General features: G+C 67.6%; 54 protein-coding genes and 1 riboswitch (1 of these 55 running past the window's edge). Of the genes, 13 read left to right on the top strand and 41 right to left on the bottom strand.

Annotated features, from left to right (window positions below; genetic code table 11):
- Positions 1-32 precede the first annotated feature (32 nt).
- Complete coding sequence (gene fabF / locus ACYVKZ_RS02755) at positions 33-1,268, top strand: beta-ketoacyl-ACP synthase II (RefSeq protein ID WP_460990475.1); 1,236 nt, start codon at positions 33-35, stop codon at positions 1,266-1,268.
- Between the two features lie 116 nt (positions 1,269-1,384).
- Here the strand turns inward: fabF and ACYVKZ_RS02750 are convergent, their stop codons facing one another.
- The 3 genes from ACYVKZ_RS02750 to dprA form a co-directional block, all read right to left on the bottom strand.
- Positions 1,385-1,888, bottom strand: coding sequence for a DUF3145 domain-containing protein (locus ACYVKZ_RS02750; protein ID WP_307003511.1), 504 nt, complete (start codon positions 1,886-1,888; stop codon positions 1,385-1,387).
- 201 nt (positions 1,889-2,089) lie between these two features.
- Positions 2,090-3,013, bottom strand: coding sequence for a tyrosine recombinase XerC (locus ACYVKZ_RS02745; protein WP_460990474.1), 924 nt, complete (start codon positions 3,011-3,013; stop codon positions 2,090-2,092).
- Positions 3,014-3,141: 128 nt separating this feature from the next.
- Entirely contained in the window at positions 3,142-4,404 is a 1,263-nt protein-coding gene (gene dprA / locus ACYVKZ_RS02740; RefSeq protein WP_460990473.1) for a DNA-processing protein DprA, read from the bottom strand.
- Between the two features lie 330 nt (positions 4,405-4,734).
- Between dprA and ACYVKZ_RS02735 the strand changes: the two genes are divergently transcribed.
- Entirely contained in the window at positions 4,735-4,968 is a 234-nt protein-coding gene (locus ACYVKZ_RS02735) for a hypothetical protein (protein ID WP_460990472.1), read from the top strand.
- A gap of 120 nt (positions 4,969-5,088) precedes the next feature.
- Here the strand turns inward: ACYVKZ_RS02735 and ACYVKZ_RS02730 are convergent, their stop codons facing one another.
- The 3 genes from ACYVKZ_RS02730 to ACYVKZ_RS02720 are packed head-to-tail and all read right to left on the bottom strand — an operon-like array spanning position 5,089 to position 6,584.
- On the bottom strand, positions 5,089-5,289 hold the full coding sequence (locus tag ACYVKZ_RS02730) for a ribosome modulation factor (RefSeq protein ID WP_460990471.1): 201 nt from the start codon (positions 5,287-5,289) through the stop codon (positions 5,089-5,091).
- The gene (locus ACYVKZ_RS02725) at positions 5,286-5,654 is read right to left on the bottom strand and encodes a hypothetical protein (protein WP_460990470.1); all 369 of its coding nucleotides are present in this window, start codon (positions 5,652-5,654) and stop codon (positions 5,286-5,288) included. The genes ACYVKZ_RS02730 and ACYVKZ_RS02725 overlap by 4 nt, the downstream gene beginning before the upstream one ends.
- Before the next feature lie 9 nt (positions 5,655-5,663).
- Positions 5,664-6,584, bottom strand: a complete 921-nt coding sequence (locus tag ACYVKZ_RS02720; RefSeq protein ID WP_460990469.1) for a hypothetical protein — start codon at positions 6,582-6,584, stop codon at positions 5,664-5,666.
- A 459-nt stretch (positions 6,585-7,043) separates the two neighbouring features.
- On the opposite strand from ACYVKZ_RS02720, the gene ACYVKZ_RS02715 reads away from it, so the two are divergent.
- A complete protein-coding gene (locus ACYVKZ_RS02715) occupies positions 7,044-8,423 on the top strand; it encodes an AAA family ATPase (RefSeq protein ID WP_460990468.1) in 1,380 nt (459 codons plus the stop codon).
- Complete coding sequence (locus tag ACYVKZ_RS02710) at positions 8,423-9,010, top strand: RloB family protein (protein WP_460990467.1); 588 nt, start codon at positions 8,423-8,425, stop codon at positions 9,008-9,010. The genes ACYVKZ_RS02715 and ACYVKZ_RS02710 overlap by 1 nt, the downstream gene beginning before the upstream one ends.
- A 534-nt stretch (positions 9,011-9,544) precedes the next feature.
- Here ACYVKZ_RS02710 and ACYVKZ_RS02705 read toward each other — a convergent pair.
- The 3 genes from ACYVKZ_RS02705 to ACYVKZ_RS02695 are packed head-to-tail and all read right to left on the bottom strand — an operon-like array spanning position 9,545 to position 10,493.
- Positions 9,545-9,757 carry a hypothetical protein gene (locus ACYVKZ_RS02705; RefSeq protein ID WP_460990466.1) on the bottom strand — a complete coding sequence of 71 codons (213 nt, stop codon included), beginning with the start codon at positions 9,755-9,757 and terminating at the stop codon, positions 9,545-9,547.
- Positions 9,754-10,050 (bottom strand): hypothetical protein, encoded by a 297-nt coding sequence (locus ACYVKZ_RS02700; RefSeq protein ID WP_460990465.1) that lies wholly within the window; start codon positions 10,048-10,050, stop codon positions 9,754-9,756. The genes ACYVKZ_RS02705 and ACYVKZ_RS02700 overlap by 4 nt, the downstream gene beginning before the upstream one ends.
- On the bottom strand, positions 10,047-10,493 hold the full coding sequence (locus ACYVKZ_RS02695) for an HK97 family phage prohead protease (protein ID WP_460990464.1): 447 nt from the start codon (positions 10,491-10,493) through the stop codon (positions 10,047-10,049). The genes ACYVKZ_RS02700 and ACYVKZ_RS02695 overlap by 4 nt, the downstream gene beginning before the upstream one ends.
- Positions 10,494-10,944: 451 nt before the next feature.
- Between ACYVKZ_RS02695 and ACYVKZ_RS02690 the strand changes: the two genes are divergently transcribed.
- The 5 genes from ACYVKZ_RS02690 (at position 10,945) to ACYVKZ_RS02670 (ending at position 17,411) form a co-directional block, all read left to right on the top strand.
- Positions 10,945-13,146 (top strand): MarR family transcriptional regulator, encoded by a 2,202-nt coding sequence (locus tag ACYVKZ_RS02690; RefSeq protein ID WP_460990463.1) that lies wholly within the window; start codon positions 10,945-10,947, stop codon positions 13,144-13,146.
- Between the two features lie 37 nt (positions 13,147-13,183).
- Complete coding sequence (locus ACYVKZ_RS02685; RefSeq protein WP_460990462.1) at positions 13,184-14,083, top strand: transglutaminase domain-containing protein; 900 nt, start codon at positions 13,184-13,186, stop codon at positions 14,081-14,083.
- Between the two features lie 24 nt (positions 14,084-14,107).
- Complete coding sequence (locus tag ACYVKZ_RS02680; protein ID WP_460990461.1) at positions 14,108-14,365, top strand: hypothetical protein; 258 nt, start codon at positions 14,108-14,110, stop codon at positions 14,363-14,365.
- A 664-nt stretch (positions 14,366-15,029) separates the two neighbouring features.
- Positions 15,030-15,638 (top strand): hypothetical protein, encoded by a 609-nt coding sequence (locus ACYVKZ_RS02675; protein WP_460990460.1) that lies wholly within the window; start codon positions 15,030-15,032, stop codon positions 15,636-15,638.
- Positions 15,639-15,983: 345 nt separating this feature from the next.
- A complete protein-coding gene (locus ACYVKZ_RS02670; RefSeq protein ID WP_460990585.1) occupies positions 15,984-17,411 on the top strand; it encodes an RCC1 domain-containing protein in 1,428 nt (475 codons plus the stop codon).
- 52 nt (positions 17,412-17,463) lie between these two features.
- On the opposite strand, the gene ACYVKZ_RS02665 is transcribed toward ACYVKZ_RS02670, so the two are convergent.
- The 6 genes from ACYVKZ_RS02665 to ACYVKZ_RS02640 form a co-directional block, all read right to left on the bottom strand.
- Positions 17,464-17,679 carry a hypothetical protein gene (locus ACYVKZ_RS02665; RefSeq protein ID WP_460990459.1) on the bottom strand — a complete coding sequence of 72 codons (216 nt, stop codon included), beginning with the start codon at positions 17,677-17,679 and terminating at the stop codon, positions 17,464-17,466.
- Complete coding sequence (locus ACYVKZ_RS02660) at positions 17,676-18,563, bottom strand: hypothetical protein (RefSeq protein ID WP_460990458.1); 888 nt, start codon at positions 18,561-18,563, stop codon at positions 17,676-17,678. The genes ACYVKZ_RS02665 and ACYVKZ_RS02660 overlap by 4 nt, the downstream gene beginning before the upstream one ends.
- Positions 18,560-21,661: an FtsK/SpoIIIE domain-containing protein gene (locus ACYVKZ_RS02655; RefSeq protein ID WP_460990457.1), complete on the bottom strand. Its 3,102-nt coding sequence runs from the start codon at positions 21,659-21,661 to the stop codon at positions 18,560-18,562. The genes ACYVKZ_RS02660 and ACYVKZ_RS02655 overlap by 4 nt, the downstream gene beginning before the upstream one ends.
- A 6-nt stretch (positions 21,662-21,667) precedes the next feature.
- Positions 21,668-22,687 (bottom strand): protein kinase family protein, encoded by a 1,020-nt coding sequence (locus ACYVKZ_RS02650; RefSeq protein ID WP_460990456.1) that lies wholly within the window; start codon positions 22,685-22,687, stop codon positions 21,668-21,670.
- Positions 22,684-23,607, bottom strand: a complete 924-nt coding sequence (locus ACYVKZ_RS02645; RefSeq protein WP_460990455.1) for a protein phosphatase 2C domain-containing protein — start codon at positions 23,605-23,607, stop codon at positions 22,684-22,686. The genes ACYVKZ_RS02650 and ACYVKZ_RS02645 overlap by 4 nt, the downstream gene beginning before the upstream one ends.
- Before the next feature lie 604 nt (positions 23,608-24,211).
- Positions 24,212-24,946, bottom strand: a complete 735-nt coding sequence (locus tag ACYVKZ_RS02640) for a vWA domain-containing protein (protein WP_460990454.1) — start codon at positions 24,944-24,946, stop codon at positions 24,212-24,214.
- A 762-nt stretch (positions 24,947-25,708) separates the two neighbouring features.
- Here ACYVKZ_RS02640 and ACYVKZ_RS02635 point away from each other — a divergent pair.
- On the top strand, positions 25,709-26,839 hold the full coding sequence (locus tag ACYVKZ_RS02635; protein ID WP_460990453.1) for a hypothetical protein: 1,131 nt from the start codon (positions 25,709-25,711) through the stop codon (positions 26,837-26,839).
- A gap of 55 nt (positions 26,840-26,894) precedes the next feature.
- Here the strand turns inward: ACYVKZ_RS02635 and ACYVKZ_RS02630 are convergent, their stop codons facing one another.
- The 4 genes from ACYVKZ_RS02630 to ACYVKZ_RS02615 form a co-directional block, all read right to left on the bottom strand.
- Positions 26,895-27,719 (bottom strand): hypothetical protein, encoded by an 825-nt coding sequence (locus ACYVKZ_RS02630; RefSeq protein ID WP_460990452.1) that lies wholly within the window; start codon positions 27,717-27,719, stop codon positions 26,895-26,897.
- On the bottom strand, positions 27,712-27,876 hold the full coding sequence (locus ACYVKZ_RS02625) for a hypothetical protein (RefSeq protein WP_460990451.1): 165 nt from the start codon (positions 27,874-27,876) through the stop codon (positions 27,712-27,714). Before ACYVKZ_RS02625 ends, ACYVKZ_RS02630 begins: the two co-directional genes overlap by 8 nt.
- A 327-nt stretch (positions 27,877-28,203) precedes the next feature.
- Positions 28,204-28,620 carry a hypothetical protein gene (locus ACYVKZ_RS02620; protein WP_460990450.1) on the bottom strand — a complete coding sequence of 139 codons (417 nt, stop codon included), beginning with the start codon at positions 28,618-28,620 and terminating at the stop codon, positions 28,204-28,206.
- Between the two features lie 250 nt (positions 28,621-28,870).
- Positions 28,871-29,557 carry a recombinase family protein gene (locus tag ACYVKZ_RS02615; RefSeq protein ID WP_460990449.1) on the bottom strand — a complete coding sequence of 229 codons (687 nt, stop codon included), beginning with the start codon at positions 29,555-29,557 and terminating at the stop codon, positions 28,871-28,873.
- 182 nt (positions 29,558-29,739) lie between these two features.
- Here ACYVKZ_RS02615 and ACYVKZ_RS02610 point away from each other — a divergent pair, with 182 nt between their 5' ends.
- A complete protein-coding gene (locus ACYVKZ_RS02610; protein ID WP_460990448.1) occupies positions 29,740-30,471 on the top strand; it encodes a TRADD-N-associated membrane domain-containing protein in 732 nt (243 codons plus the stop codon).
- Between the two features lie 210 nt (positions 30,472-30,681).
- Here the strand turns inward: ACYVKZ_RS02610 and ACYVKZ_RS02605 are convergent, their stop codons facing one another.
- From ACYVKZ_RS02605 to ACYVKZ_RS02515, 19 genes are all read right to left on the bottom strand, one after another.
- Entirely contained in the window at positions 30,682-31,332 is a 651-nt protein-coding gene (locus tag ACYVKZ_RS02605; RefSeq protein WP_460990447.1) for a hypothetical protein, read from the bottom strand.
- Between the two features lie 2 nt (positions 31,333-31,334).
- On the bottom strand, positions 31,335-31,544 hold the full coding sequence (locus tag ACYVKZ_RS02600; RefSeq protein WP_460990446.1) for a hypothetical protein: 210 nt from the start codon (positions 31,542-31,544) through the stop codon (positions 31,335-31,337).
- Positions 31,531-31,845, bottom strand: coding sequence for a hypothetical protein (locus tag ACYVKZ_RS02595; RefSeq protein ID WP_460990445.1), 315 nt, complete (start codon positions 31,843-31,845; stop codon positions 31,531-31,533). Before ACYVKZ_RS02595 ends, ACYVKZ_RS02600 begins: the two co-directional genes overlap by 14 nt.
- A 278-nt stretch (positions 31,846-32,123) precedes the next feature.
- A complete protein-coding gene (locus ACYVKZ_RS02590; RefSeq protein ID WP_460990444.1) occupies positions 32,124-32,336 on the bottom strand; it encodes a helix-turn-helix domain-containing protein in 213 nt (70 codons plus the stop codon).
- 237 nt (positions 32,337-32,573) lie between these two features.
- Positions 32,574-33,956 (bottom strand): recombinase family protein, encoded by a 1,383-nt coding sequence (locus ACYVKZ_RS02585; RefSeq protein ID WP_460990583.1) that lies wholly within the window; start codon positions 33,954-33,956, stop codon positions 32,574-32,576.
- Between the two features lie 29 nt (positions 33,957-33,985).
- Entirely contained in the window at positions 33,986-35,449 is a 1,464-nt protein-coding gene (locus ACYVKZ_RS02580) for a YifB family Mg chelatase-like AAA ATPase (protein ID WP_460990443.1), read from the bottom strand.
- On the bottom strand, positions 35,449-35,805 hold the full coding sequence (locus tag ACYVKZ_RS02575; protein WP_460990442.1) for a YraN family protein: 357 nt from the start codon (positions 35,803-35,805) through the stop codon (positions 35,449-35,451). The genes ACYVKZ_RS02580 and ACYVKZ_RS02575 overlap by 1 nt, the downstream gene beginning before the upstream one ends.
- A 101-nt stretch (positions 35,806-35,906) precedes the next feature.
- Positions 35,907-36,230: a DUF2469 domain-containing protein gene (locus ACYVKZ_RS02570; protein ID WP_066498256.1), complete on the bottom strand. Its 324-nt coding sequence runs from the start codon at positions 36,228-36,230 to the stop codon at positions 35,907-35,909.
- Positions 36,227-37,024, bottom strand: a complete 798-nt coding sequence (locus ACYVKZ_RS02565) for a ribonuclease HII (RefSeq protein WP_460990441.1) — start codon at positions 37,022-37,024, stop codon at positions 36,227-36,229. The genes ACYVKZ_RS02570 and ACYVKZ_RS02565 overlap by 4 nt, the downstream gene beginning before the upstream one ends.
- Entirely contained in the window at positions 37,021-37,767 is a 747-nt protein-coding gene (gene lepB, locus ACYVKZ_RS02560; protein ID WP_460990440.1) for a signal peptidase I, read from the bottom strand. The genes ACYVKZ_RS02565 and lepB (ACYVKZ_RS02560) overlap by 4 nt, the downstream gene beginning before the upstream one ends.
- Positions 37,767-38,432, bottom strand: a complete 666-nt coding sequence (lepB, locus tag ACYVKZ_RS02555) for a signal peptidase I (RefSeq protein ID WP_460990439.1) — start codon at positions 38,430-38,432, stop codon at positions 37,767-37,769. Before lepB (ACYVKZ_RS02555) ends, lepB (ACYVKZ_RS02560) begins: the two co-directional genes overlap by 1 nt.
- Before the next feature lie 36 nt (positions 38,433-38,468).
- On the bottom strand, positions 38,469-38,828 hold the full coding sequence (rplS, locus tag ACYVKZ_RS02550) for a 50S ribosomal protein L19 (RefSeq protein WP_307004673.1): 360 nt from the start codon (positions 38,826-38,828) through the stop codon (positions 38,469-38,471).
- A gap of 222 nt (positions 38,829-39,050) precedes the next feature.
- Positions 39,051-39,926 carry a tRNA (guanosine(37)-N1)-methyltransferase TrmD gene (gene trmD / locus ACYVKZ_RS02545; protein ID WP_460990438.1) on the bottom strand — a complete coding sequence of 292 codons (876 nt, stop codon included), beginning with the start codon at positions 39,924-39,926 and terminating at the stop codon, positions 39,051-39,053.
- Positions 39,927-40,490, bottom strand: a complete 564-nt coding sequence (gene rimM / locus ACYVKZ_RS02540; RefSeq protein ID WP_460990437.1) for a ribosome maturation factor RimM — start codon at positions 40,488-40,490, stop codon at positions 39,927-39,929.
- 133 nt (positions 40,491-40,623) lie between these two features.
- A complete protein-coding gene (locus tag ACYVKZ_RS02535; protein ID WP_066498269.1) occupies positions 40,624-40,866 on the bottom strand; it encodes an RNA-binding protein in 243 nt (80 codons plus the stop codon).
- 1 nt (position 40,867) lies between these two features.
- On the bottom strand, positions 40,868-41,275 hold the full coding sequence (gene rpsP / locus ACYVKZ_RS02530; RefSeq protein ID WP_460990436.1) for a 30S ribosomal protein S16: 408 nt from the start codon (positions 41,273-41,275) through the stop codon (positions 40,868-40,870).
- A 186-nt stretch (positions 41,276-41,461) separates the two neighbouring features.
- Positions 41,462-41,917 carry a hypothetical protein gene (locus ACYVKZ_RS02525; RefSeq protein ID WP_460990435.1) on the bottom strand — a complete coding sequence of 152 codons (456 nt, stop codon included), beginning with the start codon at positions 41,915-41,917 and terminating at the stop codon, positions 41,462-41,464.
- Between the two features lie 88 nt (positions 41,918-42,005).
- Positions 42,006-42,839: a VOC family protein gene (locus ACYVKZ_RS02520; protein WP_460990582.1), complete on the bottom strand. Its 834-nt coding sequence runs from the start codon at positions 42,837-42,839 to the stop codon at positions 42,006-42,008.
- Between the two features lie 136 nt (positions 42,840-42,975).
- Positions 42,976-44,079 carry an amidohydrolase family protein gene (locus ACYVKZ_RS02515; protein ID WP_460990434.1) on the bottom strand — a complete coding sequence of 368 codons (1,104 nt, stop codon included), beginning with the start codon at positions 44,077-44,079 and terminating at the stop codon, positions 42,976-42,978.
- A gap of 31 nt (positions 44,080-44,110) precedes the next feature.
- Positions 44,111-44,218: riboswitch (TPP riboswitch) on the top strand.
- Between ACYVKZ_RS02515 and thiC the strand changes: the two genes are divergently transcribed.
- Positions 44,217-45,968, top strand: coding sequence for a phosphomethylpyrimidine synthase ThiC (thiC, locus tag ACYVKZ_RS02510; protein ID WP_460990433.1), 1,752 nt, complete (start codon positions 44,217-44,219; stop codon positions 45,966-45,968). (Overlaps the previous riboswitch by 2 nt.)
- Positions 45,969-46,080: 112 nt before the next feature.
- Here the strand turns inward: thiC and ffh are convergent, their stop codons facing one another.
- Positions 46,081-47,667 carry a signal recognition particle protein gene (ffh, locus tag ACYVKZ_RS02505; RefSeq protein WP_460990432.1) on the bottom strand — a complete coding sequence of 529 codons (1,587 nt, stop codon included), beginning with the start codon at positions 47,665-47,667 and terminating at the stop codon, positions 46,081-46,083.
- A 128-nt stretch (positions 47,668-47,795) separates the two neighbouring features.
- On the opposite strand from ffh, the gene ACYVKZ_RS02500 reads away from it, so the two are divergent.
- Entirely contained in the window at positions 47,796-49,229 is a 1,434-nt protein-coding gene (locus ACYVKZ_RS02500) for a glucose-6-phosphate dehydrogenase (protein ID WP_460990431.1), read from the top strand.
- An 88-nt stretch (positions 49,230-49,317) separates the two neighbouring features.
- Here the strand turns inward: ACYVKZ_RS02500 and ACYVKZ_RS02495 are convergent, their stop codons facing one another.
- The gene (locus ACYVKZ_RS02495) at positions 49,318-49,656 is read right to left on the bottom strand and encodes a P-II family nitrogen regulator (protein ID WP_460990430.1); all 339 of its coding nucleotides are present in this window, start codon (positions 49,654-49,656) and stop codon (positions 49,318-49,320) included.
- Positions 49,653-50,819 carry the 3' portion of an ammonium transporter gene (locus tag ACYVKZ_RS02490; RefSeq protein WP_460990429.1) on the bottom strand. 261 nt of this gene lie beyond the right edge of the window, so 1,167 of the gene's 1,428 nt are visible here — the last part of the coding sequence; the start codon falls outside the window, past its right edge — the gene reads right to left on this strand; its stop codon occupies positions 49,653-49,655. Before ACYVKZ_RS02490 ends, ACYVKZ_RS02495 begins: the two co-directional genes overlap by 4 nt.

Here is a 50,819-nt window from a genome sequence, read left to right as displayed (position 1 = left end):
GGCCTCCTCCTGCACCACGAAAGTAGCGAAGCATGGCGCGCAAAGTTGTTGTGACCGGCCTTGGTGCCACGACGCCCATCGGCGGCGACGTCCCGACCCTGTGGCAGAACGCCCTCAAGGGGGTCTCCGGCGTCCGCAGGCTCACCGATGACTGGGTCGAGCAGTACGAGCTGCCGGTCAAGATCGCCGCCAAGCTCTCCACCCCCGCCGACCAGGTGCTCAGCCGCGTCGAGATGAAGCGGATGGACCCCTCCACGCAGTACGGCGTGATCGCCGCCCGCGAGGCCTGGCGGGACTCCGGCATCGAGGAGATCGACCACGATCGCCTCGCGGTCGCCTTCGCCACCGGGATCGGCGGCGTCTGGACCCTGCTCAACGGGTGGGACACGCTCAAGGAGAAGGGCCCCCGGCGGGTCCTGCCCATGACCGTGCCGATGCTGATGCCCAACGGCGTGGCCGCGGCGGTCAGCCTCGACCTCGGCGCGCGGGCCGGCGCCCACACGCCCGTCTCGGCGTGCGCCTCCGGGACCGAGGCCATGGCTGTGGGCCAGGAGCTCATCCGGGCCGGCAAGGCCGACGTGGTGATGGTCGGCGGCGCAGAGGCCGCAATCCACCCGATGCCGCTCGCCTCCTTCGCCGCGATGCAGGCCCTCTCCAAGCGCAACGACGACCCCGAGCACGCTTCGCGGCCCTACGACCTCGACCGGGACGGATTTGTCATGGGCGAGGGGGCCGGTGCCCTCGTGCTGGAGGCCGAGGAGCACGCCCTCGCGCGCGGCGCCCGCATCTACGCCGAGCTCGCGGGCACTTCTGTCACGGCCGACGCCTACCACATCACGGCGCCGGACCCGGAGGGCCTGGGTGCCACCCGCGCCCTGAAGGCCGCAATGTTCGACGCCCGCGTCCAGCCGGAGGACATCGTCCACGTCAACGCCCATGCGACGTCCACCCCGGTGGGCGACAAGCCCGAGTACACCGCGCTCAAGGCCGCGCTCGGCAACCACGTGGACAACGTGGCGGTCTCCGCGACGAAGTCGCAGATGGGCCACCTCCTCGGCGCCTCAGGTGCCGTCGAGGCAGTGCTCACCGTGCTCGCCGTGCAGGAGCGCCGCGCCCCGGCCACGATCAACCTCGACCACCAGGACCCCGAGATCCCGCTCGATGTGGTCACGACCGCACGGGAGCTGCCCCAGGGGGACATCGTCGCCCTCAGCAACTCCTTCGGCTTCGGGGGCCACAACGCGGTCGTGGTGATCCGGAACCACTGACGCGGGCGCACGTCAGGGACGCGCGAACAGGGAGGGGCCAGTCGTGAGACTGGCCCCTCCCTGTTCGTCTCAGACGGACTGCGACGGGGCTGGGGGAAGGGCGGGGCTGGTGGAGGTCAGCCGACTTGGTGCAGCCAGCGGACCGGCGCGCCCTCGGCGGCATGGCGGAACGGCTCGAGCTCCTCGTCCCAGGCCTCGCCGAGGGCGAGGGAGAGCTCGTGGTACACGGCCGCGGCGTCCCCGCCCGCGGACTCGTAGGCGTACCGGATCCGGTCCTCCGAGATGACGATGTTGCCGTGCACGTCCGTCATGGCATGGAAGATCCCGAGCTCCGGGGTGTGCGACCAACGGCCCCCGTCCACGCTCGGGCTCGGCTCCTCGGTGACCTCGTAGCGCAGGTGCGCCCAGCCCCGCAGGGCCGAGGCGAGGTGTGCGCCCGTCCCGGGCTTGCCGATCCACGAAAGCTCGGCACGGAACATTCCCGGAGCGGCAGGCTGCGCCGTCCAGTCGAGGTCGGTCCGCTTGTCCACCACCGAGCTGATGGCCCACTCGACGTGCGGGCACAGCGCGCTCGGTGCCGAGTGCACGAACAGCAGACCACGGGTCATCACTGCAGACATTCCATCCTCCATCGCTGTCGGTACGTCTTCCCCTACGACCGTCAGCTGGCGGATCCAGCAATGCGTGGCTATTGAGTTGTCCCTCCGGGCGGAGGTGCCCCACGCCTTCAAGATGCGGGACCTGCTCCGACTGGGGCTTCGCGACCATTCTGCCGGACGAATCTGCCAGATTCCAGTGCGCCCCGCCAGTGGGACCGCCGGCTACGCGCGCGGATGGGACGCTAGGTAGCTTGCCCGGAGCCGTTCGACGGACACATGGGTGTACAGCTGGGTGGTCGCCAGGCTCGCGTGGCCGAGGAGCTCCTGCACGCTGCGGAGATCGGCGCCGCCGTCGAGGAGGTGGGTGGCCGCCGTGTGGCGGAGGGCGTGGGGACCGCTGGCCGAGGTGTCACCCAGCCCCCGCAGGGCGCGGTCGACGACGGCGCGGGCCTGCCGCTGCCCGAGCCGGCCTCCCCGGGCGCCGAGGAAGAGCGCGGCCCCGCTGGCACTCGTCGTGAGCGCGGCCCGGGCACCGAGCCAGCGCGTGAGGGCGTCTGCGGCAGGGACCCCGAACGGGACGGTCCTCTCCTTGTTGCCCTTCCCGAGCACCCGGATGGTCCGACGGCCGAAGTCCGCGTCGTCGACGTCGAGGGCCACGAGTTCACCGACCCGCACCCCGGTCGCGTAGAGGAGCTCGACTAGCGCGAGGTCCCTGACCGCCACCGGATCGCCACTGCCGGCGGCGGCCGAGGCGTCGCCGAGCAGGCGCTCCGCCTGGTCACGGTGCAGGACCTCGGGGAGGTGGGCCTGCCGCTTGGGCGCAGCGAGCCGGATGGCGGGATCAGCATTGACGTGGCCCTCCCGCGCCGCCCACGAGAGGAACGACCGCGCGGCCGCCGAACGCCGGGCGAGGGTCGACCGCGCGAGCCCGGCCTCACTCTGGCGGCCGAGCCAGCGGCGCAGCATGGCCAGGTCGACGGCGCGCAGGTCCACCGCGCCGTCGTCGGCGGCGGAAGCGAGCATCGAGGTGAGGTCCGATTCGTAGGCGCGCACCGTGTGGACGGATCGCCCGCGCTCCAGGGCCAGATAGCGCAGGAACGACCGAAGGGGCCCCTCCAGCCCTTCAGGCACCGCGTTGCTGCCCACACAGTCTCCTTGTCCCGGCCTCGGCCTCCTCCATCTTTCGCGGCGCGCGACGCCGCGGCAAGCCTGACACGCGCAGGAGGCGGCGGATCCAGGCCGGACCGCGGCACTGCGGAGCCGGATCAGTGCCATCACGCCTGCCTGCTGCGCTTCCAGCCGCCTTCGGACCGCTCGCACAGGCCCACAAGGCAGAGCCGCCCCAGGGCCGCCCGGACCTCTGCCTCGCTCAGACCGGCGACCACCGCCAGGCTCTCCACCCCTGCGCCCCTCCGCACGGGGAGCGCCTCGAGGACCATGAGGTCCACGAGGGAGAGCCCGTCATGGGCGCGGCCCTGCCCCTCCGGGTCCTCGGTCAGGCCTTCTCCCGACGGCGCCACCAGTTCGTAGGCCTCCTTCGCGTCGGTGACGCAGGTGGCGCCGTCCCGGAGGAGCCGGTGGCATCCAGCCGAGTTCGCGCTGTACACCGATCCGGGGACCGCGGCGACGTGCCGGCCGAGGTCCGCCGCCCGGCGGGCGGTGCTCAGCGCCCCGGACCGCCACCGGGCCTCAACCACCACGGTGAGCGCGGACAGCGCCGCGATGAGGCGGTTGCGCTTGAGGAAACGGTGCTTGGAGGGCGAAGCACCGGGAGGCAGCTCGGAGACGAGATGACCCCGCCGGGCGACCTCCCGGAGGAGTTCCTCGTTGCCTGAGGGATAGTAGCGGTCCACTCCCCCGGCCGTGACGGCGACCGTGGGGACCGCGGGCGCGCACGACGTGAGCGCGGCCCGGTGCGCCTGCCCGTCGATGCCGTAGGCCCCGCCACTGACCACGGTCAGCCCGAAGTCCGCCATTCCCCTGGCCAGCTCGCCCGCCACGGAGATCCCGTACCCGGTGGCGTCCCGTGATCCGACGATGGCCACGCTGCGCTCCGCTGCCGGGAGCGGCTCGTCGCCGCGGACCCACAGGCACAGGGGTGCCTCGGCCCCGAGTCCGAGGAGCCCGGCCGGCCATTCGGCGTCCTCGGGGATCACCAGCCGTCCGCCGAGCCGTGCGATCGCCTCGAGGTCCCGCTCGGGTGCCAGGTGCGCCACCCGCGGCGCCCACCGCTCGAGGGCGCTGGCGAGCGCGCCGGGCCTGGCTGCGGCCGCGCGCGGCCCGAACGCGTCCCCGCGGTCCGCACCGGCCGCTCCCTGGAGGGATCTCGCAAGGGCGCGCACCTCCTCGGCCGGCGCGCGACCGGCGGCGATCCTGAGGGCCTCCTCGGGTCCGAACGCCTCCACGAGGAGTGTCCCCACAGGATCCAGAGGCTCGAAGAGCCGGGACAGGGCCGCCCGGGCCACCCGTGCCTGATCCATGCCGCTGCCCCCCGCCTGCTGGGGCCAGCCGCCGCGCGGCTGCTGTCCTCCCGTCATGCCGCCACCGCCTGCCTGAGGAGGAGGGCCTGGCCTACCTCGTCCCCTCCTGGCCGTTCGAGCCCGGCGAGGTCGGCGATCGACCAGGCGAGTGCGTGGACACCACACTCGCCGAGGTCACAAGAGAGAAATCACCATGAGCATCACTGCAGCTTCCTACTCCCCCGGTACCCGCGTGATCCACCGCTCCTGGGGCGCCGGCGTGGAAAGCCGTCGCCGACGGCCGGCGGCGTCGCGGCACTCGTTCAGTTCGACAGCGGCCACACGGTCATGCTGCGAGCCGCGGACCTTCGCCCTGAGCACGAAGTCCGCCTCACGTGCCCCGAGCCCGTGGCGGCCCAGATCCCCGACCATGTGCCTGCCTCGTGGGCGCCGCGGTTCGATCAGGCAGGCGGCTGCGTCGCGTTCGACGGTGAGCCGATCCACGGGGACGGGTTCACCGTGGTGCCGGCGTGGAGCGTGGCCGAGGCGCGCATGCTCTACGTGATCGACTCGGCGGACGACCACTTCACAGCCGAGCAGGCCCGCGAGCTCGCCCGGATCCTTGCGGAGCTCGCCCCCTGAGCCGCTGTGCGCCTCTGTAAGCCCCTCTGGCCGACTCCAGCGGCACGCCCGCCATCAACGGCAGAGAGAGGCCTTCTCTGCCCCAGCAGTGGGGTGGAGAGGGCCCCTCTCTGTATGTGCTCAGTCCTCGAGGACGTGCTCTGGCGGGGTCTGCCCGAGTTGGTGGGCGATGCGGTCGGTGCGTGCGGCCGCGTGCCCGCGGATCCATGCCTTGCAGCGCTCCTCGTCCTTCCACGAGTAGGGATTGTGTCGCGGTGTGCGGCCGGTGCTGAACGCCCGGTAGCCCTCAACCTCTACACGTCGTGTCTCGCTCGAGGTCATGCGGTGGCTCTCGGTTTCTTGAAGCGGGCGAGCTCGCGCGCGGAGATCGCGCGTGCCTCGGCCACGCTGACGTGCCGGCCGAGCTTCGCGTTCACGTCGATGAACCGCAGCGCGAGGCTGTCGACTGTGTCGTCCGCCAAGACCGGCACCTTTTCTGCGACCTTTGCAGTGGGGCGAGCCTTCGCTTTCGCGCGCCGTGAGCGCCTGGCCCCCAGCCACACGAGGCCGCCCACAGCGAGGGCCACGAGCGGCCACGCGATGAACGGCGCCTTCTGGAAGAACACCACGACGGCGGCGACAAGAAGCAACGGGCCAGCCACCGTTGCGATCATCTGCTGCTTCTGCCGAGTGGTGAAGAGTGCCATGCGGTCACCCTACGCCGAGGCCGGGCCCTCGTCTTCGAATGGGAGAGGTATCTGCTGGGGGCCATGCTGATGGTCGAGGACGCGAAGGATCGTGTTCGTAACCTGCAGGGCTCCCCGCTTGGTCTTGCGTTGCTGCGTTCGCAGTAGCACTTTGAGGGTGTCGTTCGCCGCGAACCTTTCGGCGCCGGACTCGACACGCTCTCGGAATCCGAGGTCCTCGACTGCTGCGTGGAAGGAGTTGGCGCCGTCATTCACCTTCCACTTGTTGCCCTCGACGAAGGCCACGTTCTCCAGACGCACGACTACTTCGCGCTCCGTTGGTTCGAAGACGACTTCCTCCTGGTCGGGCACCTCAAAGGACTCCCGGTCCTCCTGAGAGACCACTACGGGTTGGGGGTCTGCCGAAGAGGTCAGAACTATCGAGTCGATGCCGTCCCGCTCAAGCGGCCGCGTCATCTCCTCGGCAGCTCGGCGGAACGCTGGGCTCTGAATGACCGAAAGGGACTCGGCCGGGAGGGTAATAGAGTCACCATTCGCGTCCGTGATCCGCACCTGCCCGGGTTCGATATGCTCGCGGCGCAGCCCGTGGCGCCCATGCATCCATTTCAGACCCCTGAACGCGGCGAGGACGACACCCAACAGACCTGTAGCGCTGAGCGTGGCCTGTGCCTCGCGGGACAGCAGCATGCCGAGCACCTGCTCATATATGCCGGGTATCTCGAGCATGAGGTCGACGGCGAACGAACCAGGCCGCTGCGCGTGGATGTCGAGTGACGCGGGCGGCGCATCATCACCGAGAGCCGTCTGCGCATCGCGGAAGAGGCGTGCCATCGCCAAGAGCGCTGGCGCCAGATCTTCGACACGCATGGCGTGGTCTTCGAGCGCGGGACCGTCAAATTTGACGCTGAACCCCTCGCGTGAAGTTGTCACTTCAGTCCCCCTGTGGCCTTCCTGCCCCCCAATGATTGCACGCGGCTCCGCGGCGACTCGTTTCTGAGCGAGGTCGAGTGCGTGTCACGTCTCGATCTGGGTGATTCGCGCTTGCCAGGACCGACGTCGCGAGCACGTGCACAGTGCGGTCGACGAGGATCCGAACGTCGCAGGCGCTCGAGAGCGCCGGCGAACGGGCCAGGGACAAGCCCATCGGCTAGGCAACAGCTTGCTCTGGACGGCGGCACGCGCTGGTGAGGGCGCGTTCGGCCCAGATTGGCGAAGGCTCCCCGAGCCACCCAAGAGCTACTGGGCGCGTGGCCTAAAGGGCAGCGTGGCTGGGGCTCGAGGCGGGCGCCACGCATCGCACTGCCCCCACCGCAGAGCATCTCGTTGCAGATTCAGCGCGATTTTCGTCGAAAACCGCCCGAACGGACGCTTTTCGTGCATACTAGGGGCATGTTCCTGCTTCGCTTCACCTTCGAGAACCACGGCAGCTTCCGAGATGAGGCAGACCTAACCCTTGTGAAACCCGAGCTGCGGAGCAGTCGCCCGAAGGAGGGGACTTGGGCGGAATGGACCGCGCCCGTCGCTGCGGTCTACGGTGCAAATGCATCTGGAAAGTCCTGCTTGCTCAATGCTCTCGCGTATATGCGGGATTTCATCGCCAATTCCGCTACCTCGTGGTCGTCGCGGAAGAGTATTCACCGTGATGCATTCGCCTTGGATGAGCGTTCGAAGAGCGCGCCTTCAACTTTTGCGCTTGACTTTGTGCTTGACGATATTCGATTCGAATACGGTTTCACCTTGGACTCCAAGGCTATCGTGGATGAATGGCTCTACACTTATCCCACTGGTCGCAAAAAGGTCTTGTTCGAGCGTAGCTCCGGAAGCGAGGGTCTAAGCTTCGGGCGCGCGCTAGGGGCGGGCGAATCGACTCTGGAGAAGGTGACCGGGCCTCGTGAATTGGTCCTGGCGAAGGGGGCGCTGCTGAAGCATGAGCAGCTGGGTCCCATATGGCTAGCCCTCACGAGAGACCTGAGTATCGCTCGGTTCGGTGAAGCGGACCGCCAAGGACGATTGCGATCCGTCATAAGCGACGTGGTAGACGGCACCTTCGCTCTGGACGACTTGAAGACCATGCTGAAAGTGGCAGATGTCGGAATCGCTGATGCTCGAGTTGAGCAGCAGGAGGCAGATCCGACGCTGACAAAGATACTTCAAGCGGTAATTAAGGCTGATGCCGAAGGAAAGGTGTTCGACGAAGAGATACCCGACGCAGCCTTCGAAAAGCTGCTCGTGGAGCTTGCGCGAAACCTTACCTTCGCGCACCGGGGCGAGAACGGAACCACTTTTGGCCTTCCGAGCGCTAAGCAAAGCACCGGGACCTTGACGTGGCTCTCCTTGGCTGCTCCCGCATTGAAGGCTGTGCGGCAAGGGGGCGTCCTTGCAGTGGACGAGCTGGACGCTAGCCTCCACCCGCAACTTGCAGAGGTTCTCGTGCAGATGTTCCAAGACCCCGAGATCAACACGAAGCATGCTCAGTTGATTTTCACAACGCACGACACATATTTCATATCGCCTAATTCAAAGGCGCAGCTGAATGAGAATGAGGTCTGGTTTGTCGAGAAGGCCGTTGATGGTGCTAGCGATTTGTTCAGACTGTCAGATTTTCCAACCCGGAAGGACCAGAACTTCTCGCGACGTTACCTTCAAGGCAGATATGGTGGTGTACCCTCTGTTGCTCCTTCCTTCCTAGCCTCGCTGATCGAGGCCGAGCAGGAACAGGCTGAGCAAGGAGAGACCGATGCCCCTACGAGTGGAAGCCTCTACGTTTAATGGTTCGGCGGTCTCAGCAGTTCAATCAGCGCCGAGGAAGGCGGCGGGAACGGTCGCGCATGTTGATCGTCACCGAGGGTACGAAGACTGAAGTGCAGTACCTCGAAGGCCTGGCACAGTTTCTGAGGTCAACCGGCGTATCCGTCCGCGATGCGCGTCGCAAAGGCGTCGGGAGGGACCCCATGGGGGTGCTGAGCGCAGCACTAGAACTGAATGAGCTTGACCCCGACGGTGGGTATGACGAGACATGGCTCGTTGTCGACGTCGATGAGCACGCGACTCTACAACCCGCCTTAGAAGATGCCCGCAGCCGCTCCATCCCGGTAGTAGTCTCGAATCCTTGTTTCGAGATATGGCTTCTCTGGCATTACGAAGACTGTGCTGCCCATCGGAGTCCGTCTGAACTCGCAAGAAAGCTAAGGGCGCACGGCCATACCGACAAGAAAGTGCCTCCAGGCTTCCCATTTGGAGAGTATGCGCGCGCGGAGCAGCGAGCCTCCGCTAGGCCCGTCCAGCACTCGTTGGCCGGTCCGAACCCTTCGAGTTCAATGCCAGTCCTTCTCAGGGCGATCCAGCGCAGTACTTGACCGCGGGAGGGGCCGCCTCCAGAACCCACCAGATCCCAGCCGCCGGGTGCACGACCCCCACTGGATTACCGCCAAACCTGAGGAAACGATACCCAAGAACGGTGACACGCCACCGTCCACGGACTGAAATTAGTCGACTCTTTCGATATCGGGTCTTTTTTGGTCTGGCGAGCTTGTGCCACCACCAGGATTTCCCCTGTTCCGGCGATGCGATCCAGCGGCGCGGAGGGCCATTGATGCGGCTATGCCCAAGATGCTAGGTAGCACTGGAGAACCTAGGATAGCGAGGAGAGACCTCCAGAACCCGGGATTAGACAAATACCCAGCGAAAACGGCAAAGAGCCACGCCAAGAAAATGACTATCAGGCCCGACGCAGTTAGTAGGGTGAGCTCCCGCCAGAAGCTGTCCTGCCTCACCCACGCGCGGAGGCCAGTCCTTCGGTCAGTTCCGTCGGCGCTGTGGTCGCCCATCGACCTAGGCTAGCAGCGAGGCTAGCCCCGGTGGCACCCCAACGACCGCTGTACCGCCTCGCTTCACGGCATCGGGCGCATTCCCGGCTGGCCACTGCCGGGTGCCTGGTGGCCAGGTGTGCCGTGCAGCGATGCCCGGCGGAACAGGCCGGCCACCTCGACGGCGCCCTGGGCCGCGTCCACGTGCTCCACGGCCGGCCCCATGACCGTGCCGTGGGGTGCGGCGACCGCCTGCCCGGTGTGCTTGTCTCGGTGCGGGACGGGCGTGGCGCTCACAGAGTGCCCTGCTGGGTCGGGACCGCTCGGCGGGTGGTGAGCTCCTGTGCAGCGGCCATGAGCTCGGTGAGGCCGCCGACCGGGCGGGGCGTGCTGCGCGCCGACGCCGCGACACGGGCCGCCATCGCGTAGGCCCCGGGCGTGGTGTTCGCCGAGGCGAGGGCAACGTGCCCGGACGAGTCGGTGGCCGGGATGCCCGGGACGACGAGAACGCCATCCGGGGTCCGGAACATCACGCCCCGGTCCGGGGGCGTCGAGGACGGGGACGGGCTCGCTGCGCTGGGATCTGTCACATGCCTCCGGTGAAGTGGGGGTTGATGGCGGCGGCCGCCGCGTCGGGCCCGAAGGCCTTCACGAGCTGGACGAACGCATGGTCGGATCCGAGCCAGGCGTGCCGGATGAGCGTCTGGACCCTCAGCACGTCGTCTTCGGACACCGGGGCCTGAGCCGGCGCGGCCCAGGCGAGCTTGGCGACGGCGAACCTCGAGTGCGGGTTCGCGGGGAAATCTACGAGTGAGACCTCGGAGAACACGCCGTCGACGACCCGGCCGTTCTTCGCGACCGCGTCCCGGACGATCCGCGGCTTCGCGACCCCGATCGAGAAGGCCTGGTAGACGCCTTCCTTCACGAGCCGCACCGCGGTCGGCTCGACCACGTGCGCCCTGAGCCACACCCCGCCCGGACGCTTCTCGAGCGCCACAGCCTTGCCAGCCGGCACGAGGCTCGAGGACTGCATCTGCCGCACGTTGCCGAACTGCTGAAACCAGGCGCGAAGTCCCTTTGCGGCGAAGTCCGAATCGATGATCTGGTCATCGAGGTCTAGGTCGTCAGTGGTTGCGATCCCGTGGGCATGTGACTTGTTCGAGCTTGGTTCCCGGACACCCGCCGTCGTGCCGACGAGGGAGCAGAGCGGCCCTGACCAGGCTCGGGATGGCCAGGGCCGACGCAGAAATGGAGATTCGGCGGGTCCAGAAATCCTCAAACGCGCGACCGCGGGCAGATTTCACCGCCGCATACTCGGTTCAGGCATCTTCTGGGTGATCCTCCCGGTAGTCTTCCATCACAGGCTCGCGACAGGGGGCAGTGGAGTTGCTCGCGGAACGACTGGAAGGCGTATGTCAGTAAAACCTCGGTCAAACTTGCCCGGCGTCCCGCCCTCGGCCGAAGCACTCCTAGACACCCGGCTCGTGGACATCGTCACCGACTTCATCGAGGGGCGCTGCAAGAACCACGCCTTCGTCACGGGGGGCTTCGGTACGGGAAAGTCGAAAGCAGTGGGCACCGCGGCCCTCGCAGCTGCTGCCGGTGGGAGCCGTGTTGCCCGCTTGGAGCAGGGTCCTCTGGGGATTTCCTCGTTTGACGACTTCCTCGCGGCTGTCGAGGTTGCCGCGGTAGTTACGGATGGTCATCCGGCGACGGATGGCAGCGGCCGGCGGGCTAGGAACTCGATTGAGCGCTCCCCACTTGTGATCGTCGTGGAGGGCTTGGATCAGCTCGTTCGCCAGATCCGCGCTGCTGACCGCCCTGCTTTCTCTGAACTCCTGATCGCACCGGAGGGGCCTCTCCTAATTGGCACCGCGATCCTGGGCGTCCTACCCGACGATTTCGCTCCCTCATTCGAGGTCCTCGAGACCGCCCCGGTCGGCGCCTTGGGCGAGGGCGTGCAAATAGCCGTTGAGCGCGCACTCCAGCATCGGGTTCTCGCGCCCTCCATCGGCTCTGACCTCTTGCGCATGTCGCGGCAAGTCGAACTCACTTTTCTCGGGAACCAATCATTTTGGGCGCTCGCAGGTGCGCACTTGGCGGTCGGGGATCAGGACCCGCTTGTCCGCGCAGAAGGCGATCTCCGTGCTCTGATGAAGGCGCACTACAGTGCGCTCCTCCTGCGGGTCGCACCGAGCGAGCAACGCGTCCTGCTGGAGATCGCCCGCGGTGGCGCGCCGCGAACCGTTCAGGAGATCGCTGAAGCCATCGAGGTGCGGAATCAGGCGGCTGCCAGTGCGATCGCAAGGCTGCACGCTGACGGTTGGGTGGTGAATATCCCAGCTCCGCCCGGCGCAGATAGAAGACGGAGCTGGTACGACATCGCCGACCCCCTATTGCGTGTCCATCTTCGGCCACAGGGCTGGGGTTCAGTCAGCGATCTGATCCGGTCAGTTGTCGACGCTTGGGAGGCTCCCTCGGCTACGGGAGTCGCAGCGCCTGACGCCGAGGATCTGGCCCAGGGTGACGATGAGGCAACGCGACGTGGCGAATCCGGAGAACCCGAGGTCGCCCGTGCATGGTTTCATGAGACGTTGCTGCAACGTGCCGAGGCAGAAGGACTCCGGGGCAGATCGATACTCGAGACGTACCGGGCTCTGGCTGTCTGGATGGGTAACTCAGGGGACAGACAACGGGCACAGCGCATGCTGATGGCAGCAATACGTGATCTGGACGATCTGATTGGGGCCAGCTCTCGAGAGGCCATCGAGGCACGAACACATGCGGCGTTGAACCTCGTCGAGCAGGGCGAGTTCGCGGAAGCCCGCCAGCGCTATGCGGAAGCGCTGGAGCTGGCGATCCGGGCAGATGAAGAGGACTTGACCGTCCACGCGCGACTGGGACTCGGTCGAACGCTCGGTGAGCAGGGCTACTTTCAACAGGCAGTTCAACACATCACCGGCGCGGTGGCGGACCTGCAAAGAGAGGCCAAGGCGAATCGCGAAGCACCGAAGGAGCTGTGGGCGCAGCTGTACCGTGCCCGCCGTGGTCTAGCGTACTGGTTGGCGCGCGGAGGTGATGCGTCCCAGGCATCGGCAATCCTTGAAGAGCTCCTCGAAGACCCGAGGATGAGCGAATACGACCGCCGGCGCGCCGAACTCGACCGCATCGGCATCGTGGCGCTCGTGGACCGAGCCCGGGCTGTATCCGACTATCAGCGGGCGGCCACTGAGATCGAGGCATCTGGGGTCGGTACCAAGCTCGCTACTTGGGCACGGTCTGCTGCTTTCGATATCGCCGTCGAGGAATGGCCGGGCGAGCCGGAGAAGTGGCCCATCCACGCGATGGACAGGCAATACCTCGAAGCCGCTGTCGTGCGATTGTTCGATGGCGGCCAGCTGGATCTTCAGGGGCTCGCCACGATGCTGGCCCAGGTCAGTGGGGCACAGGCGCGATCCCTTGCCGCCAGGCTATTGGCGATTCCAAGGCAACTGCCCCACGGCCAGCGTGCCGCACTGGTGCAGACGATCGTTCCATTTCTTCGGCGCGCGGCCGAACAGCGACTCCTCTCAGACCTCGCCTCCGCCTTGGAGCAAGATCCGGTGGCCGTGGCGAATCTTCCGGAAGAGTGGCGTCACGTGGTGGCCGGCATGCGCGATCTTGATCTCGATTCAATAACCTTCTGAGGTAGACACCGGTTCGGCTGTACGCTTTCTGGACGAGATGGTTCCCCAGCTATGGGCCTGCGCTCGAGCGGAGGTAATGCGGTTGCAGACAGCTCGCACGGAGGCGCTTGCTCGGGGCGGCTCAAGGCCGAAGACGAAGACGATGCGTCTCGACGGCGTCCGTGTGGTGGAAGTCCCGCTGGCTGCGAGGCCGGAAGGGGTGGGCCAGACGGATTGGGACGCTGTTTGCCGGATCAACGACGCCATCTTGAAACGGGTTCGATACGACCACGATCGAGCTCGTTCTGCATCTTCGCTCGCTCCACAGTCCCCACACGAGACGCTGCGGCGTGGGCTGGGAGTCTGCATGGACTATGCGGCGCTCTTCGAGGCCTCCGCCCGACGAGTCGGTCTCATAGCGAAATCAGTGATGAGCGAATCCTTGAACCACGCCTGGAACGCAGTTCACCTTGACGGCGTGTGGTGGAACGTGGATGTGACGTGGAATGTCGGCGGCGCGTTCACCAGCGGCGTGGTAGTTCCTGACCAGATCCGAAACGATGTGGACTTTCGGCGGCGTTACCTGCTCACTACTCCGGCGTCCGAGGCCTCCATGCTGAGCTTTGGCCTGACCCTGCAGACCCACCTGATTGACGACGTCCGGGACGTCGATTTCACAAAAACGCTCCAAGCAATGGCGCTGATCGCACGGATCGAAGCGCTCATCTCTGGTGGTGAGGTGCTGAACCGTGTACACCGCCCTGAACAGCGCCAAGGGCTCAGCGCGCACACGGCGCGCGCGCAGCAGGTGGCTTCTGCCGGCGTCGACAACAGGATCGAGATCTCCAGTCTTTACCAGGAGTACCTCCGTCTGGAGGGGAGCTACCCGTTGGCGGTCAAGTTCCGCCTGACGAGCTACCCCCGCAGAAAGGGCCCTCCTGCGAGGTGTGACGGATGACGAGACTTAACAAGGGAGAACCTGATGGTAAGTGGCAAGCCGGCTGAGCTTCGGAGCGCGGCCGCAAAGGCTCGAAGCGCGCAGCAGTCGCTCGAGTCCGACTTGCGCGCTGTTGAGAGTGCCTACAACTCGATCCGCTTCGACGTACCCAATAAGAGCAAGATCGATGACCTTCTTCGTGATGCCAGACAGAAGCTGAATGCTGCGAAAATTGGGCTCGGCGAATTCGAGAAGCGCCTTAACACGGTGGCACAACAGCTCGAAAGCATCAACCGCGGATAGGTTTGAACTCGCCAATAGAAGGGAACCGAAGTTGCGGCACGAGGCCCTTGTGGTGGTCGTAGACCAGACAGATGTGCCCGATTGGGAGGAATTCAGACGGACCGCCATGCGAGACGGCTCCTACGTCTCGGTGACGATCCTCACGGGCTCTCGGGCAGTGCGAGTTCTACCGCCGACTCCAGCCAAATCCGCACCCGCGACGGTCCCAATCCCCCAATATCGTGATGCCCCACAGGCGGAGGCCTATGTCGGCATCATCGATATGGTCTTGGAGGCGGAGGCAGCAGTTTCCGATCTCGGAGCGACACGACTCCACCTGTCCGGGCCCGCGTTGGCGAAGACTGCTATCGAGCAGTTATTGACTGGAAGTGCGATTTCGGTCGTCCGAGCCAGCATGCGCAATGCCCCCCTCGAACCGGCTGCTCCAGTCCTTGAGCACGCAGGACGGGGTGCAGACGCGGCGAGCTCAGCCCCTTGGGAATGGCCTGTGCCGCTCCATGCTCGCCCAGCTTCTGCTCGTCTGGAGTACTCAGCGGACGATGTCGAATCTGCACGGGACCTGGCCTCGAAGACGTTGGGGCGAGACATTCAAGAAGCAGACTTTGAAGTCACGCGAGCGCCGACGATGCGAGGCCTATTCAGGCGAACGACAGTGGAGCCAGCAGTGCTCGAGGTCACCCAGCGGCTAACACCGCGAGACATGGACGGGCTGCAAATCGACCCAGACGCCCCTATGTTGTCGACGGCCTCACCAATTGAGCGGGTGATTGGCAATGATGTCTATCAAGGGTTCTTACTTCGAACACTAGAGGACGAGCTCTTCGGCGGTCCGTTTACAGCACCAGGAGTTCCCGGCACGGTGTTCACCAAGTACCTCATGCCGACTGAATTCCAACTCAAATACCAAACCCCGAGCCTGTCGAAAATGTACGCGCACTTGTGGCCGCCGGATCTCAGGGGAATGCAGGACATCGCACAGGAGGGGTTTGGGCCGAATTTGGCAGAGGAGGTCAAGCCCGGTGATGCGGTGATCTTGGACCGCGCGCGTGGGAACCTTGCATGGATAGCGACCCTGCCCACGGGCACCTGTTTCGCTCTGATCAACGGCCCCACCAACAGGCAGGGATGGACCCTTGATCGGCATACATACTGTCAGATCCCCGTCGCCGGGGTTGTGACAGGGGTTCGGCGCAACAAAGAGACCCTCGCAGTGAACGAGATTCGCATACTCTGCGGGTCCGCCCCGGTCCTGTCGCACTTTGCGGCGAGGTGACTTGCCGGAGGCACTGCGGCCTTGAGATGCCGCTCTCGTTACAGCATGGAGCATCATGTGAGCCGCGGGGCAGTTGCTGCGACAACACGAATGCCGAACATATCGCACTCAAGTTGGCACAGAGGTGAAGCGTGGCGATCGCGCATCCGAAATCACGTCGATTTGCGGTGCAGGACCTCTCCAGTCGCTATAGTCTGGAGCATGCGCTCCACAAACGGCTCCCGGATATGCCTTCGGGTGCCCTTTCTTCGCCTCGCGGGACACGTCGTATGAGTGCGAGGTCGCGAACGAAGCCGCATAGCGAATCGCCGCTACAGGGCGATAGCTGACGTGGGTCTCCACATCATGGTCGTGGTGGAGCCAGGCCACGCCGAAAATCTTAGTTGGTCCGCTATTCGCCGAGAAGCGGCTGATCTGAGCGCGATCGTGTCACTCATTGAGGTTTCGAATACGAACGCACGCTGGCTTGTGCCAGCTGTACCGGCAAGTGTTGCCGCTCGACAAGTTGCTGCCATCTCCGCCGCCGTACCAGCCGCGGCAGGCGCTGCAGCCGCCGTCATCGACAAGCTCTTCGAGGCCCAGGCCTCGGTACCGACTATCAGCGCTTGTGAGGTGCGCCTCTTCGCCAGTGGACGGCTGGAGGAGGAACTTTCTGCCGAGCTTGGAACTGAAACAAGGGTGCGACTTCGAGTCTTCGACAAAATCGCCTATCGCCCAGCTTGCGATGCGAAGGCCGAACCCCTTCCCATAAAGTGGTCCAATCACGAGGACACGAGCCGACCAACGCTGCAGCTGCTGTCGAGGGGACGCCAGTGGCAGCCGACCCGCTTGCCGGTGTGGGTTGCGAAGTTGAACCTACACGCATTCCACAAAGGGCCGGATTCTAGCTGGCGTCCTTATGCCGGCAGGCTCTCCACTCGTGGGATAAAGGCGCTCGATAGATATGGACGACTATGGAACATCGCCGATGAACACTTGTCGGCTCGTCCTCTCGAAAGCTTCGTCCCCGGCCTTCCCGCGCTTCGCGATGTGGCGCTAACCCCTTGGGGCGGCCACGGAATCGGCCTTGGCGGCAGCGTCTGGGCGTGGGGCAGCGGCACGCAGTCTCGACTCGGCCGCCGCGGGCAACGTGACACGCCGCACCCTATTAAAATTGACGTTGACAACGCCGTCCGAGTGTTCGCCGCGGATTTCACCTGCTACGTGATCAAGCGCGACGGGCAAATCTATTCGTGGGGCTCTAACGACCACTTCGCCCTCGGCCGCCGTCACCCCTCATCCTGGACGCACCATGTAAACCTGGTCCCCGGGGTGTCGGGAGCAGTCGAAATTGTGCCCTGGAAATTTTCGGGAGCGGGAGGGGTGCGAGGAGTGCTCGCTAGGACCATTTCAGGTCAGCTCTACGCTTGGGGAGAAGCACCGCCGAGATATTCGTGGTGGTCGAACGGTTACCTCGCGCCGCGCCCACTTGATATGCCGCGAGGACCTCAGATTGTCCGCGTCAGCTGTGATGGTGAAGCGATCCATGCAATCGGGAACGACGGAAGTTTATTCCGATGGGCACGCATTGACGGCCCTCCGGAACACATCTACCCGGCTCACCGTTGGCTACAGTTCGATGGGCATTTAGGCCTCGATGATACGTGCAGAATTTGGAGAGTGAACAAGGTTGGCAGTCTGGAGTTGGTCATCCAGCTCCCGTCTGGGTCCGAGTATGAAGTCGTTGGCTTCAACGACGACAGGATATGGATACTTCAGCGGAAGCGCACGTAGGGCTTGATACTTCATTGCGAATCCTGTTTGCGGTCGATCCGGTGAAGGATCTCTAGTCCAACAGGCGGAGCGCGCTCTCGAGAGCAGCGTCCAGCTCGGACACATGGACTGAGAGGTTTCGGATCTCGTTGCGCATCGAGTCGATCACGCGGTGGTCGAACTTCGGGCGGGACTCGTCGGTGAACGTGGGGCGGGTCTGCTCAGACGTTGACTTGAGATGCTCCGCGATAGAACGGAGGTCGTTGGATTGCCGGGCGACGACGGTCAAGGGTGACCTCCGACTATGCGTGCGGGCACATGCTGCCGGCCGAAGCGGCCTGCAACGAAGATCCTATGTCGGCCGTTCGTGATCCCGTAGGTGCCGTCGGGGCGAAGCTCAAGCCTGATTGCGTCGCCGCCGAAGAACCCGCTGTAGGTATCCGAGAGCGACCGGACTCCATGGCTGCCATTGGCCTGGTCAGTCGTAGCGAAGGATGACGGATTCAAGCCAGCGGCGAGTCCCGGCAGCACCTGGGTTGTGAGAAGATCGAAGGCGTAGTCGAGATCCTCGATGGAGTATCCCTTGCCGAAGTCTCGGGGGCCGCCGATGGGGTTTTCGGTCTGATCGATCAGGTCGACAGGAACCATCATGAAGCCGGCCGGGAGTCCCGGGACGAGGTGGACGCCGAGGCTCCCGGAAGCTGCGGAACCAGCGGGCGCATAACCGGGGCCGGAGACGGAACCCATGCCGCCAGGCCCTCCAGCATTGACCGCGGACACCTTATCCAGCTTGAAAGCAAGATAGCGGTGTCCCTCAGCCTGGAAACTCTCCACCCGCTTGAGCGATGCGCGAGCTTGTGACTCGTAGTCAGCTATGGCTTGAGTAGCGAGCTTCCGGGCACTCCGGGCGGCGGCTAAACGGTGTTGCGCTTCAGCGAGCGCCGCCGCCTCGATAGAACAGTCGTCCCGCTCGGAGATCCGGCACGCTTCGAGCGCGGCCTTGCACTGTTGCACCCGGGTCTGGCGCAGCCTGACTGCGACTTCTACTGTCGCCAGTGTCCGCCTCGCGGCGTTCAGGGCAGCCCTGTGCTCGGCCTGCACCCTGTCGGTAGTGGATTTGAGCGCCAGCTGCAGTGCTCGAAGCGTTCGGGGATCGACCACGAGTCTGCTCATTGGGCGATCCGCGCCCAGGTCTTCGTGTCGAATGGCGCGAATGGCGCGGCTTTGGTCCTCTCGCCCGTCTGCTCCCAGAGCAGGAGTTCGTCGCCGACGAGCTGCTCGGCTTCGTTCGAGCCGACCAGCTGATAGCTGCTGTCGGAGTCCAGCTTTGCGAACAGACGAGCACCGAACTGCCCTAAGACGACGGTATCGGAAAGGATGCGCGAAGCTGCTGTCCCGGTGTCGCTGTGCAGCACCACGTGGACCCTTCCGGCGGCTGCAACTGAAAGCAACTCGTTGAGCTTGTGGGTGATGTCCCCACCATCGACAAGCTCACGGTTCCGGTGGGCATTCATCAAGAACAGAACCTTCCGGGTCGACGCCTTCGGTCCTCCCTGCCGGGCCAGGGCAATAGCTTCATCGAGGTAGAGCTCGAACAGGTTCCTTCTCGCGAACCTTCGCTGGGGAGTAGCGACCGCCCGCTGGATCTTCCCCAACGCGACGTCGAACCCTGTCTGCAGGTCCCCAAAGTCGACCACATCGAAGGGTACTTTCGCTACAACACAGGTGGCCAGCATCGCGGACAGTATGCCGATGTTCGGTCCCGACGCAGTCCCTCGGCCGGGGCCGGCGACCACAAGGAGGTTTCCATCGTCGTTGACGGGCAAGCGCGCGTTCACCGACTCCACGACGCCCATGCCGCGCGCAACGAGCAGCTGGAGGCCGACGCTGCTGTCGGCTTTCGAATTTAGCCGCGTTGGGGGCCGAGAGCGCGAGAAGTCGAGCACGACCGGCCGTCGAGAATTGTGGGCCTTGGCCGCGAGTGACTTCGCTGTTGTATGCGCTGAATCCTTGGTCTCATTGGTGACTTGAATTTCTCGCTTATCGATGCCGGGTCGCTTGAGGATTGCCTTTCCGCTTCCTTTGCCGAGCCTTGCAGCGTCGAGATCCTGCGGACCAAGGAAGATACGTGAGTCGTCCTCGCTGACGCGCAGCACTACCTTGGAGCCGATCATGTTCGTCACTGCTGCCGGCAGCTGGGTGATCCCTTGGAGGCTCTGCGTCGCAAGGACAAGATGGACGCCGAATGCGCGCCCCTCGCGGATTACGCGGTCGAGGAGCCTGGATGCGCGCATAGAGGTCTCGTCGTCGCCGGTATTGAGGAGCGCTTGGAACTCGTCAATCACGGCGACGATTCGTGGCAGTCGCTGCACTCCTGGTGCGGCGAGATAGTCATCGAGCTTGTCAGGATTGGCTCCGCTCGCAGTGCGAGTGTTGCGGAAAAGCTCTCCTCGCGCTGCGATCTGGTCGATCAGGTCTTCGAGAACCAGGATCGTCGACTCTGGTGGTGCCTTGACGGTGATGACCTTGGCGTGAGGCAGGTTGCCGGTTGCGTACACCATGAACTCGACCCCCTGCTTGGGGTCCAGCAGATAGAGTTGAAGGTCCTCCGGCGAATAGTTCCGGGCCAGATTGCAGATGAGTGCATGGAGCAGCACAGACTTTCCCGTGCCGGGCTGACCGCCGATGATGAGGCCTGGCTCGCTCCCCGCTGATTCGAGGACAACTGTGGCGACATCGCGATCACCTGTCACGCCGATGGCGGCTTCGACCCCATGAACGGCCCTCTTGCGCCACCAGGTCGACGGGTCCTCCGGGTTGGCGTCCCGGCCGCGGCCCGGCATCGACTGTAGACGCCTCGCTGTGGCGGCAGGGGTGATGCTCCGAGGCTTGGCTCCACTGACGTCACGGTCCAACCGGATGATCAGGCGCTGCACTTCCGGCGCGGCCGAGGGGGACCAGCTCGACCCAGACCAGAGGATCTTGGGCCGGAGGGCGACGTATCGACGCCAGTCCCTTGAACGGATGCCGTCGACGGTGACCTGCGCTACTTGACTTCCGAGTGCCGGGAGAGCACCCCGCATCCCTCTCACCATATGGTCTGGGGACGTCCAAACCTCATTCTGCAGCACAGGAAGCCCGAACGAGTAGCGGCCTGGCTCAGACGAGAGGATAAGCGTGAACACCCCGCATGTGGGACCCGCATTGACAAGAGTGTCGAGCTTGCGCATCACTTCGTCGTCGACCCGACCCGCTGGGAAGTCCATCAGCACGAGAAGGTGATAGGCCTCGGCGACTTCGCCCGCCGCCCGGTTGTACTCGGCCAGGGAGCGGTGACGGGAACCGAGGTACTGCTGCGTGACCCGCGCCACATGGCGTGTGAGATCGTCTAGCAACGGTTCCAGATCAGCGGCCACCACGCGCACATCGGCCACCGCGGCTCGGGTGAGATCACCCAGATCACTGAGGAACTTCAGCGAAGCGCCGACTCTCACCGGGTCGAACAGGTGGACCTTCAATTGGGCTGCCGGCAACAGCGCCAGAAGACGCGCCACCGCAGATTCGACGGTGGTTCGGTGATCGGTGGCAAATCCACCATCGCGCACGAGGTCGACCAAGGCCGGGAACGATCTGGCCGGCGGGAGCGCAGCGACGGTCTGACTCGTCAGGTTCGACGAGGCCGTGCCGCCGAGGTCTGGCACTCCCAAGTCCAGGGACCAGGCCACTTCACCGATTTGGAGGACGAGCGGCCCTTCGCCGGGGTTCACTCGATGCAGCCCATTCGGGCGGTCCGCAATACCAGGGAGGAGGGTGGGGGGCTCGGTCGCAGGGCTCTGGACCTGCGCCGGGCGCCCCCGGCTCCAGGCATTCGCGATGGCCGTTAGTTCTGTGACGAGCGATTTCTCCAACTCGAACAACCGTTGGCTGACCCACAGGCTTTCCCTCTGGCGCTGAGCATCCTTGCCTGACTGGAACCAGGGCTTGCGTCCCGTCCTGAGCCGCTCGACCAGATCTGTCGGAGGGTAGGCCACTGCAATCTGCTGCATGTACGGCACGGCCACGTTCCATCGGGAGGCGAAAGCCACCGCAATCGCTTCACGCTCGGCGACAATCGAGTTGATTGCGAGGGCGCGGGCGTCGAGGGACCGCGCAACCTTCGTCAGATGGGCCTCGACGCCGCTGACCGTACCGGCCAGGCCCCGCCGGACAGCGGCCGCGTAGCCCTCCGGCTTCAACCTTTTGGCCCAGAAAGCCAGGGTCGGAAGTGCCACTACTACCTACTTCCGGGAAAACGCGGCAAGGACGTCATGCGCGGTCGGACGGCTTGCAGGATCGGTGTCGAGCATGCTCCGGAAAAGGCTGGCGCGTTTCGGCCCGACGAGACGTTCGATGTTCGAGGTCGCAGTCGCAGAGACATAAACGCTCTGGGTGTCGTCCTCGTTCGGTTCGCCGGGAATGTGGAGCAGCCGAAGTGCGAGGAGCCCCATCTTGAAGATGTCCGACTTGGTCGTCTGTATGTTTGCAGCTGCACGAGCTCTGCTGATTTCGATCTGCGAGGCTCCCGCTGCAATCAGCTCGTCCCGGAGGACAGCTGCTGCTCGGACCTCTGGCGGGAACCAGTTCGGCGTATGCATCTGCTGGATCGGCGGAACTCCACCCGCAAATCGGAATGCGTCGACGTCGAGGAACTTCGGCGTGAACTTCTTTCCGCTGGATGCGACACCCTTGGCGGGGTTGCTGACAACAAGGTTCTTCGGGCTGAAATCGCCGATCACTAACCCATTGCGGTGGAGGAATTCGACGATCTTCAGGACGTCCAAGATGAGATAAAGACGATCCTTGGCCGTGGCCGAAGGGATGCCTCGCTCCCGTTTCTTGGCTTCCGGCACCATGAGGTACTGGACCTCGAGAAGCGTTCTTTCGCTCGGACCGACCCCATTGAACTCGAGATCGAAGAAGAACGGGTCCGGGATCAGCTTCATGATGATGCCCTGCGCGGTGCCATTCTCGACGACCAATCCTTGCGGCCAGACTGTATGGCGACGGACGAACTTCTGGTCGTCCTCGCTCATGGCGTCCGGATGGAGGACCAATTGGGGCATCGTTGTCGCGAGGGAATGCCCCGACTCTTCAAGAATCTCCGAGTTGTAGCGTTTGAAGACGTACTGGCCCTCGGCACCGGGAATCGGCGGCGGAGAGGACAGCTTGAAGACTGTGGCCTGACCGCCCCTGCCGAGCTTAGCCATCGGCCCGAGCGCAGACTTCTGGACAGTGACGTCGGCTGGCGCACGGCTCATGCCGTCGCCCACACGATCGCTGCAGTCCTGTCGTCGTCCGCGTTGGTGTTGACGAAAGAGGACGTGAAGAGAAGCTGGGTGGTATCGAGCGGCTGCTTCCAAGCATCGAAGAGATACCGTCCTACAGGGCGCGCCCCCTCTTCAATCACGTCGCCGAAGCCATCCGTGCACAGAATGATCGCCTGCCCTGGGCTCAGCTCCCAGCTGTCGACATCCGGGCTATCGCCGCCCAGCGGCAGCGCGTCGGACACCGAGTTGTCGACGGTGTTCGAGGCGGGATCCTTGCCAGCGTCAAGAAGGCCCCAGCCCCGGACCGGGTCGAGGACGTAGAAGCTTCCATCACCAGAGATCCGGACGCGCCACACCCGAAGCGAACCGTCTTTCCGTGCAGTTGGAACAACGAGCAGGTCGCAGGTAGTCGACATGATCTGCGCGATCGTCCGATCCGAAATCTCAGGCGCGGAATCAGCCGGACCGACTTGCTGCTGCGCGCGGCGCTGTCCGAGAGCACGGACCGCATCCTTTGCCTTCCTGCCGACCTCCGGCCAGTGAACGAGATCGGGGGGCGTGGCAGCGAGAGCGCGAAGGGACTCCGCGACAGTGACTTTTGCCGCCTCAGTCGCGGCCACGTGGGACAGCTTGCCCTCTGAGACTCCGTCGGCGACCGCGATCACCACCCATGAATCATCAGAACCTATAGCATAGGCGTCCTGCCGCGGCGTTCCTGACAAGTGGTGGCTTGCTCCCTTGATGCTCACCGCTCCGACGCTCACCGAGTCACTCACGATTCCCGAGTCAACCGTGGAATCGGGAACGTGGGCCCCCGAAAGCCTGCTCCTCACCGACGGAGCGATCCGGAGCATCGCACCGGCATCTCCGACCTGCGATCGGCCCCGGTAGATGCCTTCGAGCACGCTCACGTCGTCTGGGGCGGCCGGGAGCGTCCACCGCAGTTCTCGCGCCCCAGTCGACAGCGATGGCGGCGGCACCTCGGGCAAGAGCCGACCGGCAGAACCAGCGGCCGGTGGGAAGGCAGCATTTGCAGGAGACATCTCCCCTGCTCCGGCAGCCTGTTCGGAAAGTGATTCCGGGCCGCTTACACCGATGCCAGGCGCAGCCCCAAGCGCTGGGTCTGGCGAGGTCTCACTTTCCGGTGAGTAGGCGGAACTAGCCGCGGGCCAGCCAACGGGCGGCGGCTGCCAGACCCCTACGGGGAACTCGGGATCGCCTGGCCGTTCTTCAGCTGTCGCCGGCGGGTAGGCGGAACTTGCCGCGGACCAGCCAACGGGCGGCGGCTGCCAGACACCTACGGGGAACTCGGGATCGCCTGGCCGTTCTTCAGCTGTCGCCGGCGGGTAGGCGGAACTTGCCGCGGACCAGCCAGCGGGCGGCGGCTGCCAGACACCTGTTGGGAACTCGGGATCGCCGGGCGGTTCTTCAGCTGTCTGGGAATTCTGCATGTTCTGGATCCGTTTCCTCCATAATGGGCGTCTGTCCCGGCCCTTCCCCGGCAACCAGCGCAATCTACGACTCGATTTCGAGAAGGAAATCCTCGTCTGCGATCGCGTCGTCATCCCACTTGAAGCCGTCATCGGCCTCAGAGGCGTCCGCGCCGCTCACCTTGGCCGTGCTGCTGACGATGCTCTGCATGAGGATGTCGATGAAGCTACCGAGAGCCTCAGAAGCACCGGACCCATCGGCAGTGAGAAAGGCTCTGCCATTGCCGGCGGTATATGTCTCGACGACCTCACGGGGGACGTTGGGGCCGACGCCGAACACGGATAGATTGGGCCGGCGGCTGAAGTTTGTATCGGTCAGTTCGGCGAAGGCAGGAGCCGGGTCGTCCTGGGGCTCCCCATCAGTAATGAGGAACACGGCGGGCCGGTATACCTTGTACCCGTCGGCCTTGAGCGACGAGTAGTCATCTTCCATCTGCGCCTTCAGGAGCTTGAACACCTCTGTGAAGCTCGTGCCGTTGGAAGCCTCGAACGTGTGCTGAGCCAAATTTGCACCCCGTGCGAGCGGGGACACCATTTGAGCCCGATCGTTGAACCCGATGACGCAGAAGCGAGCGCGCTCGTCCGCCAGAGGGTTCTTGATGCAAGTGCGGATAATTGTCGGGATCAGCGAGTTGGCCGCGTCGATCGCATTGTTCTCCCGGGGCGACATCGACCACGAGTGATCCACCGCGATATACACAGGCAGGATGTACTTCGCGTCTTCCTCGAGCGCCTCGAGCTGCTGGGTATCGGTGGACACGTGCCTGCCTCCCATGGGGTGCGAGAACATAACGCCTGACGGCGAGTTGTACGGCAATGTTGCTGTGCTCGCTTGACGGATGTCAACAGCGACGGCAAGCATGTTCCAGGAGAGCTATGAGGGGGCGCGGTGGATGGGCACCACGTATTCATTGCGGTAGAAGGTGGGCGCTCCTCGAGTGCGCTCGATTGGGCAGGAATCCGGAAGGACGTTTCCGCAGGTGGCGGCTACCTGTCGCTGGCGCTTCTAGACGGAACGAGATCGAAGTGGGTAGTACGGCCCACCCCATCCGCCGACCAGATTCCATTGAGTGTCTCGACGTCCGGAGCGGGCATCGCTGCGCCAGGAATCGCAACCGCGGTGGTCGACCAGATCATGGAGGCGCGGGGCCTCGTACCAGGGATCAAGGCGACAGAGGTGCGCCTCTACGGTGGACCTCTTGCTGAGTCAGAGCTCAATGACGCTCTCAAAGGTGACGGCACTATCCGCCTGCGGGTCTTCGATAAGGGCAGCCTGAGAAGGGCGCGATCAGGGAGGACTTCAACTCCCCCATCGGTGGCGATCCCGCAGCCAACCCGGCCGCCCGCGTCGAAACCCAGTACGGCGAGCACCGGGCCAAGATCTCCAAAGCCTCAACCAAGGACAGCCCTGGCCGGCGCGAAGACATCGGCTGCTCCTGCGCCCCCCTCCCCGGCGACTCCTCGAGCGCTCAACGGTTCTTTCGGCACCCGTTATCGGCCAGGGCTGCGCTTCATTGCGGCAGTGCTGACGGCCGCCGCGGTACTTGTCGGGGTGTTCCCCGGATGGGTCTGGGGACATATCTGGGGCTACTCCTATCCCCGCGATGCAACGCTGATCGCCGACACGCTCTCGTGGGCACAGGCCCGTGCGTTCGGGCCGTCCCTGCTGCTCGGCGCACTTGTGGCACTCGTCGGAACTCGAGTGCGCAGGCTCGCACTGCTCGCGTTTGGCTATGGGGCGCTGAGCGGCGTGCTGCCGGGGATCATTCCCGAGTTCCTCGTCTGGGCGCCTCCCCAACCGCTCTACAGCTTCATGAACAATACCGACGGCTTTTGGGGCGAATGGACCGCGTGGGCTCCCCTCATCTACATCGGGATCGGACTCTGGCTCTGCAATGCGGCCTCCAAAGCGCTTCCGAAGACGCCGCAGCACGTGCTCGATGCCCGGAAGCGCTTCCGCCGGTCGTCCAAGGATTTCTTGGGACGCCGGTCGCCAATCGACAAAGCGGTGCTCGCTTGGCTGGTCGGGCTCGCATTGACCGGCGTTGGTCCTTGGCTCATCGGGCGCTTCGTCCTACAGGACAACATCATGTACACCACCTCTTCGGGCGTCTTCAACAGAAGCGCGCGGGGGTTTTGGCCCTACGTGCCAACGCTGTACCTTGGCGGCCTCGCGGCGCTGCTGTTGCTCGGCGGTATCGCAATGGCGCTCCAGCCTTGGGTCGGGCGCATCGGACCCGGCTTCGTGGGGTTGGTGCTGGTCGGTGCATCGTTCGCGGTGGGCTCCCTCGGCACTTCACTCTGGCAGGCACAGGAAAACGCCACGGTGCAGCAACTCATGGAGACGCCGTTTCCCTTCGATAACTCGTATTACACGTGCGGCCACGCAGAAGCGAGTTTGAAGGACGCCTCGGGCAAGTCCTGGCTGTATCAGGTGTGGAGCGCGCGGATCGCAGGATCTCAAGTAGCCGCAGATGCCTGCAACAGAGTTGTCATATATCAGGGTTGGCAGCAGCTGAAGACCTACGACTTGCCGAGCGGGCAGACGATAACGGCGGCTCCAGAGTTCGTCAGCGGCCAGACATCCGCGAACGCAATCTTCCAGTATGGAAAAAGCGACGGCACCAAGGCACAGGTCAAGCTGGGCCAGTGACGGCGGTCGGACTGGTGAGGCCAGGGAGATTATCGTTGGCGACTCCTGTCAGGCATTAGGCCTCGGTTGTCACCAGTGGAGAATGACAGGCGACTCGCGCCGATGGTGCGGCGCTGGACCGCACGAGCTCCCGGCCGGGCCCGGCGGGAGGCCAGGTGCCGGAGGGCGTCTGATCAGATCCTCTGACAGGCCCAGTCGTAGACCTCGGTGGCACCGCGACGGGACCCCATGGAGCCCTCGTCCCACCCCTGGATGAGACGGAGGGCCGGGCGGCCCTAGTTCCACTCGCGCTCCGGCTGGGTGAGTTTGCTTCATCCCGCTCGGACTCGAACCGACCCGGGTCTGCGGCGACCTGCGCCGCGAGACGGTCCGGCAGGAACCCGAGCACAGCCACGAAGTCCTCCGCTGTCTCGCCGTCGGCGAGGCCCTCCGCCGCGTACTGGCGCACACGCTGCATGATCGCCCAGTCCACGAGGCCGCGCGGGACCTGGCCCGCCTGCTTCTCCGAGAACGTTCTGTGGGCCTGCCGGGCGGCCTCGGCGGCCGCCTCCGCCGGCGGGACCTGCTCGGCCAGGATTGCCGTCCTCCGCGCCTCCAGCCCGTCCCGGATGACCTCCTGCCGTGCGTCGATCGACGCGAGCGCCGCCAGTTTCGCCTCCGCGGCGGCTGTGCGCTCAAGGTCGGCGTTGGTCGCCGCCGCGTCGCGCTCGGCGATGGTCTCGGTCCGGGTCTGCTTCGGCCCCTGCCGCATGTCCTCGATCTGCTCGAGCTGCGCGGTCAGGGTGCCCAACTCCGTCGTCACGCCGGCGAGCACGCACTCCACAGCGGACTCCTCCGCCACGACGGCGGAGCCGATGGTCAGGTTCTTGTAGTCACTCACGCCGGGCCCCCTCGTCAGCGCCTGGGGCGGCCGGGCCGCACTTCACGGGGTCCGGCGCGTAGCCGGCCACGGCGCGACGGACGACGCCCTTGATCAGGGGCCCCTCGCGCTCCGCGAGCTCCTTCACCGCCTGATAGCTCGCCTGGTCGAGATTCATGTTCGGCATCTCAGGCCCCCCAAGACGCGCAAAAGCCGGGACCCGCAATGGGGCCTCCGGCTTGCTCAGTCAGTTCGGTGGAAAGTCCTTCCACATACCTCCAAATTTTCTGTCTTTCCATTGTCTTACACCGGTGTAAGACGGTCAACGATCGTGCACCCAAATCACTCGTTCCCGCGACGCCCCTCCGTCTCGGCCAGCCGCCGCACCGCAACGGCGAGGACGTCCTGAATCGCCACAGGGGACCCGCACAGGACCTTCGCGGCCCCGAGGGTGTCACCGGCCCGGCACGCCTCCAAGAGCTCCTCCAGAACACGCTCCGCACCCTCACGACTCATCGCCAGCCTCCCGCCACGCCTCCGCCAGGTCCGGGCCAGCCGAACGCCGTGCCTGCATCAAATCCCGGGCCACCCGAGCCGCCGTCACCGGCGTCAAACCAAGCGCCGCCCGCCGGTTGCCCGCCAACGTCTCAAACCTCCGCAGCATCTCCAGCCCGCTCTGCACCCGCCGCGTCCGCGAACGCCGGCGCGACCCGAACTCCCGCACCTGAACCGTCTCATCCGTCTCATCCAGCTCCGTCAGCATGTCCACCGGGTCCTGGTCCGCCAGATACTCCCGCAACCGCTGACACGTTGCCTCCGCGAACGCCCACGCCCGCACCTCATCGTCATAACGAGTCGAACCCGACAGATGCGGCGGCCAATCCGGCATCGCCCGCGCCCGCGACTCAATCGCCTCCGCCAACGGCGCAAGCTTCCGCGGCGAATACGCCCCATGCGTCGCCGCAACCTCATTGCCCGCCCTAAACGGTGCAGCCCGCCGCGACGGCCTCACCTCACCACCTGTCACATACCTCCTGCTGCCTCGATCTGCTCCCGCTGCCCACGCGCGTACAGCGCATGAACCATCCCGCCAGGCGCGCGCGATAGGCACACCCCCGACGGGTAGTCCGATATCCGGCGGGCCGGCCGGATAGCTGCCACCCCCCACCCCGTCACCGGGTGCCGCCCCGGAGCTCGGCGGCCCGCTGGCTGAGCAGGACGGCCCTGACCGTGCTCGCGTGCCAGTGTGAGCCTTCGCGGGCTGTAGGCACACTGTCGGCCTCGAGGCCGGCCGCAATGGCGGCCATGCTGAGGCCGGCTTCTCGCTGCTCGAGGACGCGGCGCACGACGTCGTCGCTGAGGGCCTGCGGCCGGCCTAGCCGCACGCCGTTGGCCCGTTTCACTGCGAGGGCCGCTGCTGTGCGCTGGCCGATGAGTCGTCGTTCCAGCTGGCTGAACACGAGCATGCTGCCGGCGAGCGCTTCGCCTGTGGGCGTGCTCATGTCGATGTCGCCCGCGTCGCACGAGACGAGGCTCCAGCCGCGTCGCATGGCCTGCTGCATGACTGCTGCGCCGTCTGCGAGCGAGCGTGAGAGGCGATCGAGCTTGGCCACAACGAGGATGTCGGCCTTGCGTGCATTGAGCCGCTGTAGGGCGTCCTGGATGCCAGGCCGGGCCATCGACTTGCCCGACAAACCGGCATCCTCGATGAATTCCAGACGCCACCCTGCGGCGTCGGCCTTCGCCTGGATCTCGCGGCGCTGGGCATCCAGGCCGAGTCCCGAGACGACCTGCTCCTCAGTGGAGACGCGGACGTACCCGATAGCTCGAGGAGGGCTGTGGCGCGGCTTCGTTGGCATCGTGCGACCATTTTATACGGTAAACGGTCGTTTTGTGTATGCATTGCGATGAGGTTTATGCACGCGCGCCTGCGTGCGCGGGGTTTCCGCCGCCGGGTCGTCGCGCAGAGCGAGGACGGCCGGCTTCGCTCCCGTGTCCCTGTAGCGTGAGCGCCGAGGGCTTTTGACTGTGGGGAGCGATTGTGGCCGACGTGGACTGGAAGCGGGAACGCCGTTCGATGATGACTGCGAGCGTGATCTGCGCCGTCGTATCGGGGGCGATCATGCTCTGGCTGATACTGAATCCCCGCGCGGGCCTTCCCTCCTGGTACTTGGCCGTCTTCGCTTGTCTGTTTGGGGTCTCGCTCACCAACATCGCTCTGAGCTATGTTGCGACCCATCGGGGAGAGCAAGTCACGGGACTGAGGGCGCTTCTTGACGCGGTGAGGGAGCGGGAACAAGAAGCGGCTGCGGCGATCGGTGCCACGGATGATGAGGCCGTCAGATGGACCTCGTTGTGGACCGTGACTCAGGAGCGGATGGACGCCTACCACGAGATCGCCACGGGACAGGCGAGGCAGAGTTTCCGGAACAGCGTTTGGGCAATGGGGATCGGTGGCGTCTTCGTGCTCGTCTTCGGCGCTCTGGCGCTGCAGGCCTCGAGCGTGGCCGGAGCTGTCTCGGCTGGCGCGGTAAGCGTCGCGAGCGGGGCCGCGAGCGCGTACATTGGTGCGACGTTCATCCGTGCCCAGTTCGAGGCGATGCGCCAGCTTCGCCAGTTCTTCAATCAGCCGGTCGAGTTCACCAGGATCCTTGCCGCTGAGCGGCTTATTGATTCCCTCGAGCCGGAGGACCGGGCGCGGGCCGTTCACCTGCTGCTGGAGAGGATGGCCCTGACTGCGGCGCCTTCTGAGGCGGGGTCTGACAAGAAGTAGCCGGCGGGCAGGGCTGGGGGATTTCCTCGCGGTCGGTGAGCTGTTCGGTGAGTCTTCGGTTGACGATCCGCAGGTCCCTGTTCGCGGCGTCGAGTCGTTGGCAGAGCCACATGAGCTCCCAGCGATTGAATGGGGTGAGCCAGGGCGGTTCGGTCCAGTCGTCGGGTACGGCTGCTTTGGTCACATGCTCCTCGGGGGTCGTGGGGTTGTTCACCAGGCTTGCCAGGGGTCTGGGTGGCCGGCTGGCGGGGGGCTGTCGCGGAGGCCTCGGGGCATGGGGTGGAGCTCCTCTGTGTCGGGGCCGTGTGCGTCGGCCGAGGTGCCTTCGTCGGAGGCCTCGGATTGGTAGGCATCATCATTCGTTGCCGTGGCGCGCTCGTGCGTTACGGAAGGTGACGAATGAGGGTTTAGTTCTTGTTCTAGTTCAGTTAGAGCGGGGGTATCCCGGCTATTGCCCCCGCTATTGCCCCCGCTATTGGACGGCTCACCAATGGCGGGGATATCCCCGCCATTGGAAGGCTCATGAATTGCGGGGGCGTCCCCGCTATTGGGCGGTTCGTCGCGATCGGGATTGAGGCGCCATTTGATCACCCTGCCGGTGCGTCCTCCCCTGCCGACGTTGCGGATGAGTGCGGCGTCCTCGAGGAGCCTCAGCGCCTTCTGGACGTCGCGGCGGTCGATCTGCCCGCCGAGGTCGTCGGTGAGCGCCTGCGCGCTGGGGAAGGCCATCCAGCACCGGTCGGCGTGGCACGCGAGCGCGACGAGGACGAGCTTGACGTTCGCCGAACCGATCTGGCGGCTGCTGGGGCTGTCCACTGCGAGGGCCCACTGGACCGGGTCGAGGATGCTGTCTCCTGCCATGATCAGGCCTCCTCGGGGATGCCGAGGGTGCGGAGCACGTCGGCTTCGGTGAACGTGCCGCCCTGCTCGACGGCGGTGGCGGCGATGAGCGGGGCGAGTGCCCTGACGTCTTCGGGGAGATCGTCCCGCTGCTGGACGCGGGCGCACCATCGTCGGGCTGCTCGCTCGAGGGCCCGTCGCTCCTGCCGGGTGGAGGGCCTAGGGGTTTCCATCGTCGACCCCCTCAGCGGTCGCGGCCTCCTCGGCCTGCGCTGCGCGGGTCGCTCTCACCCAGGCGGTCACCGCGGGGATGCCGGCCTGGTCGCTCTCGAAGACCACGCGCAGGAGGTGGCGGCCGTCGGCGGCGAGGCCGCGGAGGGCCTCGGTGTGCGGCAGGTCGTCGGCTCCCAGCTGGAAGACGACCGTGGCTGCTCGTGGGGCTTCCTTGGCCGCCTTGATGCGTTCGGCCATGTCCGCGGCTGGGAGGCCTCTGAGGTCCAGCCGGAGCTGGCCGCGCACCTGCGGGACGGCCACCGGTTCTTGCCTGCGGGGCTGTCTCGATGTCTTTGGGGTCACATACCTCCTGCGGGGGTTGATGCCGGTCGGAATGCTGCGGCCAGCCTGTTGATCTGAGTCCGTGTCAGCGGGGGTGCGGTCGCCAGTATCCGGGCGATCGCCTCCTCGACCTCGGGCGAGGATTCCACCGGGTTCTGTTCCGTCAATTGGCCCTGCTCCAGTTCCCTTTAAACGACGAAAGCCAGGCCGCGGGATGCGTCCTGGCTTCTGGGCTGCCGGTTGGTTTGGGGAACGGCCTACCCCGCCTTGTTGGCCTCGTAGGGGGCCGCTGCGAGGAAGATCGCGTCGAGCTGCTCGAGGTCGAGCCGGATGATGTGGGAGGACACCATGTAGGCGGGGATCTCGCCGGCACTGATCATGCGGCGGAGTGTCTTGGTGGTGATCTGGTAGCGGGCGGCTGCCTCAGCTAGGCCGACGAGCTTGATCCCGGCGTCGTTTGTCTTGCTCATTTCTCGCTCCTTAAACGGGTAGGGCCCCGCCTTGTATTAGCGGGGCCCGCGAAATGGAGGGCTCTTAAATGGGTGAAGCCGACCGGGTTGTACGGTCGGCTTCATTTCTTCGCCTGGTCAGGCTTGGCGGCGCAGCTACGTCCCTTTATGTCTGCGTCCGTGGCGGACCTCGGAACGGGTGCCGGGGACACTTGTCCCTAGGCGTCGCCAACTTTACCGCGGTTCTATACAGACGGTCTACACCTTCCACGAGATTCCGACGGTGTCGGGTCGGAATGTGCGGGTTCCGCGGCCAGGCGGGTGGACCGTCACGGTCATGAGGGTGTCGACGACGAGCCGCTTCCGGGCGTCCGTCATGGCGTCCCATGCGGCGCGCACGTCAGCTGCGGCGACGAGAGGGCCGAGCACGTCCGCCCGGCCAGCATCTGCCAGCTGCGCGTCGATCTCAGCGTCGCGCTCGAGCGTCGTGCCGGTGACGAGGTCGAACTGCTCTTCGGTGACGCGTCCCATGGCAAGCTTGCGGGCCATGCTGTTGCGGAGCTCGCGGTTGGCGTGCTGCTCGGCGCGCAGCCCGTCCAGGTCTGGATGGTCTGCCCGCGACATGAGCTCGGCCGCGTCGGGCATCGACAGGCGCCCGACGACGACCCGAACCACGTAGTCCTCGACCGGTTCCGCCATGCGCGAGACGTGGCCCAGAGCGCCGGAGCACCGGTAGTTGGCGATGCCTCTCCGCACCGCTCCGCCGGCATGCACGGCAGCGCCGCACACCCCGCACAGGGCCAGCCCGGAGAGGAGGCGCCTCGCACTCGTGCGGCCCGCCCGTCGGCCCGGGTCCGTGAGGATGGCTCTGACGGCCTCGAAGGTGGGAGTGTCGATGATCGCGGGCCACACTGCGTCGGAGACGATCTCGCCCTTGTATGCCCGCTTTCCCGCGTTCCGCGGATTGAGAAGGACTACCCTCACGTTGTCACGTCTCCACGATGAGACGGCGCCCCGGTGCCCTTCAGCGTAGCGCTTCTGGTCCGGGACCAGCCCGGTCGCGTTCCACGCTCTCGCGATCCCGCCGAGGGTCTCCCCCGCTAGGACTGCCCGGTATCCGTCGCGGACGAGCTCGGCTTCAGCCTCACGCACACGGAGCCCGTCCTGCTCGTACCCGAACGGCCGCCGGCCACCCGACCGGCGCCCGCTCCTAGCCGCCTGTGCCTGCGCTGCGCGCTGCCGGTCGCCCTTGAGGTCGATCTCGAACCGGGCGAGGGATCCTAGGTTGTCGGCGATGAGGCGGCCCGTCGCGGTGCTGAACTCGATGTCGGGGCCGTTCACGAGCGAGATCGTCGCCCCTTTGGCCTTGCAGGTGTCGTACAGGCGCAGCTCGTCGTGTCGGTTGCGCTGCAGGCGATCGAGAGACCATGCGACGACATGCTGCGCCCGCCCACTGGCCACCGCCTCGAGCATGGCTTCGAATCCTGGCCTGCGTCGCTTGCCGGCCGCGCTCACGTCATTGTCGGACTCGACGGCGGCCACGCCCCACTGGCGCTCAGCGCAGCGTTTCAGGCATGCCTCGCGTTGCCGCTCTACGCCCTGCTGTTCGCCGGTACGGTCCTGACTGATTCGAAGGTACACAACGGCATCCACGTCTGCTAGTTTAGCGACTAGGCGAGCCGGAGGACTCGGTCGAACCCTCTGGCCGTGAGCGTGTTCGCCACCATGGCCCGGTCGAGCAGTGCGGTGGAGCCCGGATCGAGCCGGAGCTGGCCCCGCAGCAGGCGGCCGGGCACCTGCGCGTTGGTCTCGAGCCCGTAAGGCTGCAGCCGCTCGGCCTGCCTCCGCCGGGCGGCGAGGACGCGCGGGGCGACGTCCGCCGTCGCCTCCCCCACGGGTACCTGTCCGAAGTCGAGGGCCGAGACCTTGTTCACTCGCAGCTGGATGTCCACCCTGTCCAGCAGCGGGCCCGAGAGGCGCCCGAAGTAGCGCCTCTTCGCCTGCGCCGTGCACGTGCACTCGAGCGCCTTGCCTGTCCCATGTCCGCATGGGCACGGGTTCGCCGCGATGACGAGCTGGAAGCGCGCGGGGTAGGCGGCGGTGCCCGCGGCCCGATGGATCACGAGCTCGCCGCTCTCGAGCGGCTGGCGGAGGGAGTCGAGCACCCTGCGCTCGTACTCCGGCGCCTCGTCGAGGAAGAGGACGCCCCGGTGCGCCCGGGATGCTGCCCCGGGCCGGGGGATGCCCGAACCGCCGCCGATGATCGCCGGAGCGCTCGCGGTGTGGTGCGGGCTCTCGAACGGCGGGCGGCGGATGAGCTCGCCCGTTCCGGGCTCACCCGAGAGCGAGTGGATCGCGGTCACCTCCATGGCTGCCTCGTCGTCGAGATCGGGCAGGATGCCCGGGAGCCGCTCGGCGAGCATCGTCTTGCCCGCCCCGGGCGGTCCCACCAGCATGATGTGGTGGCCGCCGGCCGCAGCCACCTCGACGGCGATACGCGCCTCGGGCTGGCCCGCGACGTCCCTCAGGTCGGGGACGGCCAGGGCGTGGCGCGACGGCCGCGCGCCGTCTGCCTCCGGTCCCGTCCCGCCGTCCGCGTGCGCGGGCACCGCCACCGCCTCGGGGTCGGCGCCGAGGTCGAGGGCGAGCTGCCCGAGGGAGTCGTAGGCGTGCACCCTGGCCCCCGGGACGAGCGAGGCCTCACGGGCGTTCGCGCCCGCGACGACCACGTCGGGCCGTCCGCCCCGCACGGCCGCCATGACCGCCGGCAGCACACCGCGGACGGGCCGGAGCCTGCCGTCGAGGCCCAGCTCGGCGAGGAAGACGACGCCCGCAGGGGGCCGCAGGTCGCCTGCGGCGGCGAGCGACGCCACCGCGATCGCCAAGTCGAAGGCCGTGCCCCGCTTCGGCAGCGACGCCGGGATCAGGTTCACGGTGAGCTTGCGCCGGCTCAGCGGCAGGCCGCTGTTCTTGGCAGCGCTGCGGATCCGTTCACGCGCCTCGCTCAGCGCCGAGTCCGGCAGGCCGAGCAGGACGAAGCTGGGAAGGGTCTGGCCGATGTCCGCCTCGACCTCGACGAGGTAGCCGTTCAGGCCCACGAGTGCGACACCGAGCGCGCGCCCGACGCCGGCCATCAGGCCACGCCCCGCAGGTGCTCGATCTGGGCCGGCCCGCCGTCGGGGCCGGTCACGGCGACGACGTCCACCCGCCGGGCCCGCGCCCGGACACCGTGCGCCTCGGCCCACGCTGCGAGCAGGCGCACAAGGCGGCCCAGTTTGGCGGCGTCGATGGCCTCGAACGGGTGCCCGTAGTCCCACGAGCGGCGCGCCTTCACCTCGACAGCGACGAGGATCCCGCCGTCGGCGACCACGATGTCGAGCTCCCCGTCCCGGCACCGCCAGTTGCGGTCCAGGATGGCCGCGCCGGCCGTCCGCAGGTACTCCTCCGCGAGGCGTTCCCCGCGCTGACCGAGTCTGTCCTTGGCTCTCATGGGACCAGACTCGTGCCGCGGCAGACGCCGCAGCGCGGGCATCCCGGCCTATGTGGGCGACCCGCCCGGCCAACCGCCTGTGGAGGAGAAGTGGTGCCCTGCTAGGCCCCCAGACCGCCCTTGGGCAGGCCCAGGTCCTCGACCTTGGGCAGCTCCTCGACGTTGACGTCCTTGAAGGTGATGACCCGGACGCTCTTGACGAACCGTGCACTGCGGTACACGTCCCAGACCCAGGCGTCCTGGAGGGTCAGGTCGAAGTACACCTCGCCGTCGGCGGAGCGGGCCTGCAGGTCCACGTGGTTGGCGAGGTAGAACCGCCGCTCCGTCTCCACCACGTAGCTGAACAGCGAGATGACATCCCGGTATTCGCGGTAGAGCTGGAGCTCCATGTCCGTCTCGTAGTTCTCAAGGTCTTCGGCGCTCATAGTCCTATCTTCCTCCCCTCGAGGTCCTGCTCGGCCGCGGCGCGCTCCTGCGCGGCGGCCTCGATCTCATCCTCGGTGTCCGCGTCCGCCGTTCCCAGGCGCCACGAGCGCCGGTGGAGCACGGTGGGCCCGTGCTCAAGGAGCGCCGCCCGGTGCTCGGCCGTGGCGTAGCCCTTGTTGACCGCCCAGCCGAAGCGCGGGTCCTCGGTCCCGTAGCCGACCATGAGCCCGTCCCTGGCCACCTTGGCGAGGATGCTGGCCGCGGCCACCGCCTGGCATGCGAGGTCGGCCTTGATCGTGGTCTGGACCGGGAGCATCGGACCGGCCTCGGGCTCGTCGAACAGCGAGCCCTGGCCGCCGCGCGAGAGCCAGTCGTAGTTGCCGTCGAGGTGCACGGCGTCCGGCACGACGCCCTGGGCGGCGATCTCGGCCAGGGCTCGGCGTCCGGCCCGGCGCAGCGCCTCCATGATGCCCACCTCGTCGATCTCCTCCGCGCTCGAGTGCCCCACGGCGGAGCCGACGCCCCACGCGCGGACCATCGGGACCAGCTCGACGCGGCGCTCGGGGGTGAGGAGCTTGCTGTCGCGCAGCACGGTGCGGGTCACGACCCGCCGCGCGTCCACGACCACGATCCCGACGGAGACGGGGCCGGCCAGCGCCCCGCGGCCCACCTCGTCGCAGCCCGCGATGAGGGGCCCGTAGGCGCCCGCGAGCCGGTTCACGAACCGCAGCGTGGGAGCCGTGGAGCGGCGCGGCCGTGGCGCCCGTGCGCCCGCGGCCATGCGGGTGCTCATTTCGGTGCGGGCACGTCCTTGAACGTGTCCGGGTAGCTGTCGAGGGAGCGGATGCGGTTCAGCGGCCATGCGATCACGGCGGCCTGGCCTTCGACGTCGCCGATCGAGACGAAGCCCGCGCCCGGCTGGACCGAATTGTGGTAGCGCGAGTCCGAGGAGTGGTTCCTGTTGTCGCCCATCACCCAGATGTTCCCAGCCGGGACGGTGACGTCGAAGGGCACCACATGCGGGGTCTCGGCGGGATTGACGTACGGCTCGTTGAGGGCCGCGCCGTTGACGGTGATGTGCTGGGACGCGTCGCAGCAGACCACGTGGTCCCCGGGCAGCCCGATGACGCGCTTGATGAGGTGCTGCTGGGAGGTGTCCGGCAGCAGGCCCACGAACTCGAGCGCCTCCTGCACGGGGTTCGGTGCAGGCTGGGGCACCTCGGGGAGCCAGCCCTTCGTGTCCCGGAAGACCACGACCTCCCCCCGCTGCAGCGCGAAGTTGCGCGGCACGAACAGGTTCACGAAGATCCGGTCGTTCTCCTCGAGGGTGGGCACCATCGACTCGGACGGGATGTAGAACGCCTTGAAGAGGAAGGTCTTGATGAGGAAGGACAGCACGATGGCCACGCCGAGGATGATCGCGATCTCGCGGATCCACGCCATGAGGCCTCCGCGCCGCGGGGCCCCGTCACCGCGCTCGCCGGGCGCTTCCGGCCCCGCTCCTGCGGCGTCGGCCCCGGCATCTCGGCTGCGCATCACTCGGTGTCCTTCGTTGTCGGGGAGGCGGTGAACCCGCCCAATCTATCAAGTGGCCACAGGATCGCCACCGGCCGGCCGATCACCTTGTCCTCCCGGACGAGGCCGCCCCCGGGGGCGCCCAGCAGCGCTCGGGAATCGGCGGACTCCGAGCGGTGGTCGCCCAGCAGCCACAGCCTCCCGGCCGGCACGATGACGTCGAACCGCTGCTCGCTGGGCGCGTCGCCCGGGAACAGGTACGGCTCGTCGAGGGGCTGGCCGTTCACCTCGATTTTCCCACTCGCGGTGCAGCAGCGGACGTGGTCGCCGCCCACGCCGATGACCCGCTTGACGTATACGGTCTCGGTGGGCACGACGCCGAGCCACTCGGCCGCCCCCTGGAGGACGTCCCCCGCCCACCCGCGCCCCGAGGTGAGGGGCGCGAAGGAGCCCCTGCCGTCGAACACGACCACATCTCCGCGGCGGATCGGCGCCGGGTCGACCCCCGCCCGGACGACGCCGATCCGGTCGCCCGGGTCGAGCAGCGGCTGCATGGACGCGGAGGGGATGTAGAAGACGTCGACGACGAACGAGCGGATGACCGCCCACACGACGAAGGCCAGCACGACGGCCAGAACGACCGAACGCCAGCCCCTCAGCCGGGACTGGCGTTCGGATCGTGCCATGGAGGTGGCGTTCAGCACGCTGGGAGCAGCCTGGGGCTACTTGGTGCGGCTGAAGTCGCGCTTCTCCTTGATCTTGGCGGCCTTGCCGCGCAGCTCGCGCATGTAGTACAGCTTGGCGCGGCGCACATCGCCCCGGGTCACGACCTCGATCTTGTCGATGATCGGGGAGTGCACGGGGAACGTGCGCTCGACGCCGACACCGAAGGAGACCTTGCGGACCGTGAAGGTCTCGCGCACGCCCTGGCCCTGGCGGCCGAGGACGAAGCCCTGGAAGACCTGGACGCGCGAGTTCTTGCCCTCGATGATGTTCACGTGCACCTTGATGGTGTCACCCGGCGCGAATGCGGGGATGTCAGAGCGCAGCGACGCGGCGTCGACGGAGTCGAGGATGTTCATTGTCATCTCTCCTGGCAGATGCCACAGGTCACCCGCTTTGGTGTGCGGCCCGCACCGCGCTCGGGCGATCGGGCCGGAATCCATGACCGCCCGCCGAAGGGCCCGGCAGGGCGGCGTGTCCATCACCGTTGGCTCAGGCCCCCTGTGGCAGGTCCAATGCCCGGCAGACACAACGCTCCATTGTGCCATATCGGGGGCGGGGCCGTCATGTCGGCGGCCGCGTCAGGCGCGGGGCACGGCCCGCCGGATCCGCCCGTCCGCCACCTCGTACCCGAGCTCACGCAGCACGGCCCGCTCGGCCTTGCCGTAGGGCGCGGCGTCCGCGCCGTCGAGGAGCTCGGGGCGGCGCGCCGCGGTGCGCCGCAACTGCTGCTCGAGACGCCAGCAGGCCACCTTGCCGTGGTTTCCGGACAGCAGCACCTCGGGCACCCCGTGGCCCCGCCAGAGCGAGGGCTTCGTGTAGACGGGGTACTCGAGCAGCCCGTCCGCGTGGGACTCCTCCACGAGGGACTCGGGGTTGCCGACGACGCCGGGCAGGAGCCGCCCGACCGCCTCGACCATGGCCATGACCGCCACCTCTCCCCCGTTGAGCACGTAGTCCCCGAGGCTCACGGGACGCACGTCGAAGCGCTGGGCCGCCCAGTCCAGGACGCGCTCGTCGATGCCCTCGTACCGCCCGCACGCGAACGCGAGCGTGGGCTCCTCGGAGAGCTCGTAGGCCATCGCCTGGGTGAAGACCGCGCCCGCGGGGGACGGCACGATGAGCACCGGGCGGCGCGCGGCGGCCGGACCGGCGTCGTGCCCGGCCTCCCCCGTGGAGGCCTGCCCGGCCTCCCCCGTGGTGGCTGCCTGCTCCTCGGTGGGTGCCTGCGACGCGAGGACGTGCTCGAGGGCCAGCGCCCACGGCTCGGCCTTCATGACCATGCCCGCGCCGCCGCCGTAGGGCGTGTCGTCCACCGTCCGGTGGCGGTCGAAGGTGAAGTCGCGCAGGTCGTGGACTGCCAGCTCCAGCAGCCCGTCCTCCTGGGCGCGGCCCAGGAGGGAGAGCCGCAGCGGGGCGAGGTACTCGGGGAAGATGCTGACGACGTCGATGCGCACCTAGGCCTCCGACCCCGGCTGCCGCTCCGGCCCGCCGCCCGAGGCCCCGGCGTCGTCGGTGTCGAGGTTGAGCTCGAGGAGCCCGGGCGGCGGGACGAGGACGATGAAGCCGCCCTCGACGTCGACCTCGGGCACGATCTCCTCGACGAACGGGACGAGCACCTCCCCGGCGGGCGTGTCGAGGACGAGGAGGTCCTGCACGGGCATGGTCTGGAGCGCGGCGACCGTGCCGACGTCGCGGCCGTCGACGCGGACGGCCAGGCCCACGAGCTCGTGCTCGTACCAGCCCTCGTCGTCGTCCTCGAGCTCCTCCGACTCGAGGTAGAGCTTGACTCCGCGGAGCTGCTCGGCGCGGGTCCGGTCGGGCACCTCGGCGAAGGCGAGCAGGAGGATGTCCTTGTTCCAGCGCGCGCCCTCGAGCGTCAGCGGGCCGCTCGAGGCGGGCTCGACGATGAAGTCGGTGCCGGGGACGAACCGGTCCTCGGGGGCGTCGGTGAGGACCTGGACGGTGACCTCGCCGCGGATGCCGTGCGGCTTGCCGATCCGTGCGACCTGGACCTGCATGGGATGGCCTCCTGCGTCGTGGGCCGTGAAGGCCCGTGGGGGTGCGGTGTGCGGCTGCCCGCCGCGAGGGGTGGAAACAGCTCCGGCCCCTCCACCCTGGTGGGAGGAGGAGCCGGAGCGGGGTGAGGCAGTGTCAGCGGCGGCGGTCGGTGTCGACCACGTCGACGCGGACGGGCTCGCCGTCGGCGAGGGCCGCGACCACGGTGCGCAGTGCACGCGCGGTGCGTCCCTGGCGGCCGATGACGCGCCCGAGGTCGTCCTCGTGGACGCGCACCTCGAGGACGTCGCCGCGGCGGCCGCTCTTGGCCTGGACTGCGACGTCATCGGGGTTGTCCACGATGCCGCGGACCAGGTGCTCGAGTGCCTCGGCCAGCAAGTTACTCAGCCTCGGCCTCTGCGGGGGCCTCGGCGGACTCCTCGGCCTCCTTGGACGCCTTCGGTGCCTCGGGGAGGATCACGGAGCCCTTCTCGGGGGCCACGAACGGCTCCTTGCCCTTCGGGTACTTCAGGGTGCCCTCGGCGCCCGGGAGGCCCTTGAACTTCTGCCAGTCGCCGGTGATCTTGAGGAGCACCTGGACCTGCTCGGTCGGCTGGGCGCCGACGCCGAGCCAGTACTGGGCACGCTCGGAGTTGACCTCGATGAACGAGGGATCCTCGGTGGGGTGGTACTTGCCGATCTCCTCGATCGCACGGCCATCGCGCTTGGTGCGCGAGTCGGCGACGACGATGCGGTAGTACGGGGCGCGCATCTTGCCGAAGCGCTTGAGTCGAATCTTAACGGCCACGGTTGTGGTCACTCCTGTTTCTGCACATGAGGCGAGCCCGGACTTTTCCGCTCCCGTGGGGCGGGCCGTACTTCGCCAGGGCTCCGATGGACACAACCGCGCGCGGAGAGAGGGGGCCGCGCGGATTGGTACCTGACCATTGTGCCAGATCCGGGGGCATTTCGCATGCCGCCGGAGCGCGGCGCGTCAGGAACTCGCCCAGACGAAGAGCTCCTGCCGGTTCGAGTCGTCGACGTCGGCGGCCAGCTTGGCCAGCTGCTCGACGTAGTCGTACGCCTCGCGCGCGTCGAACGGGAGGTCCTCCTGGTCGACCCAGGCCGCGGCAACCCGCTCGACGGCGTTGCCCTCCCCCTCCTCGGACTCGAAGACCAGGAGGTCGGCGAGGGCCCGGACCATGGTGGAGGGCACCGCGAGGAGGCTGTCCGAGGAGACGTCGACCATGGTGAGCTCGTAGTCGGCGCCGGGGGCGTGCACCGCGGTGCCCACCAGGGAGCCGAGCTGCTCGATCTCGTAGTCCGAGACGCCGGGGATCCTCAGGCCCCCGGTGTCCTCGGCGTCGCCGCCGTCGAGCCGGGAAGCCCGGGCGAGCGCGTCGGCGTGCGTGGAGACGAAGATCTCGGCGAACGGACTGGGAGCGGACACGTCTTCCCCCTCTGTGGGCGCTGGACTGCGGTTCGGGCTGCAGGTGCCCGCGGCGGCCGCGGACTTTCCGAGCGTAGCGCAGGGAACGTCAGGCGTGCACGGACGCCATGCGGATCTGGTTCCGCCACGGATCCTCGAAGCGCAGCTCGGCGCCGGTGTGAAGGGTGGCGACGCCGGCCATCTTGAGCCGGTCCGCGGCCGCGAGGACGTCGTCCTGGGTGCCGACCCTGATGAGGACCTCGCCGAGGCCCAGCGTGTCCTTGCGCGGGCCGGCGCCGCGCGAGTTCCACACGTTCATCGCCATGTGGTGGTGATAGCGGCCGGCCGAGACGAACAGGGCCTGGCCGTGCCAGCCCGAGGTCTTCTCGAAGCCGAGCGTGTCGACATAGAACTTCTGCGCCGTCTCGACGTCGCCGACCTGGAGGTGGACATGGCCGACGCCGGCCTCCGCCTCCCGCTGCCCGTCGAGGGACGCCTCGGTCAGGTTCTGGTTGAGGAAGGCCTGCGGGGCCAGCGGCAGCGAGTCCATGACCACCTGGCCGGCGTTCCACTGCCAGGTCTCGCGCGGCTTGTCGAAGTAGAGCTCCACGCCGTTGCCCTCGGGGTCGGTGAAGTAGAACGCCTCGGAGACGAGGTGGTCGGCGCTGCCGGCGAAGAGCCGGGGATCGTACTGGGCCGCGGTGGCGACGGTCGCCGCGAGGTCCGCGCGGCGCTCGAACAGGATGGCGGTGTGGAAGAGCCCGGCCTCGCCGCGCCCGGGGATCTGGAGCCCCGCGGCGGGGCTGAGGTGGATGACCGGCACGCCCTGGCGGCCCAGGTACACCCCGCCGAGCGACTCGCTGATCGGCACGAGGCCCAGGGCGCGCTCGTAGTAGTCGAGCATGAGCTTCATGTCGCCGACCTTGAGCATGACGGTGCCCATCGCGAGGTCGGCCGGAAGCAGGTCTCCGGGGGCGGGCTGGGTGGGGGCGGCGGATGTGGTCACGGGGGCTCCTTGGCTGTCGGGGTCTGCATCAAGCGTACGTTTACTTGAAGCTTCAATCAAGCCTCGGTATTCCCTAGATCGCGGCAGCCTCCGCTGCCCCGGCGATCCGCTGCCCGTCCCGCAGCACGTGCAGCGGGGCCGCGAGCGTCCCGACGTCGGCTCGGGGGTCCTCCCTGACGACCACGACGTCCGCGGGGTCGCCCTCGGCGAGGCCGGCGGCTCCCAGCCATCCGCGCGCGGCCCAGCACGCGGCGTCGACCGCGGCGGCCGGCCCGATCGCCGCGGCGAGCTCGGCGACCTCGTCCGCGATCCGCCCGTGCGCGATCACCGTGCCGGCGTCGGTTCCCGCGTAGATCCGCACCCCGGCATCGTGCGCTGCCGCCACGCGCTCGTGCCGGCGTTCCCACAGGGCGCGCATGTGCGCCGCATAGCGAGGGAACTTTGCGTGGCCCTGGGCGGCGATGTCGGGGAAGGTCGCGATGTTGACGAGCGTCGGGACGATGGGGATGCCGGCCTCGGCCAGGCGGGGCAGATGCCGTTCCTGCAGGCCCGTCGCGTGCTCGAGGCAGTCGATCCCGGCGTCGATGAGGTGGTCGATGGTCTCTTCCGCGAACGTGTGCGCGGTGACGCGGGCCCCCTCGGCGTGCGCGGCGGAGACAGCCTCGCGGAGCACGGCGGGCGGGAACGCGGGCGCCAGGTCGCCGGCGCCGCGGTCGATCCAGTCGGCGACGAGCTTGACCCAGCCGTCGCCGGCCCGCGCCTGCGCCACGACGGCCTCCACGAGGTCCTCCGGCTCGAGCTCGAGCGCGAGGCCCCTAAGGTAGCGACGGGACCGCGCGAGGTGGCGACCGGCGCGCACGAGGCGCGGGACGTCGTCGCGCGCCTGCAGCCAGCGGGTGTCGGTGGGGCTGCCGCAGTCGCGGACCAGGAGGACCCCGGCCGCCGCCTCGGAGCGCGCGTGGGCGAGGGCCGCGGCGTCATCCGGCGCGCCGCCGGGCACCAGCCCCACGTGGCAGTGCGCGTCCACGAGGCCGGGGAGCACCCACCCGCGCAGGGTCGTGGCCGCCGGTGCCTCGGGGCGGCGGAAGGTGATCCGCCCGTCGACGATCCACGCCTCCGGCCGCTCGTCGGTGGGGCCGGCGAGGACGGGGCCGCTGAGGTGGACAACGTCATGCATGACGCCAGCCTAACTGCCGTGCTAGGGTCCAACGCGTCCACACGGGTGCCCTCGCAAGGGCTGAGATCAGGCTGACGCGGCCTGCGACCGTCGAACCTGTCCGGGTCATGCCGGCGTAGGAAGTGAGGGCTCAGCGTATGAGCACATCTGGAATGGAACAGCACCCCGCCCACTCGCTCGCGTTCCTGACCGACGACGGGCACGGCCTCCGGGTCCCCGTCACGGAGATCGCACTCGACGATTCGCCGGGGGGCGAGGCGAACGCACCGCTGCGGGTCTACCGGACGTCGGGCCCGGGCAGCGACCCTGTGGTGGGCCTTCCGGCGTACCGGGCCGAGTGGGTCGCCGAGCGCGGCGACGTCGAGCCGTACGCGGGCCGCGAGCGGAACCTGCTCGACGATGGCCGCTCCGCGGTGCGGCGCGGCGAGGCCTCGGCCGAGTGGAAGGGCGCCAGGCCCGTGCCGCTGCGGGCCAAGCCCGGCCGGCGCGTCACGCAGATGCACTACGCGCGGGCCGGCGTCGTGACCCCCGAGATGCGCTTCGTGGCGCTGCGGGAGAACTGCGACGTCGAGCTGGTGCGCTCCGAGGTCGCCGCGGGGCGGGCGATCATCCCGAGCAACATCAACCACCCCGAGTCGGAGCCGATGATCATCGGCAAGGCGTTCCTGGTCAAGATCAACGCCAACATCGGCAACTCGGCGGTCACGTCCTCGATTGCCGAGGAGGTCGACAAGCTCCAGTGGGCCACCAAGTGGGGCGCGGACACGGTGATGGACCTCTCCACCGGCGACGACATCCACACGACCCGGGAGTGGATCATCCGCAACTCCCCCGTGCCGATCGGCACGGTGCCGATCTACCAGGCCCTCGAGAAGGTCAACGGCGACGCGTCCGCCCTCACGTGGGAGGTCTTCCGCGACACCGTGATCGAGCAGTGCGAGCAGGGCGTGGACTACATGACGATCCACGCGGGCGTGCTCCTGCGGTACGTGCCGCTGACCGCGGAGCGCGTCACGGGGATCGTCTCCCGCGGCGGCTCGATCATGGCCGGCTGGTGCCTCGCCCACCATGAGGAGAACTTCCTCTACACGCACTTCGACGAGCTCTGCGAGATCTTCGCGCAGTACGACGTCGCGTTCTCGCTCGGCGACGGCCTGCGCCCGGGCTCGACGGCCGACGCGAACGACGCGGCGCAGTTCGCCGAGCTGGACACGCTCGCCGAGCTGACCAAGCGCGCGTGGGAGTACGACGTGCAGGTCATGGTCGAGGGACCGGGGCACATCCCGTTCCACCTGGTCCGCGAGAACGTGGAGCGGCAGCAGGAGCTGTGCGACGGCGCCCCGTTCTACACGCTCGGCCCGCTCGTGACCGACGTCGCACCGGGCTACGACCACATCACCTCGGCGATCGGCGCCACCGAGATCGCGCGGTACGGGACGGCGATGCTGTGCTACGTGACCCCCAAGGAGCACCTCGGGCTGCCGAACAAGGACGATGTGAAGACCGGCGTGATCACCTACAAGATCGCTGCCCACGCCGCCGACCTCGCCAAGGGCCACCCGGGTGCGCACGAGCGTGATGACGCCCTGTCCAAGGCACGGTTCGAGTTCCGGTGGAAGGACCAGTTCTCGCTGGCGCTCGACCCCGCCACGGCCGAGGCCTTCCACGACGAGACGCTCCCGGCCGAGCCCGCGAAGACCGCGCACTTCTGCTCGATGTGCGGTCCGAAGTTCTGCTCGATGCGCATCTCCCAGGACATCCGCAACGAGTTCGGCTCGAAGGAGGCCCAGGAGGCCATCGCAGGCATGCGGGAGAAGAGCCAGGAGTTCCTCGCCGCGGGCGGGAAGGTCTACCTTCCCGAGACGATCGCCGTGGGCTCGCCGGAGTAGCGCGCGGGGCGGACGACGGCGGAAGGGGCGCCTCCCAGCGGGAGGCGCCCCTTCGGCGTCGTGCGCGAGCGGTCCTGCGGCCTGCGCCCGGACGGGCCCCGCCGGCTGAGGGCTACTTGCCCAGGTACTTCTCGAAGCCCTTGGGCAGGTTGAGGGCCGAGGGGTCGAAGTCCTCGCCCGACTGGCCGCCGAACGCGGCCCCCTGGCCGCTGAGGGCCTTCGAGGCGCCCGCGGCCCGGCGAGCCTCGGCCTCGCGGCGCTCCTGCGCTGCCTTGGCCGGGTTGCCGGACTTCGCCTTCTTCTTGCCCTTGGCCGGGCCCTTCTTCGAGCCGCCGAAGCCGCCCGGGCCGGGCATGCCCGGCATCCCCGGGATGCCGCCGCCGGAGGCCATCTTGCGCATCATCTTCTGCGCCTGGCCGAAGCGCTCCAGCAGGCCGTTGACCTCGGAGACGTGCACGCCCGAGCCGCGGGCGATGCGGGCGCGGCGGGAGCCGTTGATGATCTTGGGCGCGAGCCGCTCGTGCGGGGTCATCGAGCGGACGATGGCCTCGACGCGGTCGATCTCGCGCTCGTCGAACTGCTCGAGCTGCTGCCGGAACTGGGCGGCGCCCGGCATCATCATGAGCATCTTCTTCATCGAGCCCATCTTGCGGATCTGCTGCATCTGGGACAGGAAGTCCTCGAGGGTGAAGTCCTCCTGGTCGGCGAACTTCTTCGCCATCCGGGCGGCCTCGTCCTTGTCCCAGCTCTTCTCGGCCTGCTCGATGAGCGTCAGGACGTCGCCCATGTCGAGGATGCGGGAGGCCATGCGGTCCGGGTGGAAGAGCTCGAAGTCGTCCAGGCCCTCGCCCGTGGAGGCGAACATGACGGGGCGGCCGGTCACGGACGCGACGGAGAGCGCCGCGCCGCCGCGGGCATCGCCGTCGAGCTTGGAGAGCACGACGCCGGTGAAGTCGACGCCCTCCTCGAAGGCCTTGGCCGTGTTGACGGCGTCCTGGCCGATCATGGCGTCGATGACGAAGAGGACCTCGTCCGGGTTGACCGCCGAGCGGATGTCCGCGGCCTGCTGCATGAGCTCGGCATCCACGCCCAGCCGGCCGGCGGTGTCCACGATCACGATGTCGTGCAGCTTCGCGCTGGCCTCGGCAACGCCGTCGCGGGCCACGGCGACCGGGTCGCCGGTGGGTGCCTCGAACTCGGACTGGATGCCGGGATGCGGGGCGTACACGGCCACCCCGGCGCGCTTGGCCACGACCTCGAGCTGGGTGACGGCGTTGGGGCGCTGGAGGTCCGCCGCCACCAGGATGGGCGAATGGCCCTGGCCCTTGAGCCACTTTCCGAGCTTGCCGGCGAGGGTGGTCTTGCCGGCGCCCTGGAGGCCGGCGAGCATGATCACCGTCGGCGGGTTCTTCGCCAGGCGCAGCCGCCGGGTCTCGCCGCCGAGGATCGCCTGGAGCTCCTCGTTGACGATCTTGACGACCTGCTGGCTCGGGTTGAGCGCGCCGGAGACCTCGGCGCCGAGCGCGCGCTCGCGGATGCGTGCGGCGAAGTCGCGCACCACCGGGACGGCGACGTCCGCGTCGAGGAGGGCGCGGCGGATCTCGCGGACGGTGGCGTCGACGTCCGCCTCGCTCAGGCGGCCCTTGCCGCGGAGATTCTTGAACGTCGCAGTGAGACGGTCCGAGAGGGAGTTGAACACGTGCCCGAGTCGCTTTCAGTCGTGGTCCAGGGATCTGACGCTGGGTCAGGAGGTCGGGCAGACCCGCCGGGAGCGGATCTGGCCACCCTTAAGGGTACCAACGGACCGGGCAATGGCATGCTGGCCTCGTGACGACGCCTCGAGAGACCGCCCCGCCCGTGCGCAGCCTGCTCATCCTCGGTGCCTCCGGGGACCTGACCGGCCGCCTCCTCTTCCCCGGGCTCGCCCGGCTCCTCGCCACCGGCCGGCACGCCGGACTCACCGTGGTCGGTGCGGGCGCGGAGGACTGGAGCGCCGAGCAGTGGAGCCGCCGCGTGCACGATGCCACCGAGGCGGCACTCGCGGCCGCCACCGAGACCGGCCGCGCCGAGCTCGAGCGGATCCGCCGGGACTCGGTCTACGTGCGCCTGGACGTCACGGCGCCCGGGGAGCTCGCCCGCGAGGTCGCAGCGCTCCCGGGGCCGGTCGCCGTGTACTTCGCGCTGCCCCCCGCCGTGAGCCAGAAGGCCTGCGAGCTGCTGGAGCCGGGGGACCTGCCCGAGGGCACCCGGCTCGTGCTCGAGAAGCCGTTCGGGTCCTCAGAGGCCTCCGCCGCCGAGCTGAACGAGACGCTGCGCCGGCTGGTGCCGGAGAGCCGGATCCACCGGGTGGACCACTTCCTCGGCAAGGGCACGGTCCTGAACATCCTCGGCCTGCGCTTCGCCAACAACTTCCTCGAGCCCGTGTGGAACAGGGACCACATCGAGAAGGTGGAGATCTTCTTCGACGAGGACCTCGCCCTCGAGGGACGGGCCGGGTACTACGACCGCGCCGGCGCCCTGCGGGACATGATCCAGAGCCACCTCCTCCAGGTCATGGCCGTCCTCGCGATGGACGCGCCGGCGCGCCTCGACGAGCGGGACGTGCGGGACCGCATCAGCACCGTGCTCCGCTCCGCGGACGTCCCCGAGCCGTTCACGGACTCGACGCGCCGTGCCCGCTACACCGCCGGGACCATCGGCGACCGCCAGGTGTCCGACTACACGGACGAGCCGGGGGTCGATCCGTCCCGCGGCACCGAGACCCTGGCCGAGATCACGGTCCTGCTCTCCAGCTGGCGGTGGGCGGGGGTGCCGTTCATCCTCCGCTCGGGCAAGTCGCTCGGCACCCGGCGCAAGGAGGCCGTCGTGACGTTCCGCCCCGTCCCGCACCTGCCCGAGGGCTTCCGCGGCGTGGACGAGCCGAACCGGCTCCGCATCGGCTTCGGCCCGGACGTGCTCCAGCTCGACGTCGACGTCAACGGCCCCGGGGACGTGCTGACGCTGAACCGCGTGACACTCGACGCGGACCTCGGCGAGGCGGACCTGCTCCCCTACGGCGAGGTGCTGGAGGGCGTGCTCGACGGCGATCCGCTCCTGTCGGTGCGGGCGGACACGGCCGAGAGCTGCTGGCGCATCGTCGAGCCGGTGCTGGACGCGTGGGCCGCGGGAGCGGTCCCCCTGGACACCTACCCCGCGGGCAGCGGCGGGCCGGCGGGCTGGGCCACCTCGGCCTCCGGCGAGGACGGTGCGGCCGCGTCCTGAGCCGTGGCGGGGCGAGCGCGCAGAGGAGCCGGGCGGACGACGGCGGGCGGGCGCCCGCCGTCGTCCGCCCGGCTCGCGCCTTTGCGGGTCAGATCGCGGAGTCGCCGCGTTCGCCCGTGCGCACCCTGACCGCGTCCTGCACCTCGACGACCCAGACCTTGCCGTCGCCCTGCGAGCCGGTCGAGGCCGCGACGACGATCGTCTCGAGGATCTCGTCGGCGTGCGTGTCGGTGGCGAGCACCTCCACCCTCACCTTCGGGATGAGGTCCACGCTGTACTCGGCGCCCCGGTACACCTGGACGTAGCCACGCTGGCGGCCGTAGCCGCTCGCGGCGCTGACGGTCAGTCCCTGGACTCCCTCGGCCTCGAGGTGCTCGCGGATGGAATCGAGCTTCTCGGGCCGGACGATGGCGGTGATGAGCTTCACGAGCCCACAGTACCGGCCGGCGATGCCCCGGCCAGAACCTCCTCGCGCTGGGCGTGCGCGCCGTCCGCCGGCCGCTGGCCCAGGCGGCGCTCGAGGTGCTGCTCGAGCAGGGTCTCCACGGTGTGCCGGACGCCGAGCGGGTGGAACCCGCCGCCCGTGGCGGACGGCGACGAGTACGCGGTCTCGGCGTGGATGACGAGGTCGACGCCGGTCTCCTCGACGTCCCTCGCGACGCGGAAGCCCATGACGGCCTTGATCGCGAGGCCGAGCGCGAGGGCCACGCCGAACGAGTAGCCGAGCACGGCGCCTGCGCCGAGGGCCTGGGTGCCCAGCAGGGCGAGCCCGCCGCCGTAGAGCAGGCCGCGGCCGGGCACCGGGGCGGCAGGGTCGGCGGCGAGGCCGATGAAGAGCGTCCCGACGAGGCCGCCGACGAGGTGCACGCCGACCACGTCGAGCGAGTCGTCGAAGCCGAGGCGGTACTTCAGGCCCACGGCCAGCGCGCAGACGGCGCCGGCGAGGAGGCCGAGGACGATCGCCCAGACCGGATCGATGGTGGCGCAGGAGGGCGTGATCGCCACGAGCCCGGCGACCGCGCCGGACGCGGCGCCGAACGAGGTCGCGTGGCCGTCGCGGACCTTCTCGACGAGAAGCCAGGACAGGATCGCGGCGCACGGGGCCACGAGCGTGTTGATCCACGCGAAGCCGGCCTCGCCGTTGGCAGCGAGCGCGGAGCCGGCGTTGAAGCCGAACCACCCGAACCAGAGCAGGCCGCAGCCGAGCATGACGAGCGGGAGGTTGTGGGGGCGGTGCTCGGGGTCCTTGCCGAAGCCCACGCGCTTGCCGAGGACGAGGGCCAGCGCGAGGCCGGCGGCGCCGGCGAGGACCTCGACCGCGGTGCCGCCGGCGAAGTCGATGAGGCCGAGGTGGTTGAGCCAGCCGCCGATGAACGTCCCGTGCGCGTCCTTCTTCGAGTCGAACACCCAGTGCGCCACGGGGAAGTACACGAGCACGGCGAAGGCGCCAGCGAAGACCATCCAGGACCCGAACTTGGCCCGGTCGGCGATGGCGCCGGAGACGAGGGCCACGGTCACCGTGGCGAAGACCCCCTGGAAGCCCACGAACACGATCTCCGGGATCGTGCCGACGAGGGGCATCGAGCCGCC

The organism is Sinomonas soli, from assembly GCF_054782415.1.
Note: the sequence above shows the minus strand (reverse complement) of the source record. Positions and strands in the feature narration are given on the sequence as shown.

Excerpts from the sequence above, each read along its gene's own strand:
- fabF (WP_460990475.1), top strand. The coding sequence starts at position 33 with ATGGCGCGCAAAGTTGTTGTGACCGGCCTTGGTGCCACGACGCCCATC.
- ACYVKZ_RS02750 (WP_307003511.1), bottom strand. The coding sequence starts at position 1,888 with ATGTCTGCAGTGATGACCCGTGGTCTGCTGTTCGTGCACTCGGCACCG.
- dprA (WP_460990473.1), bottom strand. The coding sequence starts at position 4,404 with ATGACGGGAGGACAGCAGCCGCGCGGCGGCTGGCCCCAGCAGGCGGGG.
- ACYVKZ_RS02730 (WP_460990471.1), bottom strand. The coding sequence starts at position 5,289 with ATGACCTCGAGCGAGACACGACGTGTAGAGGTTGAGGGCTACCGGGCG.
- ACYVKZ_RS02725 (WP_460990470.1), bottom strand. The coding sequence starts at position 5,654 with ATGGCACTCTTCACCACTCGGCAGAAGCAGCAGATGATCGCAACGGTG.
- ACYVKZ_RS02715 (WP_460990468.1), top strand. The coding sequence starts at position 7,044 with ATGTTCCTGCTTCGCTTCACCTTCGAGAACCACGGCAGCTTCCGAGAT.
- ACYVKZ_RS02710 (WP_460990467.1), top strand. The coding sequence starts at position 8,423 with ATGGTTCGGCGGTCTCAGCAGTTCAATCAGCGCCGAGGAAGGCGGCGG.
- ACYVKZ_RS02695 (WP_460990464.1), bottom strand. The coding sequence starts at position 10,493 with ATGCAGTCCTCGAGCCTCGTGCCGGCTGGCAAGGCTGTGGCGCTCGAG.
- ACYVKZ_RS02685 (WP_460990462.1), top strand. The coding sequence starts at position 13,184 with ATGGTTCCCCAGCTATGGGCCTGCGCTCGAGCGGAGGTAATGCGGTTG.
- ACYVKZ_RS02680 (WP_460990461.1), top strand. The coding sequence starts at position 14,108 with ATGGTAAGTGGCAAGCCGGCTGAGCTTCGGAGCGCGGCCGCAAAGGCT.
- ACYVKZ_RS02670 (WP_460990585.1), top strand. The coding sequence starts at position 15,984 with ATGGTCGTGGTGGAGCCAGGCCACGCCGAAAATCTTAGTTGGTCCGCT.
- ACYVKZ_RS02660 (WP_460990458.1), bottom strand. The coding sequence starts at position 18,563 with ATGAGCAGACTCGTGGTCGATCCCCGAACGCTTCGAGCACTGCAGCTG.
- ACYVKZ_RS02650 (WP_460990456.1), bottom strand. The coding sequence starts at position 22,687 with ATGAGCCGTGCGCCAGCCGACGTCACTGTCCAGAAGTCTGCGCTCGGG.
- ACYVKZ_RS02625 (WP_460990451.1), bottom strand. The coding sequence starts at position 27,876 with ATGAATCTCGACCAGGCGAGCTATCAGGCGGTGAAGGAGCTCGCGGAG.
- ACYVKZ_RS02615 (WP_460990449.1), bottom strand. The coding sequence starts at position 29,557 with ATGCCAACGAAGCCGCGCCACAGCCCTCCTCGAGCTATCGGGTACGTC.
- ACYVKZ_RS02605 (WP_460990447.1), bottom strand. The coding sequence starts at position 31,332 with ATGGCAGGAGACAGCATCCTCGACCCGGTCCAGTGGGCCCTCGCAGTG.
- ACYVKZ_RS02600 (WP_460990446.1), bottom strand. The coding sequence starts at position 31,544 with ATGGAAACCCCTAGGCCCTCCACCCGGCAGGAGCGACGGGCCCTCGAG.
- ACYVKZ_RS02590 (WP_460990444.1), bottom strand. The coding sequence starts at position 32,336 with ATGAGCAAGACAAACGACGCCGGGATCAAGCTCGTCGGCCTAGCTGAG.
- ACYVKZ_RS02580 (WP_460990443.1), bottom strand. The coding sequence starts at position 35,449 with ATGGCCGGCGTCGGGCGCGCGCTCGGTGTCGCACTCGTGGGCCTGAAC.
- ACYVKZ_RS02575 (WP_460990442.1), bottom strand. The coding sequence starts at position 35,805 with ATGAGAGCCAAGGACAGACTCGGTCAGCGCGGGGAACGCCTCGCGGAG.
- ACYVKZ_RS02570 (WP_066498256.1), bottom strand. The coding sequence starts at position 36,230 with ATGAGCGCCGAAGACCTTGAGAACTACGAGACGGACATGGAGCTCCAG.
- ACYVKZ_RS02565 (WP_460990441.1), bottom strand. The coding sequence starts at position 37,024 with ATGAGCACCCGCATGGCCGCGGGCGCACGGGCGCCACGGCCGCGCCGC.
- lepB (WP_460990440.1), bottom strand. The coding sequence starts at position 37,767 with ATGCGCAGCCGAGATGCCGGGGCCGACGCCGCAGGAGCGGGGCCGGAA.
- lepB (WP_460990439.1), bottom strand. The coding sequence starts at position 38,432 with ATGGCACGATCCGAACGCCAGTCCCGGCTGAGGGGCTGGCGTTCGGTC.
- rplS (WP_307004673.1), bottom strand. The coding sequence starts at position 38,828 with ATGAACATCCTCGACTCCGTCGACGCCGCGTCGCTGCGCTCTGACATC.
- rimM (WP_460990437.1), bottom strand. The coding sequence starts at position 40,490 with ATGCAGGTCCAGGTCGCACGGATCGGCAAGCCGCACGGCATCCGCGGC.
- ACYVKZ_RS02520 (WP_460990582.1), bottom strand. The coding sequence starts at position 42,839 with ATGGGCACCGTCATGCTCAAGGTCGGCGACATGAAGCTCATGCTCGAC.
- ACYVKZ_RS02515 (WP_460990434.1), bottom strand. The coding sequence starts at position 44,079 with ATGCATGACGTTGTCCACCTCAGCGGCCCCGTCCTCGCCGGCCCCACC.
- thiC (WP_460990433.1), top strand. The coding sequence starts at position 44,217 with ATGAGCACATCTGGAATGGAACAGCACCCCGCCCACTCGCTCGCGTTC.